The organism is Paraburkholderia youngii, from assembly GCF_013366925.1.
In the GTDB taxonomy this organism is placed as follows: Bacteria; Pseudomonadota; Gammaproteobacteria; order Burkholderiales; family Burkholderiaceae; genus Paraburkholderia; species Paraburkholderia youngii.
The window spans coordinates 573,428-630,163 of record NZ_JAALDK010000002.1 but is presented as its reverse complement, the minus strand read 5'-3'; the positions used below and the strand labels follow the sequence as shown (position 1 = coordinate 630,163).

Genomic DNA, 56,736 nt, shown 5'->3' with positions numbered 1-56,736 from the left:
CGAACACTGTCCGGCGAGGCGGCACAGGACTGCAAGGAGGCTATGCGATGCTCGCACTCTTTACCGATTTCGGGGCCGACGACATCTATGTCGGGCAGGTAAGGGTCGCTTTGCTGCGACACGCGGCAGCCGGCACCCCCATTATCGATGTGCTGCATACTGCCCCGAACTACGACCCGCGGGCAGGCGCGCATCTACTCGCGGCGATAGCACGGTGGTATCCGCCGGATTGTGTGTTCCTTGCCGTGGTCGATCCCGGCGTGGGTAGCGAGCGGGATGCCGTCGTGCTGCAAGCCGACGGGCAGCGGTTCGTCGGGCCGGACAACGGGCTGCTCTCGGTCGTGGCGGCGCGCGCGGCGCATACCCGGACCTGGCGGATTACATGGCGTCCCGCCGCGCTTTCCGCCTCATTTCATGGTCGCGATCTGTTCGCCCCGATGGCGGCATGGGTGAGCCGCGGCGAGTTGCCTTCCGACAAGCTCGTTGAGAGGACAGGCTTGAGCGTGCAACTGGATGCGGGCGATTGCGCCGAGGTCATTTACGTCGATCACTACGGCAATGCGCTGACGGGGCTGCGGGCCGGAACCGTGCCGAGGTCTGCACGGCTTGGCATCGGAGATGCCGATGTCGAATATGCGCGGGTCTTTTCCGATGTAACGGCCGGTCGAGCTTTCTGGTACGAGAACTCGATCGGGCTCGTCGAGATCGCCGTGAATCGCGGCAGCGCCGCGACACAGCTTGGCGTACGTGTCGGAGATGCGGTCCAGGTGAAGGAGGGCGGCGAATCGGTGTAGCGCGCGCTATCAGAGTTGGAGCGTCGCGGATGGGCGGCGACCTTCTCCGTCGCCGCCCATTTGCGCTCACGGCAAGGTGATCTTGCGGGTGAATTCGTCCGTCACGTTGGGCCCCGTGGCTACGCCGAATACCGGGTAGACAGTTTTCGAACCACTAGCAGCCAGCCCCATGTAGTCGCCGAGGAAATGGCCGCCCGCCACGGGAGCGTTAAGGATGTTGAACGAGGTGTCGGTCAGCTTGAGTTCAGTACTCCAATTCGCGCGATCGGTACACGCAGTCGCAGGCGAGCAGAACACTGCGAAATAGTCGGTTCCCTCGAAGCCGGCGGGTGTGTTCGTGTCGTTACGAAAGTCGTAGTAGGTCACCACGATCGTATTGCCGTCGCCCGACGACACGACCGCCGGAATGAAGGCCTGCTGACGGCAGGGGTGGGCTTCGTTTGTCGGCGTCTGGTTGATCATCACTGGCGTTGACCAGGTAGCACCGCCATCTGTCGATTCGCTGAAGGCGATCGCGTCGACCGGAATCGATCCAGTGGGCGTGGTGCAGGTCGCGGACGAAAAGCGATCGTCCTGCCAGGTGAGATAGATCGCCCCCGAGACCGGGTTCACGGCGACACTGTAAAGAATGGAGGCATCGCGTATCGACTGGCCGCTGTCAGGCGAGACCACTCCGACCGCCTGAATGTCGTTGGTGAATGTCGGCGCCGACCAGCTTCCGCCTTTATCCGCGGACTTGATATAGCCGATGCTCGGGACCGACGGCGGAGGATTGATCGCCGTGAAGAAATCAAGCAGGGTTCCATCAGGCAACACGCGCACCATGTTGTCGATTGTCTGTGCGTTCGTCCCGGGCTGGTAGATCGGGGCGGCGGTGCTCCATGTCACGCCTTTATCAGTGGATCGCGAGAAGAAGCTCGGGCCGGTGAAATTGAACTTGGATACGGGGGCGCCGCCCGCCGCGGATGCTGCACCGTTACGCAATTGCCGCGCGATCAGAACGCCATCGTTTTCCGCGAGCAACTGGGCGCCTTCCTTCGTTGGCGGGAACACGCTCAACTGGTCCCAAACCGCATAGACGTAGTTGGTCGCGGTCGGGTCCGCAGTGAGCGAGTTCTTGTCATTGAGCACGTGCGGCGAGCTGCTGCGGATCAGCGTAACGGGAGTCTGCCAGGTTGCACCGTGGTCGCTGGAGCGGCTGACCAGCATTCCGCTATTGCGCGCGCCAAACGGCGTGGTCGGTTTCGCGGGGTCCAGCACCAGAGAGAAGAAGAAGGCCGTTCCGTCTTGCGCAAAGTCCACCCAGGGATCGGAAGCACGGCGGAATTTGCCGCCAGTGCAGTCAGTCACGCCGGACGGAATCGAGTTGGACCAGGTGCTGCCCGCATCGTTGGAGACGACGCCGACGAGGCCGCGTGAGCCGCCGTCGCTCCAGCGATCCTGCTGGTGGCCGACGAGCAGGCGAGCCGGGTCCGTCGGGTCCACCGCAACCCAGGGCTCGATCGAGGTGGCGGGAAACAGGACGCTGCCGAATGCCGACTCCTGCGCGTTCAGCTGGTCGGCAGTGCAACCGCTAAATGGGTCGCCCGCGGCTACCTGGACGAGCGATCCCAGCGTTTGCGCGTGCGCGCCTGGGGCGATCGAGCATGCGAGCGCGACGAGTCCAGCACCTGCAATGCCCTGCAAAACAGACCGGGATAAGCAACTGAAATTCATTTTCATTCTGGGCCTCGCGAAAAAGGGGAAAACGCCTGTGAATTGCCGGCTTTCCATTGCCGGTGCCATCACTTCCGACCTTCCGATACATATGAAAACGTCTTTTCCCAGCGCAGAACGATGCATGCTGCCGTCCGCCGAAGACATGCAGTAATGCATGTATCTACCGAAACACACTAGGTCGCGGTGACAGAACTTGTGTGAATAAATCTTTGGGTATGCCATTTCGTTACTGACATCCCCGGCATTGCTGGCATGGCATGATGATTGCGGCGATTCCACGATGACGGTCGAAGAATGTATCCGCTGCAGAAACGTGGCGTTTGAGATCGACGAACCAAAAAAACCCGCTCTGAAAAGAGAGCGGGCGTGGATTAAAAGAAGCCACCTAGCAGGCTGTTGAAAAGCGCCCCGTCATGACGACCGAAGCTATGTTCAGGAGACTTGCGCGTGCGATATTGCGCTGAATTAACGGTTCACCGCGCGATCTGCGCGGGGCAGGCGCACGCATGCGGCTCGTCTGGCGCGCAGTCTTCGCGCATTGGCGGCTCATCGCGTCGCTCCTCGCGGCACCATCCCTGGCATTCGGGCCATGCGGGTCAGATTGCTCGCAACCATCGTCAGCTTGAAGTGCTGGTCGACGCGCTTGAGGCCGCGATAGACCGTCTGCCGGATCCGCCCGATGGTTTTGCCCCAGCCGAAATGCTCTTCGATTCGTTTGCGGATGATCTGGCTAGTCCGGTAGCCCGCATGCCGCGAAGTGCGACCGTCGATGGCGCTGCCGCCCCAACGCTCATCGTTGCGCGCGACATGCGGTGTCACGTTGCGAGCGCGGCAATCGTTCACGAAGTCACGGGTGTCATACGCCTTGTCGGCGCCAACTGTCTTCGCATGAGTACCTGGCACGCAATCGAGCAATTGCAATGCGCTGGCCCGCTCGGCAAAACCATCTGCGTGACTAACCACGGCGCCGACCACCAGCCCCGAGCGATTCTCCATCAGGATGTGCCCGTGGTAGCACAGGATGGCCGGGCTCTTGTGGCTCTTCTTGAACAATCGCGCCTCCGGATCAGTAGTCGACTCGTGCGTGGCATTGCTACGTCGCTCGCCTTTCCAGTCGGTGTCGGCGTTGCGGCCACCGCCGGCTGGCGGACCATCGTCCGGGCCGTCCTTGCGGCGGAAGCTTTTGTGACTGGCCCACGCCTGAATCAGCGTGCCGTCCACCGAGAAATGCTCTCTCGACAGCAAGCCCCGCTTGTCCGCCAGGCTCATGACTTCGGTGAAGAACGCTTCCACGACTTCATGCTCCAGAAGCCGGTCGCGGTTCTTCGAGAACACCGAGTGGTCCCACACGGCGTCCTCAATCGCCAGCCCGACAAACCAGCGGAACAGCAGGTTGTAGCGCATCTGCTCCATCAGCATGCGCTCGCTGCGTACGGAGTAGAACACCTGCAACAGCAGCGCCCGCATCAGCTTCTCAGGCGCAATCGAGGCACGACCGGTGTCCGCGTAGATGACGCTGAACAGCCCGTTGAGCCGTTTCAACGCATCATTCACCAGCAACCGGATCGGTCGCAACGGGTGATCTGCCGGGACGAAGTCCTCGAGCTTGACCGTCGTGAACAGGGGTTCCTGCATCTCGTCCATTCCGCGCATCGCATCCGCTGCCAAAGATCATGAACACGATATCCATAACGCCCGTCCTTCAAACCCCGTTTACACGGGATCCAAATTCAACAGCCTGCTAGGGCGTTACAGACCCAGGGGATGCCCTGAGTTACGTCAATGACTCGTTCCCAGATAAGCGGCCTTCACTGACGGATCGTTGCGCAATTGCAGCGCCGGCCCATGCGCGGCGATCCGGCCGTTCTCCAGAACGTAACCGTAATCGGCCACGTTGAGCGCCGCCGCGGCGAACTGCTCGACGAGCAGCATCGTCACGCCCTGGCCCTTCAGATTCTCGATGATGCGAAAGACCTCTTCGACGAGTATCGGTGCGAGCCCCATCGAAGGTTCGTCGAGCAGTACGAGTTCCGGGTTCAGCATGATCGCGCGCGCCATCGCGAGCATCTGCTGCTCGCCCCCGGAGAGGGTGCCGGCCAGTTGATGGCGCCGCTCTTTCAGACGCGGAAAGAGTTCGATCGCGCGTTCCAGATCGGCGTTCACGTCGCCGCGCGGACGCGCCCACGTGAGGCGTGGAAAGGCGCCGAGGATCAGGTTGTCGTGCACGCTCATCGTCGCGAACACGCGCCGTCCTTCCGGCGAATGCGCGAGCCCGAGACGCGCGATGCGATGCGAGTCGAGTGCGTCGATCCGTTTTGCGCTCGCGCCCACGCCCATCGTGATTTCGCCGTCGCTCGCGCGGATCATGCCGGAGATCGCGCGCATCGTGGTGGTTTTGCCCGCGCCGTTCGAGCCGATCAGCGTGACGACCGAGCCCTTGGGCACGTCGATCGAAATTCCGTGAAGCACTTTCACCTTGCCGTATCCTGCATGCAGATTCTTGACCGATAGCATGTGTGTTCCTGAGTGTTCCTGTGTATCTCGTGGGTCGAGGTAGGGGGGGGCGGCTCAGGCCGCTTGCCCCGCCGCTTCGCCGCCGAGATACGCCTCAATGACTTTTTCGTTCGACTGGATGTCGGCCGGCTTGCCTTCCGCGATCTTCTGCCCGAAGTCGAGCACCGACACGCGATCGCAGACGCTCATCACGACGTCCATGTGATGTTCGATCAGCACGACGGTAATGCCGTGATCGCGCACCTTGCGGATGATTGCGACCAGCTCCTTGATGTCGGGCGCGGTCAGGCCGGCCGCCGGTTCGTCGAGCAGCAGCACTTGCGGATCGAGCGCGAGCGCCCGCGCGATTTCCAGCAGCCGTTGCTTGCCGTAGGGCAGGTTGCGCGCTTCTTCGCCGGCCGCATGTTCTAGCCCGACAAAACGCAGCATGCCCAACGCGCGCTCACGGGCGGCGCGCTCCTCGCGCCGGTACCGCGGGGACATCAGTCCGACGTCCGCGATATGTGCGCGAAACGTGTGATGCAAGCCGACCAGCACGTTTTCGAGCGCGCTCATCTCGCCGAACAGCTGCACGTTCTGGAAGGTGCGTGCGATGCCCGCCAACGCGATCTGCGACGAAGTCTTGCCCGCGAGCGACATGCCGCGATACTCGATCGAGCCCGCGGTCGGCACATAGATGCCGGTCAACACGTTCATCATCGTGCTCTTGCCGGAGCCATTAGGGCCGATCAGTCCGTGAACCGTGCCACGCCGCACGCTCAGGTCGACCTGGTTGAGCGCCTTGAGCCCGCTGAACTGCATCAGGATGCCGCGTAGTTGCAGGATTTCTTCCGTGTCGCCCGCGTGCACGGCGGCGACCGCGTCTGCGCCGATGGTCGCGGGTTGATCGGCGTCGACGGTGCTCGCGCGCACCACGCCGCCCATCATGCTCTTGCGCACGAATCCGATCACGCCGTCCTGCAGGTAGTACACGACGAGCAGGATCATCAGGCCAAAGATGCTCAGCCGCCAGTCGGCGAGCGTGTCGATGCAGTACGAAAACGCGGCGAGCCCCACCGTACCGAATACCGGAATCCCCACCTTGCGTGGCGTCGACACCTTGCGCGCGAGCGCTATGCCTGCGCCGATCACTACCGCTGCTGCCAGCACCGATGCGACGATGCGGAACATATCGATGTCATCGAGCAGCTTGGGCAGGAGCACGATGATCGCCGAGCCGAGCACCGCGCCGGTGCGCGTCTTGCGCCCGCCCATGATGATCGCGAGCAGGAACAGGATGGTCAGCTCGAAGTTGTAGGTATTCGGTGAGATGTACTGCTCCGAATACGAGTAGAGGCAGCCGGCCAGACCGGCGAAGCCCGCGCTTATCACGAACGCGTAGACCTTGTAGCGGTACACCGATACGCCCATACAGTCCGACGCGATCGGACTGTCTCGCAGGGCTTCGAAGGCCCGGCCAAGATGCGACTTGAGCACCCGGTGCACGACGATCAGCGAGGCCACCAGCAGAGCCGCGACGAGCCAGTAGTACTCGACTTCGTTCATCGGCCGCGCACCGAGCGACGGCTTCGGAATCTTGACGCCCATCGGCCCGTTGGTCAGAAAATCCATCTCGTTGATGAGAATCTGAAGGATCGTGCCGAACGCGAGCGTCACCATCGCGAGGTAGGGGCCGGACACGCGCAGTGCGGGCAGCGCGAGGATCGCGCCGAAGCCGGCCGTGACGAGAATCGCGAGCGGCGCGGTCACGAAAATCGGCAAGCCGAGCTTCATGAACAGCACGCCCGCCGTGTAGGCGCCAACCCCGAACAGCCCCGCATGCCCGAGCGAAACCTGGCCGGTGTAGCCGACCACGATGTCGAGACCGAACAGCAGGATCGCGTAGATCATGATGGTCTCGACCAGATGGATGTAGTACGGATTGCCCGATAGCACCGGGAACACCGCAAGCGCGATCAGCACGAGTGCCGTCGCAACGAGTTTCTTCAGATTCACGGCGGCCCTCACACTTTCTTGATTGAAGTCTTGCCGAACAGCCCGGCGGGTTTCATCGCGAGCACGATGAGCAGCAGGACCAGCCCCGGCACATCCTTATAGCCGGTGGAGAGATAGAAGCCGGTAGTGGTCTCGGCGATGCCGAGAATCACGCCGCCGACAAGAATGCCCAAACCGCTGGTGAGACCGCCGATGATCGCCACTGCGAACGCCTTGAGGCCGAGCACCGCGCCCATCGTCGCGCCGGTCAGCGTGAGCGGAGCGATCAGCACGCCGGCGAACGCGGCGGTCAGCGACGAGAGGGCATACGAAAACGTGATCACGAGGCCGGTGTTGATGCCCATCAGCGCGGCGGCGTCGCGGTCGTTCGCCGTGGCCACGACGGCCTTGCCGAAGATCGTCCTGCGGTTGAAGAACTCGACGGCCAGCATCATCGCGAGCGCGCCGCCGACCACCAGAAGTTCCATCGGCAGAACGTTGGCGCCGAACACCTTGAGCGGCGCTTCCGGCAGCGGCGACGGGAAGCGCAGATCGTCGCGGCCCCAGACGTTTTCCGCGACGTTCTTGAAGATGATGCCTAGCGCGATCGTCGACATGATCCAGCCGAATTCGGATTTGATCCTGATCGCGGGCCGCACCCCGATCCGTTCGACGAACGCGCCCTGCAACAGACCGAACGCGCAGACGAGCGGAATCATCAGCCAATAGTTGACGCCGAGGGAAACCAGCGTGAGGCCGACCAGCGCGCCGAGCATCAGCGCGTCGCCCTGGCCGAAGTTCAGCGTGCCGGAGGTCGCGAATGTGAGTTGGTAGCCGAATGCGATCACGGCGTAGATCATGCCGAGTGCGATCCCGCTATAGATGAGCTGCAAAAGAATGGTCATCGTCGAGCGCCTTAGAGTTCACCATCTATAAAACAAAGCCGCCCCCGCTGGCGAGCGGGTGCGGCTTTGGAGCATGCTGCCGCGCTGGATTTGGGCTTTTATCCGCGCTTAGTTCGTCGACGCCTGCTTGCTGCGCAACTGGCTGCCGTCCTTGCGATCAGCGTCATACGCATAGATCACGCGGCCGCCCTTGACCTCGCCAACCACCGGCACGTTCGGGCTGATCGCCTCGTGGTCGTCGTGAGTGAACGGCTTGTCGTACACCATCACGACGCCTTCCACCTTGCTGTTGAGGTTTTCGAGCGCGGCGCGCACCTTCGGACCATCGGTCGAACCTGCCTGGGTCATCGCCGCGGCCAGCAAATAGACCGAGTCGTACCCTTGGGCGGCGGACACCGCCGATTCGATGCGGTTGTTCTTCGGCTTGAACTCCTTGAGGTACGCGTCGATGAACGCCTTGCGCTTGGGCGTGTTCGCTTCCTGAATGAAGGTCTGCGGCATCCGCGCGCCTTCGCCGTTGGTGCTCGCGTTGTCGATGTAGTTCGCCATCGACAGGGTCCAGCTGCCGACCAGCGGCACTTTCCAGCCGAGCTTGGCCATGCCGTTGGCGATCTGCGCGAGTTCCGGCCCAATGCCGTAGGTCAATACCGCTTCAGCGCCGGCCTCCTTGGCCTTGAGCAGCTGCGCGGTCATGTCGACGTCCTTGATATTGAATTTTTCTACGGCAACCGGCTTCACGCCTTTAGTGGCCAGCGCCTTTTCGAGGTCTTCGCGGCCGAGCTGACCGTAATTGGTCGAGTCCGCGAGAATCGCGACCTTCTTGAAGCCGCGTTTGGTGATCGCTTCTTCAACGATCATCGGCGCCTGAATGCGGTCGGCAGCGGCGTTGCGGAACACGTAGTTATCCGGTTGATCGGTGAACTGCTTTGTCAGGACACTGCCAGTCGCGACGTTGTTGAACACCGGGATCTTCGCTTCCTGGAAGAAGCGTTGAGACGCGAGTGCCACGCCGGTATTGATGTAGCCCACCACCGCAGCCACTTTTTCCTTGTTGATCAGCTCTTGCGCGATCTGTACGCCGCGTTCATTTTTCGCTTCGTCGTCGCGCTCGACCAGCACGATCTGACGGCCAAGCACGCCACCGGCTTTATTGATTTCCGCGGTGGCGAGCCGCACGCCGTCGCGCATGCTCACGCCCATCGAAGACGAACCGCCGGTGAAAGGTCCGTCGACACCGATCTTGATCGGCTCGGCGGCGTAACTGACGTCAATGAGGGCACACAACGCGAGCGCGCTCACGACGCTCTTCAAGCGAATTCCCATACTGTCTCCGTAGCATGTCTTTTTTTGCACAGAGCCTGGAAGCGACTTCCATGCACGCCGACTGGACGTTCTCAGGGAGCCTGAGCGCCCGTCGTGACGGAGTATGGAATTGTTAATGTATGTGTAATATTCGGGCTTACCCGCGTGGTGCAATAGCGCGGTTATTGGCAGCGCCAATCCGGTCCCGTCGCCAAGCCTGGCAAACCATCACCTCGCCCGCGCCGCAAGGCGCGCAATGATCCGCTCAGCCATTGCGCGATCGATGACTTCGAATGAGCACCGCTGTGGCGAACGATGCGATCAGGTACGCCTCGCTTGCGGTCAAGGCACGGCGCAACTGACTGTCACCCATCCAGCCCAGGGTCCTATCGCGCCATCGTGGGCAGTGCGTCTTCGTCAACTGGCGCGCCTGCTGCCCGCACATCTTCGGCAGCGCCAGCGGCAGCGGTATCGGACGCCACATGGGCCAGCTTCATCAGACGCGGCTGCAGCAGCAGCGCGACGAGACCGCTCCAGCCCGTCTGATGCGAAGCGCCGACGCCACGCCCGCTGTCGCCGTGAAAGTACTCGTGGAAAAGCACGAGATCGGACGAACGCGGGTCGGCCTGCAACTGCGGATAAGCCGCCATCACCGGTCGCATGCCGTGCTCGTCCTTCAGAAAGAGGGTGGTGACACGCCGTGCGAGACCGTCGGCGATCTCGCTGAGCGAGCACCGGTTGCCTGACCCCGTCGGATACTCGATGCGGAACTCGTCGCCGTAGTAGCGATGGAATTCATACAGCGATTCGATCAGCAGATAGTTGACGGGCATCCACACGGGTCCACGCCAGTTCGAATTGCCGCCGAATACGCGCGAATCCGATTCGGCCGGCTGATACTCGATGCAGACATGCGCGCCGCCATGATCGAACTCGTACGGTGTATCGCGATGCACGCGTGACAGCGCACGCACGCCGTGATCGGACAGAAATTCTTCTTCGTCGAGCGCACGGCGCAACAGTGCCGTCATGCGGTATCCGCGCAGCAGCGACAGCAGCGTGGTATTGCCCTTGCCGGGTTCGGTCCAGCGCGACACGAGCTTGGCCAGGTTCGGCCGGTGATCGAGAAACCACGCGAGCCGTTCTCGCAGGCCAGGCAGGTGGCCGTATATCCGCTCTTCGAGCACATGCACGGCGAACAGCGGAATCAGGCCGACGATCGAGCGAACGCGCATCGGCACACGCGTTCCATCCGGAAGATGCAGTACGTCATAGAAGAATTCGTCGCGGCCGTCCCACAGCCCTGTTCTGCAGCCCTCGCTGCAACCGACGGCTTCCGCGATATACAGGAAGTGCTCGAAAAACTTCACTGCGATTTCGACGTACGCGTTGTTCGTCATCGCGAGCTCGAGTCCGATCTGCATCAGGTCGAGCGCATACGAGGCCATCCACGCGGTGCCGTCGGCCTGGTCGATGCGGCCGCCAGTCGGCAGCGGCGAAGAGCGGTCGAAGATCCCGACGTTGTCGAGCCCGAGAAAGCCACCCTGGAAGATGTTGCGATCCTCCGCATCCTTGCGGTTGACCCACCACGAAAAGTTCAGCAGCAGCTTGTGGAACATCACTTCGAGAAACTGGTGGTCGCCGACGCCCGTGACTTCACGGTCGAGTTCGTACACGCGCCATGTCGCCCATGCGTGAACCGGCGGGTTCGCGTCGCCGAACGCCCATTCGTACGCGGGCAATTGTCCGTTCGGATGCATGTACCGTTCTTTCACGAGCAGCAGCAACTGTTTCTTCGCGAAGTCGGGATCGATCATCGCGAACGCTGCGGCATGAAACGCGAGATCCCACGACGCGTACCACGGGTATTCCCACTTGTCCGGCATCGAGACGACGTCGCCGTTGCACATATGCCGCCAGTCGGCGTTGCGGCCGTGCCGACGTCCTTTCGGCGGTTTCGGCTGACCGGGGTCGCCGTCGTGCCAGCGCGTCACGTCGAACTGGTAGTACTGCTTCGTCCATAGCATGCCGGCGAGCGCCTGGCGTTGCACGAGCCGCGCATCGGTGTCGGCGATGTCGTGCTGGAGCGCCGCGTAGAACTCGTCGGCCTCCGCGATCCGGCTCGCGAACAGCGCTTCGAAGTCGAGCGGCGCGTCGTCGCGCGTAATGCCCGCTAGTGCCGCCGGACGCCAGCGCAGATACAGCACCGCGCGCTCGTGCGGCGCGAGCGACAGCGCCACGTGCGCGGCGGCGCGGGTGCCCGCGTCGCGGCGTATCGCCTGCTCGTCGCCATCGACGAGGTAATCGTTGAAGCCATCCTTGAACGGGCCCGCGCCGGCGATGCCGAAAATGCGGCGCACATTGGTTTCGTTTTCGCAGAACAGCCATTCGATCGGCCGCGGCGCCGAGGCCGTGACGATCATCGTGCCCAGCGCGGGATTGTGCGCGATCACGCGCGCGCCTTCGGCGGACTCCGTCTCGAGCGTCAGCGAGGGCCTGCCGGGCTTGCCAGACCAGGCCCAGCGGTTGCGCGCCCAGAACAGCGGCAGCACATGGAGTGGCGCGTGCTGATCCGCGCGATTTTCGACGCTGATGCGCATCACGATGTCGTCGGGTGTGTGCTTCGCGTATTCGACCCAGACGTCGAAATAGCGATCGTTGTCGAACACGCCGGTATCGAGAATTTCGTATTCGGGCTGATCGGCGCCGCGCCGGCCGTTTTCGCCGATCAGGTCCTGATACGGATACGCATCGTGCGGGTACTTGTAGAGCATCTTCATGTACGAGTGCGTCGGCGTGCCATCGACATAAAAGTAAAGCTCCTTCACGTCTTCGCCGTGATTGCCCTGCGCATTGGTCAAGCCAAACAGCCGCTCCTTCAGGATGGGGTCGCGCCCGTTCCAGAGCGCGAGCGACACGCACCAGTCGAGTGGATCGTTGCCGAATCCGGCAATGCCGTCCTCGCCCCAGCGGTACATGCGGCTGCGCGCCTGATCGTGGGGGAAATACTCCCAGGCGGTTCCGTAGTCGCTGTAGTCCTCGCGAACCGTGCCCCACTGCCGGTCGCTCAGATAAGGCCCCCAGCGGCGCCAGCAGTCCAGGTCCGGGCCATGCAGACGGATTCCTTCCTTCGAACGGAGCAGATCGTTTGCGCGTAGCGATGACATGAGACCTCCCAAGCTGGGATCGACTGCCGAACACTTTCAGTGCGTGAGTCCCCGCCGGTCCTGTGGCGCATGCGCTGCCGGGCGGTATCTGGATGATAGGCGCCGTTTAGCCTTATTGAGTTCGGCTCCGAACCGGGGTGCTGCGGGTTACTACCGTCATCCGGCATCCATCACGATGCACGTTTTGTCCAGACAAGGTGAGCGCCCGCAAGGTTCTCACCTGCCCGACGAGCCCGCGCTCCGACTGCGTGATCCAGATCGCCACGAATTCCGATGTCTCGGGTACCGGCCCGTCCTCCCACAAGGGGCGGATCGTCGCCTGCCAACGAGCATCGGACACCACGATCGCCTTCTCGGTCGAGCTCGAGGACCGTGCGGATCTCAGCTTTCTTCCCGGGCAGTACGTCAATGTCGAGGTGCCCGGCACCGAGGTGGCGCGCTATCGTGGCACCGTCAGGCGCGTGAGCCGCATCACCACCGAGGCGACCACCGTCGCGGGCGTCGATCTGCCGAAGGGCGCGGGGGTGCGATTGCTGCTATCGGCTGCGAACCGCGACAGCCGCAAGTTTGCCGATGGCGAGACCTTCGACATCGACCGCGATTCCAGCGGTCATCTGGGTTTCGGCAACGGCATGCACAAATGCCTCGGTGCGCCGCTCGCCAATCTGGAGACGCGTCGGCCTGACGCGGTTCGGCGGCCGAGAGCGAGTCAGTCCGCTCTCGCCTTTTCAGGTGGCAAGGAACGATCGTGGGCCGCGGAGCGGTATTCGGTTGGCCGCAGTCCCGTCTGCTTGCGGAAGAAGCGTCCGAAATACGCCTCGTCCTGAAAGCCCAGTTCGCTCGCAATCTGCTTCACGCTGAGCGTCGAATAGCCGAGCAGCCGCTTGGCCTCATGGATCGAGCGTGCATCGATCGCCTCGATGGCCGAGACCCCGAACGTAGCGCGGCAGATGCGGGAGAGCTGGCCGGTGGTCACGCCCATCTCGCCGGCATAGCTGGCGACCGGGCGCCGCTCACGGCAATGGCGGTCGAGCAGGGCGCGGAACCGTTCGATTCGCGCGGCCGTCGTGCGCTGCTCGGAACTGGCCGAAAGCCGGGCGCTCTCGCTGAGACGCCCGATCTTGACGAACAGCGTGATGGTGAGTGCGGCGCCCGCGGTGAACTGCCAGCGCTCATGGCTCTCCGCCTCGTGCCCGATCGACTGAAATAGCGTGTCCAGAGATGTGCCGCGCTCCACGTCGGGATCGATCGACAACACCGTCGGTGTGCGGATGAATTCCAGCAGCTCGGGCGCGGCCGTCATCGCCAGCGATTCCAGCGCGGACTGCGCGGCGGTGATCACGTGACCGTCGATGTCGCTGCGGAAGTGAAAGCCGTGGACCGAGCGCGCCGGCACGACGACGAGGCATGGCGCCTGGACGGCCCAGGTCTTGCCGTCGATGAAAGTCTCGCCGCCGCCGGCGGTGACGTACAGCACCTGGATCAGCGCATCGTGGACGTGCGGTTCGATGTCGAAGTCGAAACGCCCGGCACGCAGCGGAATGCGCTCGTAATGGACCATGTCGACCCAAGGCTGGTCGGCTTCCGCGCCATAGAGCGCGAAATGCAGCACGGTCCGGCGGCGCGGCTGGTCAGAGGCCATGATGCACGTTATGTCCTGCTCTATGTCGACTCTGTCCATTGTTCCACAGGCGCTCGAGGCGTTCAATGGCGATACGGATATCAGGAAGCGTAATCGCATACATATTTCAGGAAGGTAATTACATGAGACAGGAACTTGAAAATCGCGCAGCGGCCTCGACCCCGTACGCGCTGAACTTGCACGGAAAGGTCTGCGTGGTCACGGGTGCGGGCAGTGGCATTGGTGCCGGCATCGCGCGCGCCTTCGCCGCTGTCGGCGCACACGTGGCGCTCGTGGATCGGAATCTTGCCGGTGCTGAAGCTGTCGCCGCCGAGCTTCGGAAGGCCGGTGCGGTGGCGCAGGCGATCGGCTGCGACGTGTCGGACGAAGCTTCGGTTGCGGCAGCTGCTGACAAGGTTCGCGCGGAGCTCGGGCCGGTCAGCGCGCTCGTCAACAATGCAGGGCTGCTGCGCGCCGGAGCTCTCGAGACGGTCTCGATCGAAGACTGGAACCAGGCCATCGCCGTCAACCTGACCGGCTATCTGCTGTGTGCCCGGGCTTTCGGGCGCGACATGCTGGCGGCGGGCAAGGGCAGTATCGTCCACGTTGCGTCGATTGCGTCGCGCAATCCGCAGACCAATAGCGGTTCTTATAGCCCGAGCAAAGCGGGCGTGCTGCTGCTGTCGCGGCAGTTGGCGGCGGAATGGGGCCCGCGCGGCGTGCGCAGCAACTGCGTGCTGCCCGGCATGATCCGCACGGCGCTGTCCGCGAAGTTCTACGAGGAGCCCGGCTTCGAGGCTCGCCGCGCCGCCGCCACCGCGAGCCGCCGCATCGGCGAGCCGGAAGACCTGGCCGGCCCGGCGCTGTTCCTCGCCTCCGATATGGCTGCCTACGTCAATGGCGCGGAGGTGCTCGTCGACGGCGGGCTCGATTGCATGCTGATGGACATGGTTCCGCGCCCCGGCTTCAACGCTACCGCGGCCGCGTGAGCGCCATCACACCACAACGACAAGGAGATTGGATATGACTAAGGAGATCACCTGCGATCTGGTCGTGGTCGGATCGGGTGCCGCGGGCCTCGCCACTGCGATCACTGCACGCAAGCGCGGCCTCGATGTCATCGTGCTCGAGAAGGAGCCCGTGTTCGGTGGTACGACCGCGCTGTCGGGCGGGGTCTTATGGATTCCGCTCAGCAAATACGGCCGGCAGCAGAACCCGACCGACACCGTCGAGCGCGTGCGCGAATACATGATGAGCGAGACGGGCAATAACTACGATGCCGCCGCGGTCGAGTGCTTTGTGGAGAACGGGCCGAAAATGGTCGAGTTCTTCGAGCGCGAGACCGAAATGAAGTTCGTGCCCACGCTCTATCCGGACTATCACCCGGATGCGCCCGGCGGCGTCGACATCGGCCGCTCGATCCTCGCCGCGCCCTATGATATTCGCGGGCTGGGCAAGGACATGCGCCGCCTCAAGCAGCCGCTCGAGACGATCACGTTCATGGGGATGATGTTCAATTCCTCGAACGCGGACCTCAAGCACTTCTTCCGCGCGACCAAGTCGATCGTCTCGTTCCTCTATGTGGCCCGCCGTCTGGCTACGCACATCAAGGAGCTGGCGCTCTACCGGCGGGGGATCAACGTCACGAGCGGCAACGCGCTCGCCGCGAGGCTCGCGAAGTCGGCGCTGGCGATCGACATCCCGATCCTCACTTCGACGCCCGTGAAGGAACTGCTGAGCAAGAGCGGCAAGGTGACCGGTGTGCGCGCGAGCGCCGCGGACGGTGAGCTTCGAATCACCGCCCGGCACGGCGTCGTGCTGGCTTGTGGCGGCTTCCCGCACGATCTGAAGCGCATCGCGCAGGTCTATCCGCATGTGAAGCGTGGCGGTGAGCATCTGTCGCCCACGCCCGTCGGCAATACCGGCGACGGGCTGACCCTGGCGGAGAAGGTGGGTGGTGCCGTGAAGCTCGGCTTTGCCGATGCGGCGGCCTGGATGCCTGTCTCGAAGGTGCCCTTCGGCAAGGGCCGCACTGGCGTGTTTCCGCATCTGCTCGACCGGTATAAGCCCGGCGTGATCGGCGTGCTGCGCAGCGGTCAGCGCTTCACCAATGAATCGAACTCCTACCACGACGTTGGCGCCGCTTTGATGCGCGCCTGCGAGGGTGAACGGGAGACGGCGATGTGGCTGATCTGCGACAAGGTGGCGCTGGGCAAGTATGGACTGGGCTATGCCAAGCCCGCACCGATGCCGGTGGGGCCTCTGCTGCGCAAAGGCTACCTGATCAAGGGCGACACGATCGGCGAGCTGGCGCGCAATTGCGGCATCGCTCCCGATGCGCTCGAAATGACGGTCCATGCCTACAATCGCGATGCCGAGCGCGGAGAAGACCCGGCGTTCCATCGCGGTCGCACCTCGTTCAACCGTTATCTCGCCGATCCGGACCACAAGCCCAATCCTTGCGTTGCGCCTATCGCGACCGGCCCCTTCTATGCGGTGAAGGTGGTGATGGGCGATCTGGGCACCTTCGACGGCCTCGAGACGAGCGTCACTGGCGAAGTGCTGCGGGCCGACGGCAGCGAGATCGAGGGCCTTTACGCGGTCGGCAATGACCGGCGCAGCGTGATGGGCGGCAACTATCCGGGCGCCGGTATCACGCACGGGCCGAATATGACGTTCGGCTTCGTCACCGGTAACGCGATCGCCACCAAAGCCATGACTTCCAAAGAGGAGGTGTGCGCATGAATACACGCTCCATGTATCTGGCAAAGCCCCTGTTGGATTTCCGGGTCTACACGATCGCGCTACGCAAGATGCCCGAGTTTCTCGACGTGTTCGACAGGCTCGCGATGCCAATCCTGCTCGAGACGCTTGGACATCCGCTCGGCTTTTGGACGAGCATGGTCGGGCCGCAGAACCAGTTCACCCACCTGTGGGGGTATGACGATCTGGCCGACTACGAACGACGGTGCCTGGCACGCGATACGCACCCGGACTTCCCCGCCTATCTGAAGGCATCGGGCCATCTGATCACGGCCCAGGAGACACGGCTCATTCGCGCCACCGCGCTGGATAGCGTCGCAAAGTAAGCCGAAACTGTCCGCCGCAGCAGAAAATTTCGCACCTTATCCCCGCTTTCCCTGTCAAACGATAAGCCGCCCGAACCGCCGTTCAGGGCGCCCGCACTTCCGCGCCTACAGGCACGGGTTGTGCACGTGATCTCCTGCACGCGTTCGACATCGGAAGAATAGGGAGGGCGGTCATGACCACGACTGCCAGTTTTCACATCGGGTATACGCGATATCTCGGGCCCGAAAGCGAGCCCGTGCAGCCATTGCCGGCCTTTGCGCGGGAACCCGAGGCGCTGATTTCTCTCTATCGCGCGATGGTGCTGACCCGCGCATTCGATACCAAAGCGGTCGCGCTGCAGCGCACTGGCAAGCTCGGCACCTTTGCATCGTCGGTGGGGCAGGAGGCGATCGGGGTGGGCGTCGCGAGCGCGATGCAGGCCGATGACGTGCTGTTCCCTTCATATCGCGATCATGCGGCGCAATTGCTGCGCGGCGTCACGATGACGGAAAGTCTCTTGTATTGGGGCGGTGACGAACGCGGCAGCGACTTCAGCGTGCCGCGGCTCGACTTTCCAAATTGCGTTCCTATCGGCACCCAGGTGTGTCATGCCGCCGGCGCGGCCTACGCGTTCAAGCTGCGCGGCGAGCCGCGCGTCGCCGTGACGATCTGCGGCGATGGCAGCACATCGAAGGGCGACTTCTACGAAGCGATGAACATGGCGGGCGTCTGGCAGGCCCCGCTCGTGCTCGTCATCAACAACAACCAGTGGGCGATCTCGGTGCCGCGCAGCACGCAGAGCGCGGCGCAGACGCTCGCGCAGAAGGCAATCGCGGCGGGCATCGACGGCTTGCAGGTCGACGGCAACGACGTGATCGCCGTGCATCACGTGATGCATGCGGCACTCGCGAAAGCGCGCCGAGGCGACGGCCCGACGCTGATCGAAGCGCTCAGCTATCGACTCGGCGATCACACGACGGCCGACGATGCAACGCGCTATCGCGACTCGGATGAGATTCAGAAGCAATGGGAACAAGAGCCGCTGCTGCGTTTGCGCAAGTATCTGATGCGGATGAACTTCTGGGACAAAGCGCAGGACGAGCAACTCGGCCGGGCGTGTCACGCGCAGGTCGAGGCAGCCGTCGAGGCGTATCTGGCTGTGCCGCCCCCCGATACTTCCGCGATGTTCGATCACCTGTACGAGACGCTGCCGCATGCCATGCGTGAGCAACTGGAAAGCGCGCAGCGATTCGCGCCGATCGCGGGCAATGGTCGGCATGGTCAGAACGGAGGCACCGGCCATGGCTGATCTGAACATGATCGATGCGCTCAATCTGGCGCTCGCGTACGAACTCGAGCACGATCCCGCCGTCGTGCTGCTCGGCGAGGACATCGGCGTGAACGGCGGCGTGTTTCGCGCGACGGTCGGCCTGCAGGCACGCTTCGGCACGCAACGCGTGCTCGACACGCCGCTCGCCGAGGCAGCGATCGCGGGCACCGCGATCGGCATGGCGGCGATGGGACTGAAGCCCGTTGCCGAGATCCAGTTCAGCGGGTTTCTGTATCCGGCGATCGATCACGTGCTCAATCATGCGTCCCGTCTGCGGCATCGGACCCGCGGACGCCTCACCTGTCCGCTCGTGATCCGCACGCCGTGCGGCGCAGGCATCCATGCACCCGAACATCACTCCGAAAACCCCGAAGCGCTGTTCGCGCACATTCCCGGCTTGCGCGTTGTCACGCCTTCGTCGCCGGCGCGCGCGTACGGGCTGTTGCTGGCCGCGATTCGCGATCCCGATCCGGTGATCTTCTTCGAGCCGACGCGCCTGTATCGGCTGTTCCGGCAGACAGTGGAAGACAACGGCGAAGGCCTGCCGCTCGACACCTGCTTTACGCTGCGCGACGGCTCGGATGTGACGCTGGTGTGCTGGGGCGGTGCCGTGCAGGACGCACTGGGCGCCGCCGATCTGCTCGCGCAGGAAGGCGTGATGGCCGAAGTGATCGACGTCGCGACGCTCAAGCCGATCGACATGAACACGATCCTGGCCTCGGTCGCGAAGACGGGTCGCTGCGTGATCGTGCACGAGGGTTCGCGCACGGGCGGCATCGGCGCGGAGATCGCCGCCAATATCGCCGAGCGCGGACTTTATTCGCTGCTCGCGCCTGTGCAGCGCGTGACCGGCTACGACGTCGTGGTGCCGCTGTACCGGCTCGAGAATCAATACATGCCTGGTGCCTCGCGCATCGTCGCCGCGGTGCGGCAAGCTATGGAGGCGTCGTAAAGCCATGAAAATCTTCAAACTGCCGGACCTCGGCGAAGGCTTGCAGGAAGCGGAAATCGTCGAATGGCATGTGAGCGACGGCGATGAAGTGCGGGCGGATCAACCGTTGCTGTCGGTCGAAACGGCGAAGGCGATCGTCGAGATTCCGTCGCCGCAATCCGGCCGCATCACGAAGCTGTTCGGACGGACGGGCGATATCGTGCATCTGGGCGCGCCGCTCGTCGCGTTCGAGGGCGAGGCCGATGATGCAGACGCGGGCACTGTCGTCGGCCATATGGAAGTTGGCCAGCATGTCGTGCAGGACGCGCCTGCGTCGCCTGGCACGGGCGGTGGCGTCAGCGCGGGCGGCGGTGTGATCAAGGCGATTCCCGCGGCGCGCGCGCTGGCGCGCAAGCTGGATGTCGATCTTTCGATGGTGACGCCGTCCGGCCCGGAAGGCGTCATCACGGCGGCAGACGTACAGCGCGTCGCGAAGATACTTGGCGAAGTCGGTCCGGCCGAAGTGCTGCGCGGCGTGCGGCGTGCGATGGCGCACAACATGGCGCGAGCGCAAAGCGAAGTGGCCGCCGCGACCGTGATCGACGATGCCGACATTCACGCGTGGCCGCCGCACACCGATGTGACGATCCGCCTGATCCGCGCGCTGGTCGCGGGCTGCCGCGCCGAGCCGGCACTGAACGCATGGTTCGACGGACATACGGGGCGACGCCACGTACTTGAGAAGATCGATCTCGGCATTGCCGTCGATCTGCCCGATGGGCTTTTCGTGCCGGTGCTGCGCGACGTCGCGCATCGCGATGCGGCGGATCTGCGCGGCGGTCTCGACCGGATGCGCGCCGATATCCGCGCGCGCAAGATTCCGCCGGAAGAAATGCGCGGCAACACGATCACGCTGTCGAACTTCGGGATGATTTCGGGGAAGTACGCGGCGCCCATCGTCGTGCCGCCCACCGTCGCGATCCTCGGCGCGGGGCGCATCCACGAACAGGTCGTCGCGGCAGACGGCGCGCCTGCCGTGCACCGGATCTTGCCGCTCAGCCTGACGTTCGATCATCGCGTCGTAACAGGCGGCGAGGCGGCGCGCTTCCTGGCGGCGACGATCGCGGATCTGCAGAACGCGGGGTAGCGGTTAGCGTGTGCTAGGCGTGATTCGCCAACATCGCATCGATACGAGCGCGCGCCTCGCGGTCGATGTTCGCGAGGGCAACGCTCTCCGACTCGTATGTAACGGGATCGGCGAAGTCACCGGTGACGTGTTGTTTTCGTGTCCTTCTGCGTAACGACCACGTGACGCGATAGGTCAGCGCGATTCCATCGGACAAACGGGCCGTGCGTGGCTCCATGTGCGCTTCGATAACGAATCCGCGATAGCGCCCGACGATGTGACGTTTCATCGATTGATGAACGATCAGGCAGCCAGGCGGCCTATCCCCATTTCCGGACGGCGCAGGCCCGGCGGGAACACGTGCCATGTGCCGTCGGCATGGCGAAAGAAGAAGAGTGAAAACGTTCCGGACGGCCGATCGATCTGGATGCACACGCGGCATGTGCCGCCCGAGCGGCAGCGGTCGAGCAGACGCACGCACGCTCCGCGGCCTCGCGTCGGGCCAACGAGTTTTTCGACCTCGGAACGCAGTGACCTGTTGCCCGCCATGATTTTCCCTTCGATATCCGATGAGTCGATGCTATGGAGATCGGCGCGTGCGTCCAATCGGCGCGGGCGGAATGTCGTCTCAGGAAGCGCTGATTTCGGCCGTCAGGATTTCCTGAATCAGGGCCAGCACGCGGAACGGGCAATATTCAAAGATCCAGAACCAGCTCCGCGGATTTCGCTCGCGACACGCATACCATGATCTGCGTATCTTTCTCGTCGTCGCGCAGCACCATGTCCCGATGATCCGCCTCTCCTGAGCACAACGCTGTCTTGCACGAGCCGCAGGTGCCGCTTTCGCACGAACTCGGCACGCGCACGTTGGCGTCGCGCAGCACCTCGAGGATCGAGCGATCGGCCGGAATGTCGAACGAAGTGCCGCTGCGCGATAGCCGCACGGTGAACGGCGCGCTTTCGCGCGCATTCGCATTGCTTGCGCCGAAGCTCTCGAAGTGCACCGTGCCCGACGGCCAGTGGCCGGTCATGTCCCGCACGGTGTCCATCAGCGCCTGCGGGCCGCAGCAGTACACGTGTTGTGCCGACTTCGACCGCTCGAATACGGGCCAGAAGTCGAATGCTTTCGACGGGTCTCCGTAATCGTGATGAATCTTCACGTCAGAACGCCATTCGTCGCTGGTCAGTTCATCGAAGAACGCCGTGCCTTCCGGATCGCGGGCGAGGTAGTACAGCTTGAACGAGCGCAGGCCTTCCGCCCGCAACTGCCGCGCCATCGACAACATAGGCGTGATACCGATGCCGCCCGCGACGAGAACGAATGACTTGGCGCGCTCATCGAGGGGAAACTCGTTGCGGGGCAAGGAGACGTCCACGGCGTCGCCCTCGGCCGTATCGTCGATGAAGCTCATCGAACCGCCGCGTCCGTTGCTGTCGCGCTTGACCGCGATGACGTAGCGATGACGCTCCTGCGAGTCATTGCACAGCGAATAACTGCGTCGCGAACCGTTGGGCACCACGACGGTCAAGTTCGCGCCCGCCTCGAACGCCGGCAGCGGCGCGCCTTGCGGGTCGGTCAGTTCAAAGCGCCAGATGTCACGGGCGATCTTCTCCTTGCCGGCAATCTTCAGTCGAAGAAAACCGTCTTCGAGTGGGGGCGTCATGTCTGTCTCCTTCTGACCAGTCCAGTCTTGCGTTGCATCAACATGGACGCATCTTATTGCTAGATCTCTAATGATGCAAGTCAAGGAGTACGATTTTTAGCGGTGTTGCTCTCGGTATAAACCCGTGCTTGTCAGCGACATAAAGCCGCCGTAACCTGAATATTAGAGCTCTAATCAAACTATCCAGAAAGAAATTCGGAGAGATTCAGTCATGGCACATTCAACGTTGCACTCAGGGGACCTATCCCTGTCTGCCATAGCCGATTCGGCGGCGGAGGAGGCGACATACCGCAAGATCACGCTGCGGCTCATGAGCTTTCTTTTCCTGTGCTGGGTCCTCAACTATCTCGATCGCGTCAACGTCAGCTTCGCGCAGCTACAACTGAAGCACGATCTCGGTTTGAGCGACGCGGCGTACGGGCTCGGCGTGAGTCTGTTCTTTATCGGCTACATCCTGCTCGAAGTGCCGAGCACGCTGCTGTTGCGGCGCATTGGCGCCCGCAAGACCGTCACCCGGATCATGCTGCTGTGGGGCGGCATCTCCACTGCCATGGCTTTCATGACCGCTCCGTGGCAGTTCTATCTCGCGCGCACGCTCCTCGGCGCGGCCGAAGCGGGCTTTTGGCCCGGCATCATCCTTTATCTGTCGTACTGGTATCCGGCGAAGCGCCGCGCTCGTATCACATCGCGGTTCCTGCTGGCGATCGCGGTTGCGGGGATTATCGGCGGCCCGCTTTCTGGGTTCATCCTGCAAAACTTCATGGACGTCTGGGGTTTTCGCAACTGGCAGTGGCTGTTCTTCCTTGAAGGCTTGCCGGCCGTGATTGCCGGTGTCGTTGCCTACTTCTACCTGATCGACCGACCGCAGGATGCGAGGTGGCTGACCGAGGATCAAAAACGAATCGTCATCGGCGCGCTCGAGGAGGAAGGTCGCAGCAAGCCGCATAACTCGCCGAGCACGCTCCTCGCGGCGCTGCGCGACCCGCGCGTGTACGTGATTGCTGCGGGCTGGGCCACGGTACCCATCTGCGGAACCATCCTCAACTACTGGACGCCCACGATCATCAAGCAGTCAGGCGTTTCGAACCTGCTGCACATCGGCTTCCTGTCGGCGCTGCCTTATATCGTCGGCGCGGTCGCCATGCTGCTGATCGCACGCAGCTCCGACCTGCGGCTCGAGCGTCGCTGGCACTTCGTGCTGTCGACGACGGCGGGCGCCACGGGCGCGGTGCTCCTGACGGTTCTGACGAACAATTCGGTTGCCGCCATCGCGTGCCTGAGCCTCGTTTCGGTGAGCTATTTCGCGGCCGCAGCCATTATCTGGACCATTCCGCCGAACTACCTGAAGGGCGCGGCGGCCGCCGGCGGTATCGGCGTGATCAGCAGTCTCGGTCAGGTGGGCGCTTTCTTCGCACCAATAGTCCTCGGCTGGGTGAAGAGCGCGACCGGCAGCTTCTCGGCCGGCATCCTGCTGGTCGCGGCGCTCGTTTTCATCGGCGGCATCGCCGTCTTCTTCGGCGTGCCGCGCGAGCGGCAGGCACAGCAATGCGGCGCGTGACGATGCACGCGACGACCAGCATTTTGACAGTCAGACAGGAGCAGGAATGAGCAAGCTTCAACTTTCCATCGCGGTGGGCAACTATGACCGGATGCGACCGCTGATCGACGGCGACGTGCAGATCGACGGTGTCGACCCCGTGTTCATGCTGCAGGACCCGGAGGAAATCTTCTTTCGTGCGTTCCGGCACGCGGATTACGACATTTGTGAGCTGTCGCTCAGCAGCTATTCGGTGAAGACGGCCGCGGGCACGTCGCCCTACATCGCGGTGCCGGTTTTTCCGTCGCGCGCATTCCGCCACAGCTCGATCTACGTGCGTTCAGACCGTGGGATCAACCGGCCCGAAGACCTGAAGGGCAAACGCATCGGCGTGCCGGAATATCAGCTGACCGCCAACGTATGGGTGCGGCTCTTTCTCGAAGAAGAATACGGCGTGAAAGCATCGGATATCCGCTGGGTGCGGGGCGGCTACGAGGATCCGACGCGCGTTGAGAAGATTGCGCTGAAGCTTCCCGAAGGCGTCGTGCTGGAAAACGCGCCAGAAGGACAAACGATCTCGAATCTGCTGGCCAATGGCGAGATTGACGGCGTGATCGGACCGCGCGCGCCGTCGTGCTTCGACCGTGGGCATCCGAGGGTCAAGTACCTTTTCGATGATCCGCAAGAGAGCGCCGCCCAATGGTACGAGCGCAGGAAGCTTTTCCCGATCATGCACACCCTGGGCATTCGCAAGACGCTCGCGGATCAGCACCCGTGGCTGCCCGGTGCGATCGCGAAGGCGTTCGAGCAATCGAAGGAAGTCGCGCTGTCCCGTTTGAGCGACACCTCGGCGACCAAGGTGACGCTGCCGTTCATCGAGGACCAGTTGCGCAATGCGCGGCGTCTGATGGGGCACGACTTCTGGTCGTATGGATTCGCCAACAATGAACACGTGATCGACCGCTTTCTCGCGCAGCACCACGCCGAGGGATTGTCGAGCCGACGCCTCGAGCCTGCCGAACTGTTCCACCCGGCCAGCCTGGAGCGATTCAAGATCTGATCCCTCGCGGCGGTTGTTCGCGCCGTCGCGCATCCGGCAGGTGCTGGGTGCGCGATGGATGCGCGGAAGGCAACAACGCATCCAGAATAATCAGTCATCCAGAATAGAGATGAAAATGAAGAGACACACATTCCCGCTCGCCTGCGGCGGGTTGCTGACGCTCGCCTGCACGGCGGCCCATGCGCAGAGTTCGGTTACGCTGTACGGCATCGTCGATGCGGGCGTCGAGTACGTCAACCGGGTGACCCAAGGCAAACAGACAGGCTCGGTGATCCGCGAGCAGTCGGGCAATCTCGCCGGATCGCGCTGGGGGCTCAAGGGCTCGGAGGATCTCGGCGGCGGCTACAAGGCCCTGTTTACGCTGGAGGGCGGCTTCAACGTAAACACCGGCGCGCTGGGTCAGAGCGGACGGCTGTTCGGCCGCAAGGCATTCGTTGGCGTCTCGACGCCGTACGGCACGCTCACGCTCGGACGTCACCAGAACCTGCTTTACGAGTTGATGTACAAGTACGACGCGCTGACGTTCAACCCCAGCTACTCCGCGCAAAGCATGGACAGCCAGTTCGTGAACCGCGCGGACAACTCGGTGCGCTATGGCGTGCATCTCGGCGGCGTTACATTCGCGGCACTGTATAGCACTGGGTTCGACGCGACGATTCCGAACGGTGGGAATGTGCCCGGCGCAACGAAAGTGGGCCGCGAAATGAGCGCGGCGGTGCTGTATGACCGCGGGCCGTTCAGCATCGGCCTGACGTACGACCAGTTGCAGGGCACCTCGATCGCGACCCAGAGTAACGCGCAGCAGCGCGCGCTGCTCGGCCTCTCGTACGACTTCGGGCCGGTTACGACGCTGGCTGGCCTGCGCTGGCTGAACACGCGCAATACGGATGCGCCGCCGAGTTCGCTGCTCTACTGGGGCGGCGTGACCTGGAGGGTGAATGCACCGCTTTCCATTTCCGCCAGCGTCTATCACACGCAGTTTCGCAATCCGCACGGCGGCCCGACGATGGGGGCATTGCTCGTCGACTACTCGCTGTCCAAGCGCACCGACGTGTATGCGGAAGGGGCGTATGTCTCCAATCGTTCGTTTTCCAATGTCGGTATTCGCGGCACGGGCGTGGATATTGCGCCAGGCATGGACCAGGCGGGCGTGACCGTGGGCATTCGCCACACCTTCTGAGCGGTCCGGGCGCTGCGCTCCAGTGCCTCTCGCGCGGGCTAAAGCGCTATGATTATCAGCGGTGTGATCACAATAACAGCGAGGAAGGCATGGCAGCAGCACGTACTTCGGGCAAAGGCAAGGGCAAGGGCGGGGTCGCGAGCGAGGACCCCATTCTGCGGCACTGGCGTGAGGCGGTACCGGACGATCGTCTCGCTCACCTGGTGAAGGATGCGGGCCGCGCGATGATTCGCGGTCTGCAAATGCGCCTGGCGCAGCATGAAGTCTCGTTCGGCCACTGGGCGTATCTGCGCGTGCTATGGGTCACCGACGGGCTGACGCAGAAGGAGCTCAGCGACGAGACCGGCACCACCACCCCCACCACGTTCAGTGCGGTGTCCGCAATGGAAAAGCTCGGCTATGTCGAGCGCCGCTACGAGCCCGGCAACCGCAAGAACACGCACGTCTATCTGACGCCGCGCGGACGGAGCCTGAAACACAAACTCGTCCCGCTCGCGGAAGAAGTCAACGAAATTAGCGTCCGGGGCCTGAAAGCCACCGAGATCAACGTCGCCCGCAAGGTTCTGCTGACGATCATCGAGAACATGGCACGCGACGAATCGGAGTCGGACGACCCGGCGCTGCGTATTCCGTCGACTCGGGAAGTGGGGAATCTGATCGCGGCGCGCGGGGAAGAAGTCGATCAGGATTGACGCGCGGCTCGGCGTTTCGGGTCATTCCCGAGTGGCAAATTCATTATAGATCTAATAATATTGGCGGGCGTGCCAAGTCCACGACAGGCACGACGGCAGGCCACGGCATGCTGCTGCTCCCTCGCTCAAAACATACGGATCTGGAATGGATGGAATGACCCGCGCGGCGATGACGCGCAACGTCCGCGATGCGCTCGCGGAAGATGTCGGCGAGGCCGACTGGACGTCGCTACTGATCGACCCCGACGCTTCAGCCGAAGGGGTCTTGACGGTGCGTGAACCTGCGCTGTTGTGCGGCAGACCGTGGTTCGATGAAACACTGCAGCAGGTCGACCCGCGCATCACGATTGAATGGTTGGTCGGCGAGGGCGAACGGATGCACGAAGGGCAGACCGTCTGCCGGATCGCTGGTCCGGCGCGCGGCATGCTCACCGCCGAGCGCACCGCGCTCAACTTCATTCAGTTGCTTTCTGGCGTGGCCACCGAGACGAGCGTGATGACGCGGATCGTCGAAGGCACGTCTGCGCGGATTCTCGACACGCGAAAAACGCTTCCAGGATTGCGCCTCGCGCAAAAATACGCAGTTCGTGTTGGCGGTGGCGAAAACCATCGTCGGGGGCTGTACGACGGAATCCTGATCAAGGAAAACCACATCGCGGCGGGTGGCGGCATCGCGTCGACGCTTCGCGCTACCGAAGCATTGGGTGCAGGTGTGCCCGTGCAGGTCGAGGTGGAGACGCTCGATGAATTAACGGAAGCGTTGGCTGGTGGTGCCGCGGCGATTCTGCTCGACAATTTCTCGATCGAATCGATGCGCGAGGCTGTGCGCGTCACCGCGGGGCGCGCCGAGCTGGAAGTCTCGGGCGGTGTGACCGAGCGGACGCTGCGAACGATTGCCGAAACCGGCGTGGACCGTATTTCGTTGGGCAAGCTGACGAAGAACGTCAGGGCGATCGATTTTTCACTGCGCTTCGCGGCGTTCGCCGGATAAGCGGAGGTCGGGGCGAATGTGTGCGCTCCGTAGAAGGAAACGCCGATAAAAAAATCCCTCGTTTGAACTGTGCATGGCGCAGTTCAAAACGAGGTTTTTTGCGCTTACCTCGAACTATCCAAGCGTCACGTCTGCGCCCGTTTCGCTCGACTTCAGAATCGCGATACAGATTTCCAGCGTGCCCTTCGCCCATTCGCCATCGTGAAGGGGCGAGCGTGCGTCCACGACCGCGCCATACAACTCGTCGATGACTTCGGCGCGCGGCACGGCGGGCGCAGACAGCGGCAGCGTATGGCGCTTCTCGTCGCCGTAGACGACGATCGAATCGGGCAGCGGGCGCAGGTCGGCGCGTTCGCACGAGACGATGATCGGGCCGAAATGCTGATGAAAACGCGGCGGCTCGTGCGCGTCGGCCGTTGGCGGCTTGTATGCGGAACCGCCGTAGGTGCCGGCCGCTTTGAGCCTGGCCTCGTCGCCCGAGGACGCGAGCGTCTCCAGACGGCGGCGGGCGCTGCCGTACGTGTCGGGGCTCGTACGATCGCCCATTTCGCCGATCCAGCCGCTCCACTCTTCGGTGTTGAAGTGGCCATAGCCGTTGTACGAGAGCGAGGCATAAGCACCGTTCTCGAACCAGATCAGCGCCGAATAGGCGCCTTCGGTCGGGCGGGACGGATCCCACCGTCCCACGCTCGCGCGCAGCCGCGTCGCGCGCGAGCCGGCGAGCATTCGCACGATATCCACCTGATGAGCCGCCTGGCTGAAGACGGCGCCGCCACCTTCAGCCGTGGCCAGCTCCTCGGGCCGGCGCGGGCGATACAGATAGTCGGTGTAGTTGACGGCCTGGATCATTTTCACCGCGCCGAAATCGCCACGTCCGATCAATTCGCGCGTACGCAGGTACGGCGTGTCGAAACTATGGCAATGGCCGACGATCAGATGCACGTTCGCTGCGCGGCATGCGGCGATCATGCGATCGCAGTCCGCAGGGGCGAGCGCCATCGGCTTTTCGACCAGCACGTGCTTGCCTTTTGCCGCGGCAATTTCAGTGTGCTGCGCGTGGAACTGGTGCGGACTCGCAACGTAGATGATCTCGACGTTGGGGTCAGCCGCCAACTCCGCCACGTCCGCATAGGTGGGCGCCGCGAAGTCGGCGGCGAACTGCCGCCGCGCTTCGTCACGCGGATCGCACGCAGCGACGAGCTGGACTCTGGGGTCGCGCAGGAAGGTCGGCAGCATCAGCGAGAATGCCCGTCCCAGTCCTGCGACCCCGATGCGCAAACGGCGCTGCTCCATGGCCGTGTGCCTCCCGTTATTGCTTGACCTGATAGTCCGTTGCGAGCGCGGACGGCTGGTCGGCCGGTTCCGGATTCTTCTTGCTGACGTAACGCGCGGCATACGTGCGCCAGTCGATTTCCTTCGGCACGACTGCCTGGTACGAACACACTTCGCGGGGAATCGCTTTTGCACCGGTGCCGATTGCGTCGCCATCTTTCTCGAATTCGGCGAGCGCATCGATCATGCGGCGACGGAATTCGACGATGGCGAGATCGCTCGCGCCGAGGCGCTCGTCCGAGCGGTTCGCAATCGGGCCCATCGTGACCCACATCGCAATGTCCTGGTTCGGGAAGCCCGAAATGCCGGTGAAATTGCCAGCCTTCATCGCCTGGCGGTCTTGCCAGAAGCGGTTGTCGTGATTGCGCAGCGGGCGATAGTACTGGTCGAGGTCAACGCCGACCTGCTGACGCAGGAACTTGCGCCAAGTTTCGGTTTCCGGCGTCGTCTCCGGATCGCCCCAGGCGATGAAGTAGAACGCCGTGTTCGTGTCGTCCATCGGCACGTTGATGTTCGCAACGTTGTACAGGTTGTTCGGCGGAATCAGCACCGTTCCCGGCGCCACGAACACCGTGGAGCGCACGTAGTCGTGCGTGTTGGCGTTGAAGATCGGGCGGCGCAGCGCGGCGTAACGGAAGCCGTAGTCGGTGCGCTCGACCTGCAGGCGCGGGGCCTTGTCGGTGGACGGGCGCAACCAGTTCTTCGCGGTCGCTTCGGCGCCGCCCACGCGCGCCGGCACGAAGTCCGACGAATGCAGGCTGGAGCTGTGCGCGGAGTCGATCGCGCCTTCGAGGATTTGCGCCCAATTGCACGGCAGCAGCGCCTTGGCGATGCTCACGCGGGTGTCGGAAGTCGGCGCCCAGGCCGGCGGCACGAATTCGGGGATCGCGTCTTGCGGGCCCATATATGCCCATACCATGCCTCCCCATTCCTGCACCGGGTAGGCCTTGTGCTTGACCTTGTCGGTCATGCAGCTCGCTGCCGGCTCGGACACCATTTCAAGCACGTTGCCCGAGACGTCGAACTTCCAGCCGTGATACAGGCAGCGCAGGCCGGAGTCTTCATTGCGGCCGTAGACGAGCGATGCGCGACGGTGCGGGCAGTACTCGTCCAGCACACCAACGCTGCCTTCCGAGTCCCGGAATACAACGAGGTCCTCGCCAAATACGCGCGCTTTGACCGGCGCGCCGTCCGGCTCGCTGACTTCTTCGATGAGGCAAACCGGCGTCCAGTGCCGGCGCATCAGTTGGCCCATCGGGGCATCGCCTTCGACGCGGCACAGCAATTCATTTTCTTGGTGGGTCAGCATGTAATGTCTCCCGGCGAAAGCTCGCCTTCATCAACAGGTGTTGCCCAACTATATTAGATATCTAGTGAAAATGGCAAGAGCCTTTCGAGACATCCGGGAAAGTACGTATGGTCGAAAGCGACCCTGGCTCAGGAATATTCGATCTCTAATGTAAAGTGGCGGGATTCATCGCCGATGGATCGGATTTGCGAGGCGCTGGTGTTCCACCCGGCTAGTCTCGAAAGACGAAAGGATTCAAGCCACGCTGATGTTGGAACGCTGGCAAATTCGCGGCGTTCTATGTTGGACGGCTATGATAGAGCCCTTGATAAAGCCGGATTGAACGGACATGACAGACTCTGAATTGAAAGATGTCGAAGCCCCTGTGCGGGAAAGTGACAACAGTCTTGTGTGGTCAGACGCACGGCTACTCGGCTTCACGCCGATGGATGACGTGCATAAGGAATTCTACGAAGTCGCGCTACGGCTCGTGACCTGCACCGATGCGAGCGCCCTTGCCGCGATCGAGGAATTCGAAAAACACGCCGTCAGCCATTTCGAGCAGGAAGACGAATGGATGCGCACGACCAACTTTCCCCCGCGCGATTGCCACATCGAAGAACACGAAGCCGTGCTGAAGTCAGTGCGGGACGTTAAAGCAGCGGTCGAAGCAGGGCAGGCTGGTTGCGCGCTGGTGCATGACATCGGCATGCATCTGTACAACTGGTTTCCCGGACACGCCGACTACCTGGATTCGGCGCTTGCCGCATGGATGACCAAACAGACGATGGGTGGAAAGCCTGTTGTGTTAAGACGGACGATTTGAAGTTTGCCGTTTCGACCGTCGAAATACACTGGGCGCCATAAGTTGTAGCCGGCAGACTGCTGGCTCAACCCATGTCGCGTAGTTCCCGCCGCAAAATCTCGCGAGCGGTTGATTTCCGTAGCGTCCTTTGCGCGCTCAGAGTTTTACTGCACTGCGGCTCCCGTCAACGCATCGTCGCTTGCGGGCGTCGTTGCTGGAATCTCCGCGGACGATATCAGCCCCGTTCAACTACCCGACTCGCGCAGCACGACATCGCCCAATTCGGCGAGGCGGGGGGCATCGACGCGCACGCTCGGGCAGGAGATGCCCATGGCGGCGATCATCTCATCGTGCGCGTCGTAGATGGGGCGAGCCACGCAGCGGATGCCATCGGTGAATTCCTCGTCATCGATGGCATAGCCGCGCTGACGTGTCAGTTCCAACTCTTGCGCGAGAGCCGGCTCCGAGGTCAGGGTGCGCAACGTGTAGGGGACCAATTCCGCCGGCGCTTCGGCATGGCCGAAGGCCAGGAACGCTTTGCCGAGCGCCGTGCAGTGCAGCGGCGACAGGGCGCCGATCGGATGATCGACCTTGAGCGGCAAGGTCGAGTCGACCTTGTCGATATACCAGACGCGCGAGCCGACCAGCACCGCCAGATGCGTGCACTCCCCGGTGGACGCAGCGAGCCTTTCCAGCGCCGGGCGCCATGCTTCCTTGATCGCCACGACTTCCTCGAGCGTGCGTTGTACCGGCTTGCCCGGCTGACTGCCGTTCGAGGCCAGATAGCGCCGGTTGGAATCCTGCGCCGCATAGCCGGCGGCAACCAGCGTCTTCAGAAGATGGGCGGCCATGGATTTGTCCATTTCGAGTTCGCTCGCGAGTTCCGTTAGCCGGACGGGGCCGCGATGAGTCCGCAGATACGTCAGTGCTTCGAGGCCACGAGTCAGGGACTGGAGCAGCCGCATGAATATCCCTCCACGCCAATAAAAGTTTTTCTCTGTAAAACACCAGAAGTTTTACATAGGAAAACTGTAACCGAAAAATCACCCAATGTAGGGAATTACACGGATTTTTTTACGCTAGATGTGAAGTACTGTTGTGCGTATGCAAATTTAGCGCTGGTGAATCAGGTCGGTCTGAGGGGCGAGTTAAGTTTTTTAATCCAAGTTGTTTTGCATGCGTCAACTTTACGGAGGCAGGCATGTTGGGGAGACACGGAGTAAAGCGTCGCGCGCTTGTGCTGGCTGCACTACTGGCTTCAGCCGCGGGATTCACGACCCCGGCCTTCGCGGATTCGGGCGAAGTGTCGATCAGCGACTATTTCACGGGCGACATGGGAGAGAAGGCGTTCAACGAACAGCTCGCCAAATTCACCACGGCGACCGGGATCGCAATCAAGCAAAGCCCGGTGGGACACGAAGATTTCAAGTCGGTGATACTGGTGCGCGCGGCCGGACATAGTCTGCCCGACGTATTCAGTTTCTGGGCGGGCGCCAAGACGCAATTCATCGCCGATTCGAAGAGCCTTCATCCGATCGACGGCATGTGGAAGTCCGCGGGGCTGGATTCCGTGATCTCCAGGCCGATTGCGGCGGCGGCGACGAGCTACAGCGGGCATCGCTATCTGGTGCCGGTCGACTATCACTTCGTCGGCGTTTTCTATAACCCGAAGGTGATGGCCAAGGCGGGCATCACGACGATGCCGACGACGTGGGACGGCTTCCTCGCCATGTGCAAGCAACTCAAGTCGCAAGGCATCACGCCGATTGCGATGGGTTCGAAGAATCGTTGGCCCGCGCAGTTCTGGTTCGATTACATGCTGTTGCGTACCGCGGGGCCGGACTATCGGGCGAAGCTGATGACGGGGCATGCCCGCTACGACGATCCGCAGGTGAGCTCGGTGATGGACCAATGGAAGTCCATGTTCGATGCAGGCTATTTCAACAACAACGCCAACGCGATCGACTGGACCGACGCCGCCGACAAGGTCGCGAAGGGCGATGCCGCGATGACGCTGATGGGCACGTGGATCACGGGCTACTGGAACAACAACCATCTGGTGGCGGGCAAGGACTACGACGTTGCGGTATTCCCGCAGATGCAGGCGGGCGTGCCGAACGTCGCGCTCGGTCCGGTGGACGGCCTCGTGATCTCCGCCAACGCGAAGAACGTGGCGGGTAGCGAAAAACTGCTCGACTACATGGTCAGCAACACCGACGTGCAGTCGGCATGGACGTCGTCCCAAGGCGCGCTGTCGGCCAACGTGAAGGTCGATCAGTCCCACTACAGCCCGGTGATGCAAAAGGCCGCCGCGGCGGTCGAGAAGTCCAACGGCTTCGCCTTCAACTATGACCTCGCCACGCCCCCGCCGGTGTCCGAAGTCGGTCTGTCGATGTTTGCGAAGTTCATCGACCAGCCTGGCGATATCAAGAGCCTGCTGACTCAGACCCAGACGGATGCGCAGGCCGCGTTCAAGAAGCAGTAACACCTCCACGAAGGCGGGTCGCCGTGCGGCGGCCCGCCTTGTTTTCCGGTAGAGACGCGAGATGAGGAAACACGATCGGCTATGGCGCGTGGTATTTCTGGCGCTGCCCCTGGGCGTTTTCGGAATCCTGGTGGTGGGACCCCTGCTGTCGTCGTTCTATTACAGCTTTACCGACTGGAATGGCTTTTCGTCCGACTATGATTTTGTCGGACTCTCTAATTTCACGAGGATTCTCAACGACCATCTGTTTTCGCATGCCGCGCTCAATACCGCGCTCTGGATCGTTGCCGCTATCGCGTTGCCGACGCTGCTGGGGTTGGGTCTCGCGCTGCTGCTCGATTCGAAGGTGCCCGGTTCCCGCGTGTTCAAGAGCATCTTCTATCTGCCGATCTGCCTGTCGGCCGTGATCGTCGGCCAGATCTGGATCTGGATCTATCAGCCCGACTGGGGGCTGCTCAACCTGTTTCTGTCGCACGCGGCGGGAACCCCTCACGACTTTGCGTGGCTGGCTAAACCCAATACGGCGCTGTGGTCCGTGATCGTGGCGTGGTCGTGGCAACAGACCGGGCTGTCGATGGTGATTTATCTCGCCGGGCTCACCGCGATTCCCGAAGACCTGCAGGAGGTCTGCCATATCGAAGGCGCGAGCCGCTGGCAGCGCATCCGCCTCGTGATCCTGCCGTTGCTGACGCCCTCCACCGTGGTCGCGGTGGCGCTGTCGGTGATCAACTCACTGAAGGGTTTCGACATCCTCTACATCATGACCGGCGGTGGACCGTTCAACAGTTCCGATACGCTGGCCATGCACATGTACAACGAGAGCTTCAAGAAATACCACATGGGCTATGGCAGTGCGATTTCCGTGGTGCTGTTCCTGATCGCCGTCTCCGTGATCGGCCTGTATTTCCGTCAGTTGCGCAAGGTGGACCGCATCTATGGATGAGCGTCTGTACGCCCGCTTCAATCCGGCGAGAGCGGCCACTTTCACGATTCTCGTGGTGCTGGCGGTGCTGTTCCTGTTGCCCACTGTCGGCGTGTTGCTGTCGTCGGTGAAGGAGCAGCGCGACATTGCGCTGGGCGATCTCTGGAGCTTGCCGGTCAGGCTGTACCTCGGCAACTTCATCGAAGTGCTGTCGAAGCCCTCCGTACACCAGTATTTCGTGAACACGCTGATCGTCACCGTGCCCGCCACGATCGTGTCGACCGCGCTCGGCGTGCTCGCCGGCTACGTATTCGCCAAGCTGCCTTTTCGCGGCTCGAATGGCCTGTTCCTGGTGCTGGTGTCCGGCATGTTCTTTCCGCCGCAGGTGATTCTGATTCCGCTGTTCCGGCTTTTCAATTTTCTCGGCCTGATCGACACGCTGTGGCCGGTGTTCCTCGTGCATACGGCGCTGGGCATTCCGATCTGCTCGCTGCTGATGCGCAACTTCTTCGCGACCGTGCCGAGCACGCTGCGTGAAGCCGCGATCATGGAAGGCGCATCCGAGCCGCGGGTGCTGCTGTCGGTGGTGTTGCCGCTCAGTTTGCCGGCGCTCGCGGTGCTGGCGACGCTGCAGTTCACGTGGATCTGGAATGACTTTCTGTGGCCGCTGGTGTTCACGCAATCCGACGAGAAACGCACCATCATGCTCGGCATCGTGAACCTGAATGGCCAGTATTCCGTCGCCTGGGGCGTGCAGGGCGCGTTGTCGATTCTGGCGAGCTTGCCGACGCTGCTGGTGTTTCTGTTCTTCCAGCGCTACTTCATCAAGGGCATGACCATGGGCGCGGTAAAAGGGTGATCGAATGGCGCAATTGAGTCTGCAAGGCATACGCAAATCGTTCGCTGGCCATGAGGTGATCCATGGCGTCGAGCTGGACATCGCCGACGGCGAGTTCGTGGTGTTCGTCGGCCCGTCCGGCTGCGGCAAATCGACGATGCTGAGAATGATCGCCGGCCTCGAAGATGTGTCGGGCGGGACGATCCATATCGATGGGCGGGATGTGACGCAGGTGCATCCGTCGAAGCGCGAAATAGCGATGGTGTTCCAGTCCTACGCGTTGTTTCCGCACATGACGGTGGCTGAAAACATCGGCTTCGGACTGCGGCTCGCGGGTGTCGACAAGCGCGAGATCAGGCGGCAGGTGGGGGAGGTCGGCAAGACGCTCCAGCTCGACCGTCTGCTGGAACGCACGCCGAGAGAATTGTCGGGCGGGCAGCGGCAGCGTGTAGCGATCGGGCGCGCCATCATTCGTCATCCGAAGATCTTTCTGTTCGACGAACCGCTTTCGAATCTCGATGCCGCGTTGCGCGTGCAGTTGCGCCTCGAGATCGCGCGACTGCATGCGGAGTTGCGCGCCACGATGGTGTACGTCACGCACGACCAGGTCGAGGCGATGACGCTGGCGGACCGGATCGTCGTGTTCAACGGCGGCAAGATCGAGCAGGTCGGCACGCCGATGGAGCTGTATGAACGGCCCGCGAATCTGTTCGTCGCGCGCTTTATCGGCGCGCCTGCGATGAACGTGCTGCCGGCGTCGGCGTGGCCGCATCTGACGAGTCCGGATCATGCCGGAGCTCGCAGCGCGCCGGACGGTGTGGACTGTATCGGTATCCGGCCCGAGCACGTCACGCTTTGCGCGCGCGGACAGGCGAGTGTTGGCGGGCGCATCGAACTCGTCGAGCAGCTTGGCGCGGAGACACTGTATTACCTCGGCATCGGCAATGGCCTGCCCACGCTCACGGTACGCTCGCCGCTCGCGCACGCGGTGCGCCGCGGAGACGAAGTCGGACTAAAAGTGGACAGCTCGAAGCTGCATCGCTTCGGCCCGGACGGGATCGCGATCGGGAATCACGCCGCTCGAAGCGATGAACGCACACCATCGCCAACAGAGACTTTTCAAATAGAGGAAGAAAAATGACGGGATCTCGTTTTCGCGTGGGGATCATCGGTGCGGGTCGCATCTCCGATCTGCACGCCATCGAATACCTGCAAAATCCGTTGGCACGCATCGTCGGCGTCTGCGACCGGGATGTGGCGCAGGCGCGTAGCAAGCTCGCGGCCTGGGGCATTCCCGACGTCACGGTCGAGGAGGACGTGGATCGTTTCCTCGCGCGTGAGGACATCGATCTGGTCGAAATCCTGTTGCCGCATCATCTGCACCTGCCGGTGGCGCTTAAGGCGATGGCGGCGGGCAAGATCGTGTCGCTGCAAAAACCGATGTGCGTCGATCTCGCCGAGGCGGACCAACTCGTGGCGGCCGCCGAGGCCTATGACCGGCCTTTCAAGGTCTTCGAGAACTTCATCTTCTATCCGCCGGTGCTGAAGGCGCGCGAACTGATCGATCAGGGCGCGATCGGCACGCCGCTGTCGATCCGCATCAAGTCGAACCCGGCGCGCAGCGCGACGGCGTGGGAAGTGCCGCCGTCCGCATCGGCATGGCGCAGCGAAAAGTCTCACGCGGGCGGCGGGCCGCTCGTATTCGACGACGGGCATCACAAGTTCGCGCTCGCCTGGCATTTCATGGGAGATCCGGAAGAGGTGCATGCGTTTATCGGCGATACCGAAGGTCCGGGCGGTATGCGTTTCGATGCACAGTCGATCATCTCATTCCGGTTTCCCGGCAATCGTATCGGCAATCTGGAGATCGTCTATTCGCCGGACATGGAGCTCATCACGCGACACTATGCGCAGGACGATCGCGTCGAGATCACCGGCACGTCGGGTGTGCTCTTCATCAACGGCGGCCATGGACGGCTCGGGGCGACACCGCCCGTGACCCTGTACCGGGACGGCCAGATCACGACCTACGACGTGCCGAGCGGATGGGAGCAGAGCTTCGTGCTGTCGACCCGGCATTTTCTGAATGCGCTGCGCACGGGCGGGGCGCCGGTGCTGACGGCGAGGGAGGCCCGCCAGGTGCTGCGTTTCGCGTCGGCGGCCGAGCAGTCGGCTCGTGAAGGCAAGGCGATTCGCCTGGCATTTTGATCCCGCGAGGGCACATCCATGTCTGATCTCGTTACTTCGTCGAAGCAGCTTCCGGTCACGACAGAAAGCCGCGCCGCCTGGTTGCGCGAGGAGGGCGGGCTGAGCGCGGCGTTCGCGGACGGCCTGCTGTCCGATGTCGTCGAACTGCCTTTGGCCGAAGCGCTCGTGCTGGGATTGATGAAGCAGGGCGTGACCAAGTATCTGGCGATCTTCGGACACGGCAATACCGCGATCGCCGAGATTCTGCGTATCTACGAGGCGCACGGTCTGGTGAAATGCTGGCAGTTCCGCAACGAAGTGGAAATGGCGCACGCGGCCACCGCGCTTTCGTGGGTCTACGGCGAAGTTCCCGCGGTGCTCACGTCGATCGGGCCCGGCGCGTTGCAGGCGCTCGCCGGCTCGCTGGCCGCGGCGTCGAACGGGGTCGGTGTCTACCATCTGTATGGCGATGAGACGACACACGGCGAGGGCTACAACATGCAGCAGATTCCTCGGCCGGGGCAGGGACTGTTTGGCTCCCTGACAGAACGGATGGGGGCGTCCTATACGCTGCATACGCCCGCCGCGTTGCGCGATGCGTTGCGCAACGGAAGTGCGGCCGTGTTTCATCCGTGGCGGCCGGCGCCGTTCTATCTGAATCTGCCGCTGAACACGCAACTGGCGCGGGTATCGCTGAGACTCGATGCGCTTGCGGCCCGACCCGTGTGGCCGCGTTTGCCGATACCGGACGAGGCGTCCCTGGCCGTGGCTGCGAAGCTGATCGCGGGCGCGGACCGGGTGGCCATCAAGGTCGGTGCCGGCGCGCGTCATGCGGCGGTGGCGGTACGGCGGCTGGCGGAAGCCAGCGGTGCGGTCGCGGTGCTGAGCCCCGGAACGGTTGGTGTGCTGCCCGACGCGCATCCGCATAACCTGCACGTGGCGGGCTCGAAAGGTTCGATCAGCGGCAACTGGGCCATGCAGGAGGCCGAGCTGCTGATCGTGATCGGCAGCCGCGCGGTGTGCCAGTCGGACTGCTCGGGCATCGGCTGGCCCAAGGTTCGTCATGTGGTCAATATCAACGCCGATCCGACCGACGTCCAGCACTACAACGAAAGCACCGCGTTGCTGGGAGATGCTGCGGCCATTTGCGAGCGGCTGGCGCTGGCGCTGGCCGGTCCGTTGACCCCGGCGAAATCGGCATGGCTCGACGAGGCCGCGCGCAAGAAAGCCGAGTGGCTGGGCTTGCGCGACGCACGCGCCGGCGGCCCGCGGTGTTTCGATGCGGTCTGGCGGCGCGAGGTGCTGACGCAACCGCAGGCCATCGCCATCGCCGAGCGTTTTTGCCGCGAGATCGGTGCGCTGAAGTTTTTCGATGCCGGCGACGTTCAGGCTAACGGCTTCCAGGTGATCCGCGACGACTTGCCCGGCGAAACGTATACCGAGTCCGGCGCGTCGTATATGGGTTTCGCCGTTTCCGCGCTGCTGTCTCAGGCGATCGCGCGGCAAGGATGCTATGGCGTCGCGTTCACCGGCGACGGCTCATTCATGATGAATCCGCAGATCCTGATCGACGGTATCGAGCATGGTGTTCACGGCACCATCCTGCTGCTCGACAACCGCCGCATGGCGGCGATCAGCAGCTTGCAGGAAGCGCAGTTCGATACCGATTACCGCACCAACGATTCGGTCGCCGTCGATTATGTGGCGATGGCGGGAGCGGTGGCGGGCGTGATGGCGTTGTCGGCGGGCGATACGGAGCGAGGTCTGCGCGATGCGCTCGCGAAGGCGCACGCTCACCCTGGCCTGAGTCTGATTCACGTGCCGGTCTATTACGGTGCGGACCCCGCAGGCGGGATGGGTGCGTATGGCCAGTGGAACGTCGGCCCGTGGTCCGACGGCGTGCAGGACGCTTATACGAAGACGCGAATCTGAAGGGACGAGCATGTACGAATCTTGTGGCCTGCTGATCGATGGCGCGTGGCGCTGTGCGTCCGACGGTGAATCCATCGTGGTCAGAAGTCCGGCGACCGGAGAGCCGGTTGGCAGCGTGCCCGCCGCGATCGGAGCGGACGAAGCCGCTGCGCTCATGTGAAGAAGGTTACGATGGAGCTGGGCGGACATGCGCCGGTGATCGTCCATGCCGACGCGGACCCCGTGCAAAGCGCGAAATGGCTCGCAACGACCAGGTTCCGCAATTGTGGTCAGGTCTGCATCTCGCCGTCGCGGTTCTATGTGCACCGGTCGATCCTGATGCCGTTTGCGTGGAGAGCGCACTGTCGCTGATCGAGGATGCCCGCGCCCGTGGTGCGCGAGTATTGGCTGGCGGCCGACGGCCGTCCCATCTCGAACGTGTACCCGTTGCGGTAGCCTCGGATACTCTATTACCTGACGCCCAAATACATTCGTCATCGCCTGATCGTAAGGAATGGGACATGAATCAAAAACCGCGTGGCCTGGACAATGGCCTGACGAACTACGGTGATCACGACTTCGCGCGCTATCTGCGCCGGTCGTTTGCCAAATCGATGGGCTACACCGGCGAATCGCTCGACAAGCCGATCGTCGGGATCTGCACCTCGGAGAGTGGTTTCAACAACTGCCATCGTCACTTCCCCGAAATGGTCAAGGCGGTCGAGCGCGGTGTGCTCGCGGCGGGCGCGTTGCCGGTGGTATTTCCGGTGATTTCGCTTGGCGAGGTATTCCTTTCGCCGACTTCGCTGGTCTATCGCAACCTGATGGCGATGGCCGTCGAGGAAATGATCCGCGCCCAGCCGATGGATGCGGTGGTGATGCTCGGCGGATGCGACAAGACCGTGCCGGCGATGTTGATGGGCGGGATCTCCGCAGGGCGGCCCGCCGCCATGGTGGTGGCCGGTCCGATGATGACCGGTCGACATCGCGGCGAGCGGCTTGGCGCTTGCACGGACTGCCGCCGCTTCTGGGCGAATTTCCGCGCGGGGAAAGTCCCGGAGCAGGAGATCAGGCAGGTGGAGGGGCGTCTGGCCGTCACCGCGGGAACGTGTGCGGTCATGGGTACGGCGTCGACGATGGCGCTGATCGCGGAAACGCTGGGCATGATGCTGCCCGGGTCGGCGGCGATCCCGGCCGTGCACGCGGATCGGCTGCGCAATTGCGAGGAAACCGGAGCGCTGGTTGCGCGCATGGCCCTCGATGGCGGACCGAAACCGGCCGAGATCGTGACGCCCGCATCGGTGCGCAACGCGTTGCGCGTATTGTTGGCGGTCTCCGGTTCGACCAATGCCGTGATTCATCTGGCGGCGATCGCCGGTCGTATCGGACTGAAAATCGATTACGACGAGTTCAACCGGCTGTCAGATGAAACGCCGGTACTCGTGGATCTCAAGCCGGTAGGCAACGGCTACATGGAGGATTTTCATGCGGCCGGCGGGCTGGAGGGCGTTCTGCGCGGACTGATGCCCCAACTCGATCTGACTTGTCGCGACATCGCCGGGCAGAGCCTCGATGAGCGGTTGAACAAGCCGCTTGCCGATCCGATCGATACGACAGTGATCCGCTCGACGGAGAAACCGGTCAGTGCCGAGGGCGGGTTGATCGTTCTCAACGGCAGCCTGGCGCCTGACGGTGCTGTTCTGAAGCGCGCCGCCGCTACCCCCGAACTGCTCGAACACGAAGCGCGCGCGGTGGTATTTACTTCGCTCGAAGATCTGGCCGCGCGCATCGACGACCCCGATCTGGACGTTCGCGCGGACGACATTCTCGTATTGCAGAACGCGGGGCCGCGCAGTGCTTCAGGCATGCCCGAAGCCGGCTATCTGCCGATTCCGCAGAAACTTGCGCGGGCGGGGGTGAAGGACATGGTGCGCATTTCCGATGCGCGCATGTCGGGCACTGCATACGGGACCATCGTGCTTCACGTGACGCCGGAGGCGGCGCTCGGCGGCCCGCTGGCGCTGGTGCGCAACGGCGACCGGATCCGGCTGTCGGCGCGGGACAAGCGGATCGATCTGCTGGTTGACGAGGCCGAACTGGCGCGTCGTGCCACTGAGCTCAGTCCGGCGGAAGGGATGTATGCGCGCGGTTACCAGCGGCTTTATCACGATCACGTGCTATCCGCCGCGGCAGGGTGCGATTTTGATTTCCTCACCGCCTTTCCTTCCGACGAGCTCAAGTAAGCTCATCCGTCCCAGCGGTGTCGTCGAAAATGCGCTCGTCGAATTCGATCGGGAAGGGGGCGTTCCGGCTCAGCGTTCCGGCGTCGGATGCGTTCCGGTACTCGGCAAGACGGGCCGATACTATGTTTCGAATGTGATTCCCGACTATCGCGGTTTGCTTGGGCCCCAGTGTTTCGAGGCGACCCAGCAGGTCGCCGGGGAAGCGAAGCGAAATGTAGGGAGTATCGGGCCCGGCTGGGTTGCGCACTAGCAGCACGTTCAACCGACCGTCCGCCGCAGCCTCTTCGCTGTAGATAGCGTCATCGTGGAAGGAGCGCGATACCGCCTGGGCGACGCGCTCCAGAACACTGCGAGTGATCTGATAGATGGGCATATTCGTCTCCTGATCGGACGCCCGACAATCGTATCACTTTCCCTTTTTCGCGCCCGCACGTAGCGCGTCACCCTGGTACGCGTCGCCGGCCTCAGGCAAATTTGTTTGAGGCTGCGTTATACTCAATTCCATGGATACGAAACCGACCTCGCTGAAACTGCACCGTTGGTGGCACGCCTGAATCCGGCGGCCCGTTTCCACACACATACGCATATTCGCAAACGTGATGCCGCCAGTCCTGGCGGCATTTTCGTTTCAGCACGCTCATGGCTGGTGGCATCCAAATCAGGAACCTGCTGTCCATGACACACACCAACCGCCCCACGATCTTGACCGGTGACCGCACCACCGGCCCGCTTCACCTCGGCCACTATATCGGCTCGCTGCGTGCGCGCGTCCAACTTCAGCATGAGGCACAGCAGTTCCTGCTTCTCGCTGACACGCAGGCGTTAACCGACAACGTCGGCCGGCATCAGAAGGTTACCCGGAACGTCATCGAAGTAGCGCTCGACTATCTTGCGGTGGGCATCGACCCAGCAAAGTCGACCATCTTCATCCAGTCCCAGGTGCCAGAACTGGCCGAGCTGTTTCAGTATCTGCTGAACGTCGTGACGGTCGCGCGCCTCGAGCGAAACCCGACCATCAAGGAGGAGATTCGCCTGCGCGGTTTCGAACGCGACATCCCGGCGGGCTTCCTGACGTATCCGATCAGTCAGGCGGCTGATATCACCGCGTTCAAGGCAACCCACGTACCCGTGGGCGATGACCAGCTACCGATGATCGAGCAGACCAACGAATTGGTGCGGCGCTTTAACAACACCGTCGACCGACCTGTGCTGGTCGAATGCGATGCGGTGCTGTCACAGGTCACGCGATTACCCGGCATCGATGGCAAAGCGAAGATGAGCAAGTCCCTCGGGAACGCCATCGCACTAGGCGCCACGCCGGACGAAATCACCAGGGCAGTCAACAACATGTACACCGACCAGAACCACTTGCGAGTCAGCGATCCTGGTCAGGTGGAAGGCAATGTCGTGTTCGCGTTTCTCGATGCGTTCGAGCCGGACGTGCAGAAGGTCGACCAACTGAAATCCCACTATCGGCGGGGTGGACTCGGCGATAGCGTGATCAAGCGCGTGCTGAACGAGCGGCTCCAGTCGCTCATTGAACCGATTCGCACACGACGTCGCGAGCTGGAGCAAGACCCGGCCGAGGTGCTTGCGATCCTGCGTCGCGGTACGATGCGCGCACGGGAGGTGGCTGGAGAAACTTTGTCGGAGGTCAAAAGCGCGCTGGGCTTGACCTACTTTCAGAGCTGAACAGAGGAGATCGGCTGTGTCGCGCCCGTCCGCTATTCCCCACGTTCCATCACGTCAGTGAGGTAGGCGACGTCGTCAGTCTCCGACAGCGGCGTTGCCAGATGTTCACCAAAAAGCTCCAGTGCCTCTTTCGTATAGGGCTGTTGCCAGTGCCATTCCAACGCAGCCTGATCTTTCCAGCGCTTGAACACCACGATCCGTCTGACGAAGGCGAGAACGATGTCGTCCTCCGCTCGCTTCGGTGAGCATCAGGTAGGCGTCGTCGTGCGTCACGTGCCTGTTTATTTTCGACGGCGGCAAGAATCAGCAATCGCGGTGGCGGATTTCGCAATTGCCGCGTCGAGGCACAACCGGCAGCATGGAGTCACATCATGCATCGCTCTCCCTTGCCGGGGTCGCTTCAATGCTGCATCGCGACAACGGTTCGCCATGTTTATTGGCGGTTTTTGGCCCTGGGTCGATTCAAATCCTCGAAGAATCGGTTGCTGCCGCAGAAGGCGATGATGAACCGCATGATCTGGCCAGGTATTCGCGACGAAATCGAAATCTCGAAGCTGGACTGTGCGGTCGTCTTATCCGACGACACATCGAGGGCGCAACAAATCACGGAATTGTCGCGCCGCAGGAGCCTTAAGAGCATTTTCCGACCTCTGGAGATCGTGATGCAAACGCTGTCACACTGGATCGTTGTTCTTACCAATGCGTACATGGAATACACGACGTGCAATTGGAATGCCACGCACGTCTACCGGCGCACGGTTGGATACGACCAGGTGATATGGTGCTGAACGGGAAGCGGCTTGTTGTTCCTTGCGGTGCGTGATGGTTCTCGTTCAACACTCGAAGCTTGTAAATTACGTCTTTTTCACGTAGGCGTTACACCATCCTTTTGCTTCGACCAGCTTGCCCCCATAGGTCGGGCACGGCCCATTCGTGGAACCGGGTTTGCCCTGATACAGTTGGCAATTGGCGCAAGTCTGCCCCGTCTGGTACCGAGGGAATTTCGCCTTGTCGACCTTCGACGCGTCCATCTTGTATCCGAGCGCCTGTGCGGTCGGATCGTTTTCGGCGAGCACGGGCGCGTCCGCGTTTGACTTCGTCGAGACAACGGTCGTCGAGGCAACGGATGCGGCAAGTATCATGAAATGACGGCGAGAGAGCGACACGATCGAAACTCCTTTCGAGGCACAATCAGACGGCCGCAAAGTGACGGTGAACCGGTCAATCGCGAACCGCCTCGTCATAACACATGAGCAATCGGCATACCTTTCGACCGTCGAACACCGGTTTCGCAGCCCGCTTGCTGCTCGACATATCACATTACGACATATTGAAAGCGAGGACGTGCGCAGTCCCGCGTGACTCTCGTGTCATCCGTCTACCGGCGAACGCATGTCATTGCTGCTTGAGGTGCAGATCGTTGTTCACGGATTGCACCCCCGGTACGCTGTGGGTCACCGCGAGTGCTTCCAGAATCTGAGCCTCTGAATCCACGTATCCCGACAACTGCACGACGCCTCGATACGTTGCCACGCTGAGCGGTAACGATCGTAGCGTGGGGTCCGCGGCAAGCGCCTGCTTCACCCGGCCGGCGAGCGTGGCGTCGTCCGTGGCGACTGCCGTCGGCGCGGTCGCGGACGGTCTCGCTGTGGTCGTCGACTTGCAGCCGTTGGTGAACATGAACGCGAGCAACGCGAACATAGCGACGATCAGTAACCGGCCTTTGATGTAGGGCGCCTTTCGCATTGAAGTCGATTTCCTGAAGAAGCTCTGAATGAAACATTCGTACATTCACTTCATCTAAACGAAGCGGTCCGGCTCTCTCGAGTATACGGCGTCGGGCGGGGCTTGGACGATTCGACCACGCATCCTCAAAGGTGGCGGTTATTCGACGTCGAGGAGCGGTAAATGCCGGCGTTGAAACCGCGCCAGTCCTGGCTACAGGCTTTCCCGCCCACCGCCTTCGCGATCGTCATGGCGACAGGCATCGTCTCCATCGCTGCGCATCTGCTTGACTACGACATCGTTGGCTGGCTCCTTCTCGGCATCAATGCGGTGACGTGGCCTGTCTTGCTCGCCATCACGTTATGCCGTCTGTTGCGCTATCCGCGCGCGGTGCATGCCGATATTGTCGATCACAGCCGCAGGCCGGGTTTTCTGACGCTGGTCGCGGCGACGGCTGTGCTCGGCAGCCAACTATCGGTGTAGCACGTCCTGCCGCGCGTCGTGCCATGGTTCCTCGGTCTCGCGGCCGCGATGTGGCTCGTCATCACCTATACGTTTGTCGATGCCGTTACTCGTTTCGATAGCGATCGTCATCATGGGTCTCAAGCTGGCGGTGAGCGAGGCTCCGCCTTGGCCGAGACGATGCGGCATGCGGCGCGCCGCGCGGCGTTGAATAACGGTCATTGCGCAACTCAACCGAAAGCGCGGAATCGCCTAGACTACAGAACCTACGGACGCTGTCGTCCCCGCGACTCTACCCGGCCATGGCGCATATCTTTTTCGCAGCTTCGATTCAGCGACATATCGCAACGCCCGAGCGCGAGATCGACGCGCGCACACTCGGCGAAGCGCTCGAAGCCGTGTTCGTCGCGCAACCTCGACTGCGCGGCTACATTCTTGACGATCAGGGCTCGCTGCGGCCGCATCTCGCGGTGTTCGTCGACGGCCGGCGGGTCCACGACCGGGAACATCTGTCCGACGCGCTCGGCGAGCAAAGCCGGGTTTACGTGGTTCAGGCGCTGTCGGGCGGGTGAGAGGCCTATCAGTACTCGAGGAGTCACTCGATATGAGCGATCGATTGCTTGTCGCGACCCGCAAGGGCCTGTTCGATGTCAGAGCCGATGGTGAGGGCGGCTGGCACTTCGGCGATCTGCATTTCGCCGGCGAGCCGGTGAGTATGGTGCTGCGCGATCCGCGCGACAGCTCGCTGTATGCGGCGCTCAATCTCGGCCACTTCGGCGTGAAGCTGCATCGCCGGCGCGCGGGCATCGCGGATTGGGAGGAGTGCGCGGTTCCGGTCTACCCGCCGCAGCCTGCCGACGAGACGCCTGCCGGAAACGGCGCGCACGCGAGCGCAGGCGCCGACAGCGATGACGAAGCCCCGCCCAGCCGGCCAGCCACTCCCTGGACGCTTCAGCAGATATGGTCGCTCGAAACAGGCGGCCCCGACGAGCCGGGCGTCTTGTGGGCCGGCACGATTCCAGGCGGGCTTTTCCGATCCGGCGATGGCGGCGACACGTGGGTGCTCAACCGCGCGCTGTGGGATCGCCCGGAGCGCCGTGAATGGTTCGGAGGCGGCTACGACGCGGCGGGAATCCATTCCGTGATGGTCGATCCGCGCGACAGCCGGCACGTGACGATCGGTGTATCGTGCGGCGGCGTCTGGCAAACCGACGACGGCGGCGCGAGCTGGCGCGTGAGTGCCGAGGGCATGGAAGCCGACTACATGCCGCCGGAGCGGCGCGGCGACGCCAACGTGCAAGACCCGCACCGCGTCGTGCAATGCCCGGCAAACCCGGATGCGCTGTGGACTCAGCATCACTGCGCCATCTTCCGCTCGCTCGACGGTGCGGCTCACTGGCAGCGGATCGAAGCGCAGCCATCGAGCTTCGGCTTCGCAGTTGCCGTCCATCCGCGCGACCCGGATACCGCGTGGTTCGTGCCTGCCGTGAAAGACCAGTGCCGCATTCCGGTGGACGGCCAATTCGTCGTCACGCGCACACGCGACGGCGGCCGCACGTTCGAACGTTTCTCGAACGGGTTGCCGCGAAAACCGGCGTATGACCTTGTGTATCGGCACGGGCTCGCGGTGGATGACTCTGGCATGCGCCTCGCGATGGGGTCGACCACCGGCTCGCTCTGGACGTCCGACGACGGCGGTGAAAACTGGCAATTGATTTCAGCGCATTTGCCGCCTGTTTATTGTGTTCGGTTTGGATGAGGGTTCTGCGTCGGAAGACTTTCGAGGCGGCGGCGCGCGCGCCATGCCCACATTAGTCAGCGTGCCGCCACGCGTATCAACCTTGCCGCCGGACCCGGCTCCCGCGGCGCATCTGCCTGGTCAACGGCGACGCGCCACTTCGGAAACGTGCCGGAGCCGTCGACTGTCCACGACTCGCCCATTTCGTCGACATACATCGCGTTCGCGCTTCGCCTGGCCGCCGACGCGCGCCGCAGCGCGCCCGGCGCAGCGCGTTCGAACGACCGGCTGCCCAGTTCGTTGAACACTGTCGCAAGCGGCCGCCGCGCTTGCCCAGACCGGCTGAGCGGTGTGGCAAGCGGTCCGGCGGGCGCGCGCAGCACCGCATCGGCGGGCTCGCGGCCGGCGAGGATTGCGCCGAGCAGCGCGGACGGACCGCTCGAAGCCGATGTCTCGCTGAACGCATCGGCGGCGCGCTTCGCGTTCGGTGAATCGAGTGCGAGCGGTTCGCTCGCGCCATCGATCTGCACGACGAGGATCACGTGCCAGTCGTCGGGGGTGTTGTTGTAGCGCGGCGCGAGCGATACGAGACGCAACCGCTCGATGTCGAAACCCGCGTCGCGCAGCAGCAGATATTTGGCGACGGCGAAGTCCTTGCACACGCCGCTTTCGGCAAAGAACCGTGCCGGCGCGTAGTAGCTGCCGTCGGTTCCGTCGCGGTAGCGGACCTCGTTGACGAGAGCGTCAGCGAGCAGCACGGCTGACGCATCGCCGGCCTTCGCGCGCTCTGCCCGCACCTGCGCAACGAGGCGGGTCCAGCCGGCGGGTTCGCGCATCAGGTGGCCGCGCAGCGCCTCGCGCAGGCGCTGTACGCGGCCGATAGCATCCGACGATGGTTCGAGCTGCCTGTCGGCAAGCGGCAGCAGGAACATCAGGTCGCCGACTTGCGCGAGTTCCGGGCGGATCTTGCGGTTGGCTTCCCACCACGTCCCGGTGCGCAGGCGCTCGATGCCAGCTTTCAGCTCGCGAGGCGTCGTCGAATCGCTGGGACCCGCATCGAGCGTGCCGGATGCATAGCGTTGCGATGCGTCCGGCAGGTTCGCGGCGCCGGCGACGATGGGCAACAGCGCCGCGGCTGCGAGCGAGCACTGGAGAAAGCAGAGGAGCAGTCGAGCGAGCGGCATAGGTAGACTCCAGGAAGCCACACCGGACGCCGATGCGCGACAGTGTTTCGAAGTCCCTCCGTTGGCGTCTTACGCCATTCAGCGCAGGGCAACGCGGGCTGAACCCAACACTGCACGCGACGTGCCAATTCGTCATATTTCTCTACTTCGTTGATTTACAAAGAGATTGGCTTTGTGGTTCGAGTGCCGCGAACGCTCCGTGGCGCCCATCGCCCAACAGACACGCGATACCTGTTCGCGCTACCCGCACACTTCGTGTGGATGGAAGCCGGAGGCCGTGTCTCCGTTACCATCGCTGTTGGGGATCCTCGACGAAACAGGCGACCACGCGGAACTATCCGAAGGCATTGGGAGGCTTGAATGGCTGCTGACCACGACACGCTGCATCCACTCCGCCCGCTCCTGAAGAACTGGATTTGGGAGCATGGACGAATCGGAACTCGCTATCTCGACTGTAGCGATGGCCAAATCAAGTTTGATGAAGGCAAGAAATCGCGCTTTGCGGCCGAAAAATACGTCTACGTGCCGCTCGATAAGGACGCTGACGGCGACACATCCGCGGATGGCCCTCCGATCCAGGAAGCGGGACTTGCCCGGTTCTTGCGGGCAGCGCAATTGGGCAAGCCAGATGAGGCCGGCTCGGTAGCGGAGATCCACCGCGCGGTTCAGGACTGCGTGGAACTCGGGATGTTCAGCGCATATCAGTCGGACGCCCGGGAGGCGTTCGCGCGCTATGCGAACGAGCCGATGTTCGAGGATGAAATCCGCGCGGCAGTCGTTGCTGATATCCGGCGCGGTTACGCGGGCCTGCGCAAGCAACTGGCGCTGTACGATTTCAGCGTGCTTTACGGCTTGGCCACGCCGCTGCTTATCAGCGAGACGCCCTTCATCGACTGGCGCGTGCGAGGGAGTCCAGCGGTACCGTTCGTATCGCTTCCTCTTGGACCTTATTGCCTGCTGGTAGGCGCCCCGTCCGGCAGGAGCAGCCGAGTGGGCCCGGTGGTCTGGAAGGCTGCGACCTCGATGGGGCCGCTGAAGGACCACAACCGGAAAATCGAGGAGCACGCACGCTTGTGGCTGGTCGCGACCACGGACGACCAACTCGTCGCGATACAACACCGCTTCGCTGCGGTTAGAGGCCCCAGAGGCTCATTGCTCCGATGAAACGAGACGATGTCCATCATGGACTCACCAAGGTGCTGTTCAAACGTACAGTAGCGCGCACTTCACGTATCGGCCTAGACTTAACATATGGATATGGACAAGAACGCGGAGCGAGTTATGGTCACCAGGACTGTCCGACGGACACTTTCCACTCTGACTTCGGCGATTACCCATGCGCCCACTAGCAAGCGTCGGATCGAACATACCGTGAAATCGGCTCAACAAAGAGCGGACGAGGCCTGGAGGCGCACGACTCACGGACCGCAAAACTCCCTGGTACGTAAAGATCCGAAAGGGTGATTTTCGCAAGGCAGACGCAAGGCCGAGCCCGTCGGATTGGACGCATATGCTGCTTCTCCCAGAACCGGATGCGGAGGCACCACTATGTCGAGCAAAAGCGATAGGGACGTTAGATCCGCCCAATTGAATCCCGGCAATCCAGCCTCCGCGAGTTCTCGAGCGGGCAACTTCCGCGATGATGATGACGATGCGGAACCCGTCTCTTACGTCGATCGATATTTTTATACTCCGCCTCGCGCTACCCCGTTTCAGGTGATAGGGCAGTACGGAGTTGGGGTGGTTTCACAGGAAGGCGAAGCAAGGTTTGTCACCTTTCGTCTGGAAGCCACCGCGAGCGCGACACTTCTTTATTCCCACTCAAGCCTGCAGTCCCGCATGGAGGACTATTTCGAGCGTTTCGCGATCCATGTGCATGGGTTGTTCCACATGCACTTCAAGGCTCCGCCGGTGTTGTATGTGCAGTTTGACGGAACATCCGGCCGGCTGCCGTGGCACGTTCCGCTCAATCTGGAACGACCAGAGACAATGCGGACGTTTCTGATGTCGCACAAGCCGTTCATGAACTGCGCACCCGCTCCGGATGCAGTGATCGAACTGTTATGTGACCGCCTCAGCGAACCAGGCGAGGATTGGGGTACTTTTCAAGTGCCGCATCGAGACGCTTCAGATCTGACATTCATCTACGCGACGCGCTGCAACGCTGAGATTCAGAAATATTCGCGCCCGGGCGCGACAGCGATCGAGGCGACAAGAACGAGAACGATTATTTGAATTGACGCGTCGATCATTGCGTTTCCTGGGAAAAGCCAAACCCGGTCAGAACCCGGACGCAAGCTGGTCCGAGTCGCGACTTTTGACCTGGCAGCCGCAGTACACTGGATTTGCGGCGTCGTTACCGCACAAGGAGATCGAGATGAAATTCGCCGAAATGTTCAGGTTCGCAAGGCGCGGCGCCAAGGCCGGTCAAGCAGCCGACGGAGAACATCAGCATGATCACGGCAAGTCGGCGCAAAAGGAAGCGAGAAAGCAGTGGGATGTAGTCGGTCGCAATCGTCATAAGCACGCGAAGTGGCAATAGGACACGACGACTGCGTCAGGGAGCCAAAGAACAAGGGGTGGTAGTCGTACCTCGGTTCGCATCGTTTCGTCGCTCGATCTGCCCGCTGTCACGCGCACACGGACAGCGGTTGCCCGCGCCCATGTGCGCCGGCATCAGGTTGCCGGTGCGGTCAGCGACGTGTTGTACGTGGTGCCCGCGATCACCGCCTTGTTCAGCGTAATGCCGCTCACATTGCTCACGAACACCGGACCCGGCGATCAGCGACGGGCTCCAGCGTACCGCATCGCCGGACGGGCTGTAATCGCAGTCGAATGTGATCAATCCGCCCTGGCCGGCCGAAGGATTCGGTGCAAGGCCGGTCGTGCCCGACCCGGTAATCTTGTACTGCGGGCCTGCCCTGCGAACTCAGCGAGCCGCCGCCGTACTTCCCAGCCAGATTCACGCCGTTGGCCAGCGTCACGCCGTTGATCCACACGTGCCGACAGTGTCGGGACATTCGTGGATCTATGGATTCAGTACATACGTGCTGGACCCCAGCGATCCTTTCACGAATGGTTTTACTGCTGGTGATATCTGGTGATGAATCCTGTCGCAAAGCAAAAGTAGCCGCGTTCCGGCCTCGAGACGACGGTGAAGGGTTTCGGCGCGGCTGCACCCGCTCGAAGCTGGAGTTCGCACGTCCAGGAGTAAACAGATGCTCGACACCTCCAAAAAATGCTTTGCGGCTGGACTGGCTGCCGTCGCCTTATTGCTCGCAAGCAGTCAGGCGTTCGCACAGGAGGTCGTGAAGATCGGCGTATCGGCCCCGCTGACCGGCGCCGGAGCCGCCAACGGTAAGGACATCGAGAATGGTGTTCGGCTCGCCGTCGAAGAAGCCAACGCCCAGCACACGAAGTTGGGCGGGCAGGATGTGCGCTTCGAGCTGGACTCCGTCGATGATCAGGGCGACCCACGCATTGGCGTACAAGTCGCTCAGAAGCTCGTCGATGATGGCGTGGTCGCCGTGGTGGGCTACTACAACTCCGGAGTAGCGTTGCCCTCGTCGCCGATATTCGCCAAGGCCGGCATTCCGCTGATAGACCCCGCCGCCACGAACCCGGCCATAACCCGACAAGGGCTGAAGAACGTCTTCCGTATTATCGCCACCGACGCACAGAACTCGGGCAATGCAGGGGAGTACGCGGTAGCGGTCACCAAGGCGCAGCGCATTGCAGTGATGGACGATCGCACGGCATTTGGCCAGGGTGCCGCGGATGAATTCAAGAAGGCCGTCATCGCGGCCGGCGGCCATATCGTCGCGTCGGAATACACCAACGACAAGGCCGTCGAATTCAACGCACAGCTCACGAATATCAAGGCGGCGAACGCGGACCTGCTGTACTTTGCCGGCCTCGATAACCAGGCGGCCCTTCTTACCAGGCGGATGAAACAACTTGGTATGCGGACGCAGTTCGTAGGGAGCGGTGGCATCGCCGACAACATCTTCATCGGCGTTGCCGGCAGTGCTGCCGAAGGCGCAATGGCCTGGGAGTACGGACGGCCAGTCGAGTCCCTTCCTCAAGGCAAAGCGTTCGCGGATAAATTCAAAAAACGATTCGGCGCGGATACGTTGACCTACGCGCCATTCGCCTACGACTGCGCGTGGGTGGCTGTCACCGCCATGAAACAGGCGAATTCCTCAAAACCCGAGGTATTTGTGCCTGCATTGCGAACTATTCAGTACAACGGCATCACGGGAAAGATCGAATTCGATTCGTACGGAGATCTGAGACACCCGACGTCGACGCTCTATCAGGTGAAAGGCGGCAAGTGGGTGCCCGTGACGACCATCGGTGCGAAGTGAGTTGCCGGGCGACGGTTAGCACGCAACGGACTCTTTCTGAAGATATCGAAGCTTCGACCGAACATCTTTCCAGTCCTCGGCGTCGGGAAGCGGCGCCTGTCGGGCGGCGATCGTCGGCCACTGTTTGGCAAGCTCGGCGTTCAGTTCAACGAACCCGAGTTGGTCTTCGGCAATGTCCTCGGACGGCACAATCGCGTCGACGGGGCACTCTGGCGCGCAAACTCCGCAGTCGATGCATTCATCCGGATCGATCACGAGAAAGTTGGGACCTTGGCGGAAGCAGTCGGTGGGGCAGACCTCTACGCAGTCGGTATAGCGACACCGGATGCAGTTTTCGGTTACCACGTAAGTCATTTCGAATCCCTATCAATATGAGTCGATAAGACGCCGGTCCGCCGGGAGCGGACCGGTTGTTGGCAATGGATTACGCTTCGGCCGTTACCGCGGGTATCTCGACCGTCGACTCGGGAACACGCCGGCCAGCGTGCCGCGACATGATATGTACGGTTTTATGCCGCGTGTCTTCATCGGTTTCGAAGAGGAATTTCTTTTCACCGAAAGCCGGAACGAGATCGTGGAGCCACGTCGCGGTGGGATCGAACCTGGCATAGAAGGGGCGACGCACCCAGTCCGGGTTGCGTGCCTGGAGAAACTGCAGGGCAAACACCTTTTCGCCGGCAATCGTGACGATGCCGTCGATGACCACCTTGCCGGGAAACGCGCTCATCGACGGGCCGCGAACCGTACGCGCAAGTCCCGACACCTGCTGATAAGCAGACTGGAATATCTCGTATGCTTTTGCGAGCGGCAGTTCGAAGTAATGACTGGGCCCGGTATCGCGTTCGACGAACATGTAGTACGGAATGGCGCCCAGACGCACACCCGTCGTCCATAGTTCCACCCACCCGTTGGGGTCCTCGTTGATGTGCCGGATCAGCGGCGCCTGCATGCGCAGGGTCGCGCCTGTCGAGACGATCCGTTTGACAGCGCGCTGTGCGATCTCGGTTCGCAGTTCGGCCGGATGATTGTAGTGGCCCATGATCGCGAGATTTTTGCCGGACGCCACGACCTTTTCGAATAGACGCAGCAAGTCGTCGGAGTCTTTGTCGCTCACATAGCGTTGTGGCCAGTAAGCGACCGATTTGGTGCCGATGCGGATATTCTGGATATGCGAAAGCTCGGGTGCCAGCAGAGGTTCGATATACCCGGCAAGCGAACGCGTGTTCATGATGAGCGGGTCGCCACCGGTGATCAGCACGTCGGTCACCTCGGTGTGGAGCTTGAGGTACGCAACGAGTTCGCTCGATTCGCGAGCGTCGAACTTGAGGTCGTCCATGCCCACGAACTGCGGCCAGCGGAAACAGAATGTGCAGTACGCGTGGCATGTCTGCCCGGCGCTCGGGAAGAACAGTACCGTTTCCTTGTACTTGTGCTGAAGTCCGCTCACGGGCTGCCCGTTCATGAACGGCACGTTGTGTGTCATCTGTCCGGCCGGGTGCGGATTCATCGCCAGCCGGATACCGCGAACTGTTTCCTCGATGGCGGCCTCGTCCTTTTTCACGAGCACCAGGTCTCGCAGCTTCGAATAGTCGGCGGGCGAGAGCATGTCCTGATGCGGGAACGTGAGGCGATAGATGGGATCGTCGGGCACCTTGCCCCAGTCGATAAGTTCGTCCATCACATACTGGTTGGTACGAAACGGCATGACACGCGATACGACCTGCACGGCCTCCCGCAGCGATTCAGGAAGGTGTTGCCACTGTGGCGCCTGGCTGATCGTCTGCCGGGTATATGGTTTGAACTTTACAGGGGGCGAGTCGAAAGTCATGGCCTGATCCTTCGTGAGGTTTGGAAAGATGCTGACGAACACCGCCACTGTTGCCAGGCGATGATGAATCGAAGCGAAAGGAATTTTTGCAACGTGAAGCCAACCGAATGGACGGGTGCGTTTGTCCGTCGCTCGGGAAGTTGGAATTAATTGTGGCGTCGTCGGCCACCGGCCCGCAAACGATATAAACTCGCAACGTTGTGCGTTTGAGGAAGGAACGTGAGGCGAAGAATTCCCAGTATCGAAGCATTGATTGCGTTTGAGGCCGCGGCACGGCATCTGAGCTTTACGCGCAGCGCCGACGAACTGGCCCTGACGCAAAGCGCGGTCGGCAGGCAGGTCGGGAGTCTGGAGGAGTATCTGGGCGTACCGCTTTTCAATCGCGTCAAGAAGCGACTCAGCCTGACAGAGATTGGCCAGATCTATGCAAGGCAGGTTCGCGAGAACCTTGGAAGGCTGGAGCGGGACACGCTGGCCGCAATGGCGCATCGCGACGCGGGCGGCGTTCTCGAAATCGCTGTCATACCGACATTCGCTACGCGCTGGCTGATACCGCGTCTTCCCCGGTTCTATGCGGAACACGAGCGGGTGACGGTCAACCTGACGACACGTGCGGAGCCCTTCTTATTTACCGACACGCCGTTCGATGCAGCGATCCATTTCGGCGATCCTGTCTGGCCGGGCTCTTGCGCAAAGTACCTTTTCGGCGAAGAGATGACGCCCGTTTGCAGCCCGCAGTTGCTAAAAGGGCGGACCGATCTGCAGCCGCCTGAAGTCGCGAATTACACGTTGCTGCATCAGTCCGCGCGGCCGGACGCGTGGAGGAACTGGCTCGCGCAGGCGGGCATTCACGACGCCGACTGCATGCGTGGGCAGCGCTACGAGCTGTTTTCAATGCTCGTGGAAGCCGCGCGCGCGGGCCTTGGTATCGCGCTCGTACCTCGATTCTTCGTGTCGCATGAATTGGAACTGGGTGAATTGATCGTGCCGAGCAATTTGTCCTTGCGCAGCGACAAGGGCTATTACCTCGTATATCCGGAGTGCAAACAGAATATGCCGCTGGTGCAAGCGTTCGAGCGATGGATGCTCTCAGAAGCAGGCCGATACGTCGAACTCGGCGGATGCCGCTAACCGTCGCCGAGGCGCCTTTACACCAGCAAACACCACAGCGCTCTTCCGGTGGTGGTGATCGGGGTGATATCTGGGCCTGAGCGACAACCGACGATGCCCTGCGCGAGAAGTCAGTGGGGCGCCGGATCTCCCCGCAGCCATTCGATTAGCTGCGTAATGACTGGTGTGATGGTCCGACCATGCGGAACCACGACGAAATAGGCGTCGCTCGGCCGGAACGTCGCCACGTCCATCCGGACCAGTTCTCCTGAGAGCAACAGGTCATCGACCAGGCGGCTCCACCCCAACGCAATTCCCTGTCCATATCTCACGGCTTGAATCGCATCGGTGTAGAGACTGCACCGCAGCACCTTGTTGAGTCGCCCAGGCCGGTACCCGACCGCGCGAAACCATTCGTTCCAGCCCATCCAACCTTCAGTCGTAGCGTCGGACTCGACGAGCGGCAGCTTCGCCAGGTCATCGAGTGAGCGTGGCGTGCCGTATTCCCGAAGGAACTCCGGGGAACATACGGGGAAGACTTCCACGTCGAACAGCAACGTCGAGGTTCCGTCTGGCCAGTTGCCGTCCCCGTAGCGCACAGCGACATCGACTTCGACATGGCGCAGGTCCGCTTTGAACATGTCGGTCGACAGCCGCAGTTGCAAAGGGGGGACGAGCTTCTTTAGCTTCGCGAGCCGCGGCAAGAGCCGGAATTGCGAAAAGGCGGCCGTCGACACCAGCACCAGTTCCCGCAATTCGGTTCCCGTCACCAGCCGATCGAACACGCCGGCGATTTTCTGCATCGACTCGGCGACGACCATGTACAACGCTTCGCCCTCACTCGTCAGATCAATCGAACGGTGCAGCCGGTGAAAGAGTTGAACGCCGAGCGTCTCTTCGAGGAATCTAACCTGTCGACTCACCGCGGACTGCGTGACGCCCAATTCACTCGCGGCATAGGTGAAACTCCCAAGCCGAGCCACGGCTTCGAATTCGACAAGGGCGGTCAGCGAGGGAACGATCCGACGATAGCCTTTGGTTGC

General features: G+C 62.3%; 54 protein-coding genes and 1 pseudogene (1 of these 55 running past the window's edge). 34 read left to right on the top strand and 21 right to left on the bottom strand.

What is annotated here, in order from left to right; genetic code table 11:
• Positions 1–47: 47 nt before the first annotated feature.
• Positions 48–794, top strand: a complete 747-nt coding sequence (locus tag G5S42_RS34185; RefSeq protein WP_176111176.1) for an SAM hydrolase/SAM-dependent halogenase family protein — start codon at positions 48–50, stop codon at positions 792–794.
• 66 nt (positions 795–860) lie between these two features.
• Here the strand turns inward: G5S42_RS34185 and G5S42_RS34180 are convergent, their stop codons facing one another.
• From G5S42_RS34180 to G5S42_RS34150, 7 genes are all read right to left on the bottom strand, one after another.
• Positions 861–2,516, bottom strand: a complete 1,656-nt coding sequence (locus G5S42_RS34180) for a sialidase family protein (protein ID WP_176111175.1) — start codon at positions 2,514–2,516, stop codon at positions 861–863.
• A gap of 543 nt (positions 2,517–3,059) precedes the next feature.
• A complete protein-coding gene (locus G5S42_RS34175) occupies positions 3,060–4,166 on the bottom strand; it encodes an IS5 family transposase (protein WP_376776852.1) in 1,107 nt (368 codons plus the stop codon).
• Between the two features lie 126 nt (positions 4,167–4,292).
• Complete coding sequence (locus G5S42_RS34170; RefSeq protein WP_176111174.1) at positions 4,293–5,027, bottom strand: ABC transporter ATP-binding protein; 735 nt, start codon at positions 5,025–5,027, stop codon at positions 4,293–4,295.
• A gap of 54 nt (positions 5,028–5,081) precedes the next feature.
• Complete coding sequence (locus G5S42_RS34165; protein WP_176111173.1) at positions 5,082–7,022, bottom strand: branched-chain amino acid ABC transporter ATP-binding protein/permease; 1,941 nt, start codon at positions 7,020–7,022, stop codon at positions 5,082–5,084.
• Between the two features lie 8 nt (positions 7,023–7,030).
• On the bottom strand, positions 7,031–7,906 hold the full coding sequence (locus G5S42_RS34160) for a branched-chain amino acid ABC transporter permease (protein ID WP_176111172.1): 876 nt from the start codon (positions 7,904–7,906) through the stop codon (positions 7,031–7,033).
• A gap of 108 nt (positions 7,907–8,014) precedes the next feature.
• A complete protein-coding gene (locus tag G5S42_RS34155) occupies positions 8,015–9,229 on the bottom strand; it encodes an ABC transporter substrate-binding protein (RefSeq protein WP_176111171.1) in 1,215 nt (404 codons plus the stop codon).
• Between the two features lie 365 nt (positions 9,230–9,594).
• Positions 9,595–12,375, bottom strand: coding sequence for an MGH1-like glycoside hydrolase domain-containing protein (locus G5S42_RS34150; RefSeq protein WP_176111170.1), 2,781 nt, complete (start codon positions 12,373–12,375; stop codon positions 9,595–9,597).
• Between the two features lie 428 nt (positions 12,376–12,803).
• Here G5S42_RS34150 and G5S42_RS45290 point away from each other — a divergent pair.
• Positions 12,804–13,049, top strand: a pseudogene (locus G5S42_RS45290) (cytochrome P450); the annotation flags it as partial.
• Positions 13,050–13,084: 35 nt separating this feature from the next.
• Here the strand turns inward: G5S42_RS45290 and G5S42_RS34140 are convergent.
• Positions 13,085–14,017: a helix-turn-helix domain-containing protein gene (locus G5S42_RS34140; RefSeq protein ID WP_176111169.1), complete on the bottom strand. Its 933-nt coding sequence runs from the start codon at positions 14,015–14,017 to the stop codon at positions 13,085–13,087.
• 122 nt (positions 14,018–14,139) lie between these two features.
• On the opposite strand from G5S42_RS34140, the gene G5S42_RS34135 reads away from it, so the two are divergent.
• The 6 genes from G5S42_RS34135 to G5S42_RS34110 all read left to right on the top strand — a co-directional run bounded on the left by G5S42_RS34135 (position 14,140) and on the right by G5S42_RS34110 (position 20,473).
• Positions 14,140–14,985, top strand: a complete 846-nt coding sequence (locus G5S42_RS34135; protein ID WP_176111168.1) for an SDR family NAD(P)-dependent oxidoreductase — start codon at positions 14,140–14,142, stop codon at positions 14,983–14,985.
• A 34-nt stretch (positions 14,986–15,019) separates the two neighbouring features.
• The gene (locus G5S42_RS34130; RefSeq protein ID WP_176111167.1) at positions 15,020–16,741 is read left to right on the top strand and encodes an FAD-dependent oxidoreductase; all 1,722 of its coding nucleotides are present in this window, start codon (positions 15,020–15,022) and stop codon (positions 16,739–16,741) included.
• On the top strand, positions 16,738–17,085 hold the full coding sequence (locus G5S42_RS34125) for an NIPSNAP family protein (protein ID WP_018436310.1): 348 nt from the start codon (positions 16,738–16,740) through the stop codon (positions 17,083–17,085). The genes G5S42_RS34130 and G5S42_RS34125 overlap by 4 nt, the downstream gene beginning before the upstream one ends.
• Positions 17,086–17,258: 173 nt before the next feature.
• Positions 17,259–18,374 carry a pyruvate dehydrogenase (acetyl-transferring) E1 component subunit alpha gene (gene pdhA / locus G5S42_RS34120; RefSeq protein ID WP_176111166.1) on the top strand — a complete coding sequence of 372 codons (1,116 nt, stop codon included), beginning with the start codon at positions 17,259–17,261 and terminating at the stop codon, positions 18,372–18,374.
• Complete coding sequence (locus tag G5S42_RS34115) at positions 18,367–19,347, top strand: alpha-ketoacid dehydrogenase subunit beta (RefSeq protein WP_176111165.1); 981 nt, start codon at positions 18,367–18,369, stop codon at positions 19,345–19,347. Before pdhA ends, G5S42_RS34115 begins: the two co-directional genes overlap by 8 nt.
• Before the next feature lie 4 nt (positions 19,348–19,351).
• Positions 19,352–20,473, top strand: a complete 1,122-nt coding sequence (locus G5S42_RS34110; protein ID WP_176111164.1) for a dihydrolipoamide acetyltransferase family protein — start codon at positions 19,352–19,354, stop codon at positions 20,471–20,473.
• Between the two features lie 282 nt (positions 20,474–20,755).
• On the opposite strand, the gene G5S42_RS34105 is transcribed toward G5S42_RS34110, so the two are convergent.
• On the bottom strand, positions 20,756–21,001 hold the full coding sequence (locus tag G5S42_RS34105; RefSeq protein ID WP_176111163.1) for a hypothetical protein: 246 nt from the start codon (positions 20,999–21,001) through the stop codon (positions 20,756–20,758).
• A gap of 146 nt (positions 21,002–21,147) precedes the next feature.
• Positions 21,148–22,116 (bottom strand): PDR/VanB family oxidoreductase, encoded by a 969-nt coding sequence (locus G5S42_RS34100; RefSeq protein ID WP_176111162.1) that lies wholly within the window; start codon positions 22,114–22,116, stop codon positions 21,148–21,150.
• Between the two features lie 211 nt (positions 22,117–22,327).
• Here G5S42_RS34100 and G5S42_RS34095 point away from each other — a divergent pair, with 211 nt between their 5' ends.
• The 5 genes from G5S42_RS34095 to nadC all read left to right on the top strand — a co-directional run bounded on the left by G5S42_RS34095 (position 22,328) and on the right by nadC (position 27,576).
• Positions 22,328–23,674: an MFS transporter gene (locus tag G5S42_RS34095; protein WP_176111161.1), complete on the top strand. Its 1,347-nt coding sequence runs from the start codon at positions 22,328–22,330 to the stop codon at positions 23,672–23,674.
• 46 nt (positions 23,675–23,720) lie between these two features.
• Positions 23,721–24,713 (top strand): PhnD/SsuA/transferrin family substrate-binding protein, encoded by a 993-nt coding sequence (locus G5S42_RS34090; RefSeq protein ID WP_176111160.1) that lies wholly within the window; start codon positions 23,721–23,723, stop codon positions 24,711–24,713.
• Positions 24,714–24,822: 109 nt separating this feature from the next.
• Positions 24,823–25,893: a porin gene (locus G5S42_RS34085; protein WP_176111159.1), complete on the top strand. Its 1,071-nt coding sequence runs from the start codon at positions 24,823–24,825 to the stop codon at positions 25,891–25,893.
• A gap of 89 nt (positions 25,894–25,982) precedes the next feature.
• A complete protein-coding gene (locus G5S42_RS34080) occupies positions 25,983–26,585 on the top strand; it encodes a MarR family winged helix-turn-helix transcriptional regulator (RefSeq protein ID WP_176111158.1) in 603 nt (200 codons plus the stop codon).
• Positions 26,586–26,730: 145 nt separating this feature from the next.
• Positions 26,731–27,576 carry a carboxylating nicotinate-nucleotide diphosphorylase gene (nadC, locus tag G5S42_RS34075; RefSeq protein WP_176111157.1) on the top strand — a complete coding sequence of 282 codons (846 nt, stop codon included), beginning with the start codon at positions 26,731–26,733 and terminating at the stop codon, positions 27,574–27,576.
• Between the two features lie 114 nt (positions 27,577–27,690).
• Here the strand turns inward: nadC and G5S42_RS34070 are convergent, their stop codons facing one another.
• Both G5S42_RS34070 and G5S42_RS34065 read right to left on the bottom strand, forming a co-directional pair.
• Positions 27,691–28,869: a Gfo/Idh/MocA family protein gene (locus tag G5S42_RS34070; RefSeq protein WP_176111156.1), complete on the bottom strand. Its 1,179-nt coding sequence runs from the start codon at positions 28,867–28,869 to the stop codon at positions 27,691–27,693.
• A 16-nt stretch (positions 28,870–28,885) separates the two neighbouring features.
• Positions 28,886–30,217, bottom strand: a complete 1,332-nt coding sequence (locus tag G5S42_RS34065) for a Rieske 2Fe-2S domain-containing protein (protein WP_176111155.1) — start codon at positions 30,215–30,217, stop codon at positions 28,886–28,888.
• A gap of 328 nt (positions 30,218–30,545) precedes the next feature.
• Between G5S42_RS34065 and G5S42_RS34060 the strand changes: the two genes are divergently transcribed.
• Positions 30,546–31,022: a bacteriohemerythrin gene (locus tag G5S42_RS34060; protein WP_176111154.1), complete on the top strand. Its 477-nt coding sequence runs from the start codon at positions 30,546–30,548 to the stop codon at positions 31,020–31,022.
• A 224-nt stretch (positions 31,023–31,246) separates the two neighbouring features.
• Here G5S42_RS34060 and G5S42_RS34055 read toward each other — a convergent pair whose 3' ends face one another.
• Positions 31,247–31,966 carry an IclR family transcriptional regulator gene (locus G5S42_RS34055; RefSeq protein ID WP_176111153.1) on the bottom strand — a complete coding sequence of 240 codons (720 nt, stop codon included), beginning with the start codon at positions 31,964–31,966 and terminating at the stop codon, positions 31,247–31,249.
• A 236-nt stretch (positions 31,967–32,202) separates the two neighbouring features.
• On the opposite strand from G5S42_RS34055, the gene G5S42_RS34050 reads away from it, so the two are divergent.
• From G5S42_RS34050 to G5S42_RS34015, 9 genes are all read left to right on the top strand, one after another.
• Positions 32,203–33,486, top strand: a complete 1,284-nt coding sequence (locus tag G5S42_RS34050) for an ABC transporter substrate-binding protein (protein ID WP_217710241.1) — start codon at positions 32,203–32,205, stop codon at positions 33,484–33,486.
• A gap of 61 nt (positions 33,487–33,547) precedes the next feature.
• Positions 33,548–34,429: a carbohydrate ABC transporter permease gene (locus G5S42_RS34045; protein ID WP_176111152.1), complete on the top strand. Its 882-nt coding sequence runs from the start codon at positions 33,548–33,550 to the stop codon at positions 34,427–34,429.
• Positions 34,422–35,267, top strand: a complete 846-nt coding sequence (locus G5S42_RS34040) for a carbohydrate ABC transporter permease (protein WP_176111151.1) — start codon at positions 34,422–34,424, stop codon at positions 35,265–35,267. The genes G5S42_RS34045 and G5S42_RS34040 overlap by 8 nt, the downstream gene beginning before the upstream one ends.
• 4 nt (positions 35,268–35,271) lie before the next feature.
• Entirely contained in the window at positions 35,272–36,387 is a 1,116-nt protein-coding gene (locus tag G5S42_RS34035; protein WP_176111150.1) for an ABC transporter ATP-binding protein, read from the top strand.
• Positions 36,384–37,454 (top strand): Gfo/Idh/MocA family protein, encoded by a 1,071-nt coding sequence (locus tag G5S42_RS34030; protein ID WP_176111149.1) that lies wholly within the window; start codon positions 36,384–36,386, stop codon positions 37,452–37,454. The genes G5S42_RS34035 and G5S42_RS34030 overlap by 4 nt, the downstream gene beginning before the upstream one ends.
• A gap of 18 nt (positions 37,455–37,472) precedes the next feature.
• Entirely contained in the window at positions 37,473–39,365 is a 1,893-nt protein-coding gene (locus G5S42_RS34025; RefSeq protein WP_176111148.1) for a thiamine pyrophosphate-dependent enzyme, read from the top strand.
• Between the two features lie 10 nt (positions 39,366–39,375).
• Positions 39,376–39,525: a hypothetical protein gene (locus G5S42_RS44590; RefSeq protein WP_246392267.1), complete on the top strand. Its 150-nt coding sequence runs from the start codon at positions 39,376–39,378 to the stop codon at positions 39,523–39,525.
• An 11-nt stretch (positions 39,526–39,536) separates the two neighbouring features.
• A complete protein-coding gene (locus tag G5S42_RS44585) occupies positions 39,537–39,716 on the top strand; it encodes an aldehyde dehydrogenase family protein (RefSeq protein ID WP_376777212.1) in 180 nt (59 codons plus the stop codon).
• A 149-nt stretch (positions 39,717–39,865) separates the two neighbouring features.
• The gene (locus G5S42_RS34015; RefSeq protein ID WP_176111957.1) at positions 39,866–41,587 is read left to right on the top strand and encodes an IlvD/Edd family dehydratase; all 1,722 of its coding nucleotides are present in this window, start codon (positions 39,866–39,868) and stop codon (positions 41,585–41,587) included.
• On the opposite strand, the gene G5S42_RS34010 is transcribed toward G5S42_RS34015, so the two are convergent.
• Positions 41,580–41,960: a hypothetical protein gene (locus tag G5S42_RS34010; RefSeq protein WP_176111147.1), complete on the bottom strand. Its 381-nt coding sequence runs from the start codon at positions 41,958–41,960 to the stop codon at positions 41,580–41,582. The two genes, G5S42_RS34015 and G5S42_RS34010, sit on opposite strands and share 8 nt — an antisense overlap.
• Positions 41,961–42,262: 302 nt before the next feature.
• Between G5S42_RS34010 and trpS the strand changes: the two genes are divergently transcribed.
• Positions 42,263–43,279, top strand: a complete 1,017-nt coding sequence (trpS, locus tag G5S42_RS34005) for a tryptophan--tRNA ligase (protein WP_176111146.1) — start codon at positions 42,263–42,265, stop codon at positions 43,277–43,279.
• 32 nt (positions 43,280–43,311) lie between these two features.
• On the opposite strand, the gene G5S42_RS34000 is transcribed toward trpS, so the two are convergent.
• Entirely contained in the window at positions 43,312–43,470 is a 159-nt protein-coding gene (locus G5S42_RS34000) for an NIPSNAP family protein (RefSeq protein ID WP_176111145.1), read from the bottom strand.
• A 180-nt stretch (positions 43,471–43,650) separates the two neighbouring features.
• Between G5S42_RS34000 and G5S42_RS33995 the strand changes: the two genes are divergently transcribed.
• The gene (locus tag G5S42_RS33995) at positions 43,651–44,067 is read left to right on the top strand and encodes a hypothetical protein (RefSeq protein WP_176110688.1); all 417 of its coding nucleotides are present in this window, start codon (positions 43,651–43,653) and stop codon (positions 44,065–44,067) included.
• Between the two features lie 66 nt (positions 44,068–44,133).
• Here G5S42_RS33995 and G5S42_RS33990 read toward each other — a convergent pair whose 3' ends face one another.
• Both G5S42_RS33990 and G5S42_RS33985 read right to left on the bottom strand, forming a co-directional pair.
• Positions 44,134–44,445 (bottom strand): high-potential iron-sulfur protein, encoded by a 312-nt coding sequence (locus tag G5S42_RS33990; RefSeq protein ID WP_176111144.1) that lies wholly within the window; start codon positions 44,443–44,445, stop codon positions 44,134–44,136.
• A 229-nt stretch (positions 44,446–44,674) separates the two neighbouring features.
• Positions 44,675–45,025 carry a BON domain-containing protein gene (locus G5S42_RS33985; RefSeq protein WP_176111143.1) on the bottom strand — a complete coding sequence of 117 codons (351 nt, stop codon included), beginning with the start codon at positions 45,023–45,025 and terminating at the stop codon, positions 44,675–44,677.
• A gap of 162 nt (positions 45,026–45,187) precedes the next feature.
• On the opposite strand from G5S42_RS33985, the gene G5S42_RS33980 reads away from it, so the two are divergent.
• The 3 genes from G5S42_RS33980 to G5S42_RS33970 all read left to right on the top strand — a co-directional run bounded on the left by G5S42_RS33980 (position 45,188) and on the right by G5S42_RS33970 (position 47,225).
• A complete protein-coding gene (locus tag G5S42_RS33980; RefSeq protein WP_176111142.1) occupies positions 45,188–45,487 on the top strand; it encodes an SLAC1 family transporter in 300 nt (99 codons plus the stop codon).
• A gap of 281 nt (positions 45,488–45,768) precedes the next feature.
• Positions 45,769–46,038, top strand: coding sequence for a MoaD/ThiS family protein (locus G5S42_RS33975; protein WP_013093592.1), 270 nt, complete (start codon positions 45,769–45,771; stop codon positions 46,036–46,038).
• A gap of 32 nt (positions 46,039–46,070) precedes the next feature.
• Positions 46,071–47,225 carry a WD40/YVTN/BNR-like repeat-containing protein gene (locus tag G5S42_RS33970; RefSeq protein WP_176111141.1) on the top strand — a complete coding sequence of 385 codons (1,155 nt, stop codon included), beginning with the start codon at positions 46,071–46,073 and terminating at the stop codon, positions 47,223–47,225.
• 56 nt (positions 47,226–47,281) lie between these two features.
• Here the strand turns inward: G5S42_RS33970 and G5S42_RS33965 are convergent, their stop codons facing one another.
• The gene (locus tag G5S42_RS33965) at positions 47,282–48,388 is read right to left on the bottom strand and encodes a transglutaminase-like domain-containing protein (RefSeq protein WP_176111140.1); all 1,107 of its coding nucleotides are present in this window, start codon (positions 48,386–48,388) and stop codon (positions 47,282–47,284) included.
• 360 nt (positions 48,389–48,748) lie between these two features.
• Here G5S42_RS33965 and G5S42_RS33960 point away from each other — a divergent pair, with 360 nt between their 5' ends.
• The 5 genes from G5S42_RS33960 to G5S42_RS33940 all read left to right on the top strand — a co-directional run bounded on the left by G5S42_RS33960 (position 48,749) and on the right by G5S42_RS33940 (position 52,755).
• Positions 48,749–49,552 (top strand): hypothetical protein, encoded by an 804-nt coding sequence (locus G5S42_RS33960; protein WP_176111139.1) that lies wholly within the window; start codon positions 48,749–48,751, stop codon positions 49,550–49,552.
• Positions 49,553–50,128: 576 nt separating this feature from the next.
• The gene (locus G5S42_RS33955) at positions 50,129–50,623 is read left to right on the top strand and encodes a hypothetical protein (protein ID WP_246392265.1); all 495 of its coding nucleotides are present in this window, start codon (positions 50,129–50,131) and stop codon (positions 50,621–50,623) included.
• A 142-nt stretch (positions 50,624–50,765) separates the two neighbouring features.
• The gene (locus G5S42_RS33950; protein ID WP_176111137.1) at positions 50,766–50,930 is read left to right on the top strand and encodes a hypothetical protein; all 165 of its coding nucleotides are present in this window, start codon (positions 50,766–50,768) and stop codon (positions 50,928–50,930) included.
• A 295-nt stretch (positions 50,931–51,225) separates the two neighbouring features.
• Entirely contained in the window at positions 51,226–51,492 is a 267-nt protein-coding gene (locus tag G5S42_RS33945; protein ID WP_176111136.1) for a proline racemase family protein, read from the top strand.
• Between the two features lie 114 nt (positions 51,493–51,606).
• Complete coding sequence (locus G5S42_RS33940) at positions 51,607–52,755, top strand: branched-chain amino acid ABC transporter substrate-binding protein (RefSeq protein ID WP_176111135.1); 1,149 nt, start codon at positions 51,607–51,609, stop codon at positions 52,753–52,755.
• 15 nt (positions 52,756–52,770) lie between these two features.
• Here G5S42_RS33940 and fdxA read toward each other — a convergent pair whose 3' ends face one another.
• Together fdxA and G5S42_RS33930 are read right to left on the bottom strand one after the other, a co-directional pair.
• Positions 52,771–53,109, bottom strand: a complete 339-nt coding sequence (gene fdxA, locus G5S42_RS33935) for a ferredoxin FdxA (protein WP_176111134.1) — start codon at positions 53,107–53,109, stop codon at positions 52,771–52,773.
• 70 nt (positions 53,110–53,179) lie between these two features.
• Positions 53,180–54,583 (bottom strand): KamA family radical SAM protein, encoded by a 1,404-nt coding sequence (locus tag G5S42_RS33930; RefSeq protein ID WP_176111956.1) that lies wholly within the window; start codon positions 54,581–54,583, stop codon positions 53,180–53,182.
• Between the two features lie 219 nt (positions 54,584–54,802).
• On the opposite strand from G5S42_RS33930, the gene gcvA reads away from it, so the two are divergent.
• Positions 54,803–55,714, top strand: coding sequence for a transcriptional regulator GcvA (gene gcvA, locus G5S42_RS33925; RefSeq protein WP_176111133.1), 912 nt, complete (start codon positions 54,803–54,805; stop codon positions 55,712–55,714).
• 110 nt (positions 55,715–55,824) lie between these two features.
• Here the strand turns inward: gcvA and G5S42_RS33920 are convergent, their stop codons facing one another.
• Positions 55,825–56,736 carry the 3' portion of a LysR substrate-binding domain-containing protein gene (locus G5S42_RS33920; protein ID WP_176111132.1) on the bottom strand. The gene runs 15 nt beyond the window's last position, so only the last 912 of its 927 coding nucleotides appear in the window; its start codon lies beyond the right edge, outside the window; the stop codon is at positions 55,825–55,827.

Coding starts and splice junctions, on each gene's coding strand:
- G5S42_RS34185 (WP_176111176.1), top strand. CDS start 48: ATGCTCGCACTCTTTACCGATTTCGGGGCCGACGACATCTATGTCGGG.
- G5S42_RS34180 (WP_176111175.1), bottom strand. CDS start 2,516: ATGAAAATGAATTTCAGTTGCTTATCCCGGTCTGTTTTGCAGGGCATT.
- G5S42_RS34175 (WP_376776852.1), bottom strand. CDS start 4,166: ATGCGCGGAATGGACGAGATGCAGGAACCCCTGTTCACGACGGTCAAG.
- G5S42_RS34170 (WP_176111174.1), bottom strand. CDS start 5,027: ATGCTATCGGTCAAGAATCTGCATGCAGGATACGGCAAGGTGAAAGTG.
- G5S42_RS34160 (WP_176111172.1), bottom strand. CDS start 7,906: ATGACCATTCTTTTGCAGCTCATCTATAGCGGGATCGCACTCGGCATG.
- G5S42_RS34155 (WP_176111171.1), bottom strand. CDS start 9,229: ATGGGAATTCGCTTGAAGAGCGTCGTGAGCGCGCTCGCGTTGTGTGCC.
- G5S42_RS34150 (WP_176111170.1), bottom strand. CDS start 12,375: ATGTCATCGCTACGCGCAAACGATCTGCTCCGTTCGAAGGAAGGAATC.
- G5S42_RS34140 (WP_176111169.1), bottom strand. CDS start 14,017: ATGGCCTCTGACCAGCCGCGCCGCCGGACCGTGCTGCATTTCGCGCTC.
- G5S42_RS34135 (WP_176111168.1), top strand. CDS start 14,140: ATGAGACAGGAACTTGAAAATCGCGCAGCGGCCTCGACCCCGTACGCG.
- G5S42_RS34130 (WP_176111167.1), top strand. CDS start 15,020: ATGACTAAGGAGATCACCTGCGATCTGGTCGTGGTCGGATCGGGTGCC.
- G5S42_RS34125 (WP_018436310.1), top strand. CDS start 16,738: ATGAATACACGCTCCATGTATCTGGCAAAGCCCCTGTTGGATTTCCGG.
- pdhA (WP_176111166.1), top strand. CDS start 17,259: ATGACCACGACTGCCAGTTTTCACATCGGGTATACGCGATATCTCGGG.
- G5S42_RS34115 (WP_176111165.1), top strand. CDS start 18,367: ATGGCTGATCTGAACATGATCGATGCGCTCAATCTGGCGCTCGCGTAC.
- G5S42_RS34110 (WP_176111164.1), top strand. CDS start 19,352: ATGAAAATCTTCAAACTGCCGGACCTCGGCGAAGGCTTGCAGGAAGCG.
- G5S42_RS34105 (WP_176111163.1), bottom strand. CDS start 21,001: ATGGCGGGCAACAGGTCACTGCGTTCCGAGGTCGAAAAACTCGTTGGC.
- G5S42_RS34100 (WP_176111162.1), bottom strand. CDS start 22,116: ATGACGCCCCCACTCGAAGACGGTTTTCTTCGACTGAAGATTGCCGGC.
- G5S42_RS34095 (WP_176111161.1), top strand. CDS start 22,328: ATGGCACATTCAACGTTGCACTCAGGGGACCTATCCCTGTCTGCCATA.
- G5S42_RS34090 (WP_176111160.1), top strand. CDS start 23,721: ATGAGCAAGCTTCAACTTTCCATCGCGGTGGGCAACTATGACCGGATG.
- G5S42_RS34085 (WP_176111159.1), top strand. CDS start 24,823: ATGAAAATGAAGAGACACACATTCCCGCTCGCCTGCGGCGGGTTGCTG.
- G5S42_RS34080 (WP_176111158.1), top strand. CDS start 25,983: ATGGCAGCAGCACGTACTTCGGGCAAAGGCAAGGGCAAGGGCGGGGTC.
- nadC (WP_176111157.1), top strand. CDS start 26,731: ATGGATGGAATGACCCGCGCGGCGATGACGCGCAACGTCCGCGATGCG.
- G5S42_RS34070 (WP_176111156.1), bottom strand. CDS start 28,869: ATGGAGCAGCGCCGTTTGCGCATCGGGGTCGCAGGACTGGGACGGGCA.
- G5S42_RS34065 (WP_176111155.1), bottom strand. CDS start 30,217: ATGCTGACCCACCAAGAAAATGAATTGCTGTGCCGCGTCGAAGGCGAT.
- G5S42_RS34060 (WP_176111154.1), top strand. CDS start 30,546: ATGACAGACTCTGAATTGAAAGATGTCGAAGCCCCTGTGCGGGAAAGT.
- G5S42_RS34055 (WP_176111153.1), bottom strand. CDS start 31,966: ATGCGGCTGCTCCAGTCCCTGACTCGTGGCCTCGAAGCACTGACGTAT.
- G5S42_RS34050 (WP_217710241.1), top strand. CDS start 32,203: ATGTTGGGGAGACACGGAGTAAAGCGTCGCGCGCTTGTGCTGGCTGCA.
- G5S42_RS34045 (WP_176111152.1), top strand. CDS start 33,548: ATGAGGAAACACGATCGGCTATGGCGCGTGGTATTTCTGGCGCTGCCC.
- G5S42_RS34040 (WP_176111151.1), top strand. CDS start 34,422: ATGGATGAGCGTCTGTACGCCCGCTTCAATCCGGCGAGAGCGGCCACT.
- G5S42_RS34035 (WP_176111150.1), top strand. CDS start 35,272: ATGGCGCAATTGAGTCTGCAAGGCATACGCAAATCGTTCGCTGGCCAT.
- G5S42_RS34030 (WP_176111149.1), top strand. CDS start 36,384: ATGACGGGATCTCGTTTTCGCGTGGGGATCATCGGTGCGGGTCGCATC.
- G5S42_RS34025 (WP_176111148.1), top strand. CDS start 37,473: ATGTCTGATCTCGTTACTTCGTCGAAGCAGCTTCCGGTCACGACAGAA.
- G5S42_RS44590 (WP_246392267.1), top strand. CDS start 39,376: ATGTACGAATCTTGTGGCCTGCTGATCGATGGCGCGTGGCGCTGTGCG.
- G5S42_RS44585 (WP_376777212.1), top strand. CDS start 39,537: ATGGAGCTGGGCGGACATGCGCCGGTGATCGTCCATGCCGACGCGGAC.
- G5S42_RS34015 (WP_176111957.1), top strand. CDS start 39,866: ATGAATCAAAAACCGCGTGGCCTGGACAATGGCCTGACGAACTACGGT.
- G5S42_RS34010 (WP_176111147.1), bottom strand. CDS start 41,960: ATGCCCATCTATCAGATCACTCGCAGTGTTCTGGAGCGCGTCGCCCAG.
- trpS (WP_176111146.1), top strand. CDS start 42,263: ATGACACACACCAACCGCCCCACGATCTTGACCGGTGACCGCACCACC.
- G5S42_RS33995 (WP_176110688.1), top strand. CDS start 43,651: ATGCATCGCTCTCCCTTGCCGGGGTCGCTTCAATGCTGCATCGCGACA.
- G5S42_RS33985 (WP_176111143.1), bottom strand. CDS start 45,025: ATGCGAAAGGCGCCCTACATCAAAGGCCGGTTACTGATCGTCGCTATG.
- G5S42_RS33980 (WP_176111142.1), top strand. CDS start 45,188: ATGCCGGCGTTGAAACCGCGCCAGTCCTGGCTACAGGCTTTCCCGCCC.
- G5S42_RS33975 (WP_013093592.1), top strand. CDS start 45,769: ATGGCGCATATCTTTTTCGCAGCTTCGATTCAGCGACATATCGCAACG.
- G5S42_RS33970 (WP_176111141.1), top strand. CDS start 46,071: ATGAGCGATCGATTGCTTGTCGCGACCCGCAAGGGCCTGTTCGATGTC.
- G5S42_RS33965 (WP_176111140.1), bottom strand. CDS start 48,388: ATGCCGCTCGCTCGACTGCTCCTCTGCTTTCTCCAGTGCTCGCTCGCA.
- G5S42_RS33960 (WP_176111139.1), top strand. CDS start 48,749: ATGGCTGCTGACCACGACACGCTGCATCCACTCCGCCCGCTCCTGAAG.
- G5S42_RS33950 (WP_176111137.1), top strand. CDS start 50,766: ATGAAATTCGCCGAAATGTTCAGGTTCGCAAGGCGCGGCGCCAAGGCC.
- G5S42_RS33940 (WP_176111135.1), top strand. CDS start 51,607: ATGCTCGACACCTCCAAAAAATGCTTTGCGGCTGGACTGGCTGCCGTC.
- fdxA (WP_176111134.1), bottom strand. CDS start 53,109: ATGACTTACGTGGTAACCGAAAACTGCATCCGGTGTCGCTATACCGAC.
- G5S42_RS33930 (WP_176111956.1), bottom strand. CDS start 54,583: ATGACTTTCGACTCGCCCCCTGTAAAGTTCAAACCATATACCCGGCAG.